This window comes from Pseudomonas sp. P1_F1_2 (assembly GCF_056405815.1).
Genome location: NZ_JBFUBK010000020.1, coordinates 1 through 54,353, shown reverse-complemented (window position 1 = coordinate 54,353; position 54,353 = coordinate 1). Strand labels below are relative to the sequence as shown.

At 58.6% G+C, this 54,353-nt stretch carries 62 protein-coding genes (1 of these 62 running past the window's edge); 29 read left to right on the top strand and 33 right to left on the bottom strand.

What is annotated here, in order from left to right; all coding sequences use genetic code 11:
• The 4 genes in view from AC1D2P_RS08555 to AC1D2P_RS08540 are tightly spaced (each overlapping or abutting the next) and all read left to right on the top strand, a layout consistent with a single transcriptional unit that may run on beyond the window.
• Positions 1-1,428, top strand: the 3' portion of a protein-coding gene (locus AC1D2P_RS08555; protein WP_477757493.1) for a monovalent cation/H+ antiporter subunit D. 258 nt of this gene lie to the left of the window's left edge; the window shows 1,428 of its 1,686 coding nt (coding positions 259-1,686); the start codon falls outside the window, past its left edge; the stop codon is at positions 1,426-1,428.
• Entirely contained in the window at positions 1,425-1,913 is a 489-nt protein-coding gene (locus tag AC1D2P_RS08550; RefSeq protein WP_046027595.1) for a Na+/H+ antiporter subunit E, read from the top strand. The genes AC1D2P_RS08555 and AC1D2P_RS08550 overlap by 4 nt, the downstream gene beginning before the upstream one ends.
• Positions 1,910-2,188: a K+/H+ antiporter subunit F gene (locus AC1D2P_RS08545; RefSeq protein WP_046027596.1), complete on the top strand. Its 279-nt coding sequence runs from the start codon at positions 1,910-1,912 to the stop codon at positions 2,186-2,188. The genes AC1D2P_RS08550 and AC1D2P_RS08545 overlap by 4 nt, the downstream gene beginning before the upstream one ends.
• Positions 2,185-2,547 (top strand): Na+/H+ antiporter subunit G, encoded by a 363-nt coding sequence (locus AC1D2P_RS08540; RefSeq protein WP_046027597.1) that lies wholly within the window; start codon positions 2,185-2,187, stop codon positions 2,545-2,547. Before AC1D2P_RS08545 ends, AC1D2P_RS08540 begins: the two co-directional genes overlap by 4 nt.
• A gap of 57 nt (positions 2,548-2,604) precedes the next feature.
• Here AC1D2P_RS08540 and AC1D2P_RS08535 read toward each other — a convergent pair whose 3' ends face one another.
• The 5 genes from AC1D2P_RS08535 to AC1D2P_RS08515 all read right to left on the bottom strand — a co-directional run bounded on the left by AC1D2P_RS08535 (position 2,605) and on the right by AC1D2P_RS08515 (position 5,192).
• Positions 2,605-3,042 (bottom strand): DUF3995 domain-containing protein, encoded by a 438-nt coding sequence (locus tag AC1D2P_RS08535; protein ID WP_046027599.1) that lies wholly within the window; start codon positions 3,040-3,042, stop codon positions 2,605-2,607.
• An 85-nt stretch (positions 3,043-3,127) separates the two neighbouring features.
• Positions 3,128-4,144 (bottom strand): ABC transporter substrate-binding protein, encoded by a 1,017-nt coding sequence (locus AC1D2P_RS08530; RefSeq protein ID WP_223524656.1) that lies wholly within the window; start codon positions 4,142-4,144, stop codon positions 3,128-3,130.
• Positions 4,145-4,261: 117 nt separating this feature from the next.
• Positions 4,262-4,465, bottom strand: a complete 204-nt coding sequence (locus AC1D2P_RS08525; RefSeq protein WP_046027603.1) for a hypothetical protein — start codon at positions 4,463-4,465, stop codon at positions 4,262-4,264.
• Positions 4,465-4,935 (bottom strand): hypothetical protein, encoded by a 471-nt coding sequence (locus AC1D2P_RS08520; protein WP_046027604.1) that lies wholly within the window; start codon positions 4,933-4,935, stop codon positions 4,465-4,467. Before AC1D2P_RS08520 ends, AC1D2P_RS08525 begins: the two co-directional genes overlap by 1 nt.
• Positions 4,926-5,192 carry a hypothetical protein gene (locus AC1D2P_RS08515; protein ID WP_139348054.1) on the bottom strand — a complete coding sequence of 89 codons (267 nt, stop codon included), beginning with the start codon at positions 5,190-5,192 and terminating at the stop codon, positions 4,926-4,928. Before AC1D2P_RS08515 ends, AC1D2P_RS08520 begins: the two co-directional genes overlap by 10 nt.
• A gap of 151 nt (positions 5,193-5,343) precedes the next feature.
• Between AC1D2P_RS08515 and AC1D2P_RS08510 the strand changes: the two genes are divergently transcribed.
• From AC1D2P_RS08510 to AC1D2P_RS08500, 3 genes are all read left to right on the top strand, one after another.
• On the top strand, positions 5,344-5,592 hold the full coding sequence (locus AC1D2P_RS08510; protein WP_077430288.1) for a hypothetical protein: 249 nt from the start codon (positions 5,344-5,346) through the stop codon (positions 5,590-5,592).
• 158 nt (positions 5,593-5,750) lie between these two features.
• On the top strand, positions 5,751-5,981 hold the full coding sequence (locus AC1D2P_RS08505; protein ID WP_046027605.1) for a hypothetical protein: 231 nt from the start codon (positions 5,751-5,753) through the stop codon (positions 5,979-5,981).
• A 130-nt stretch (positions 5,982-6,111) separates the two neighbouring features.
• Complete coding sequence (locus AC1D2P_RS08500; protein ID WP_046027606.1) at positions 6,112-6,351, top strand: DUF2789 domain-containing protein; 240 nt, start codon at positions 6,112-6,114, stop codon at positions 6,349-6,351.
• A 9-nt stretch (positions 6,352-6,360) separates the two neighbouring features.
• On the opposite strand, the gene AC1D2P_RS08495 is transcribed toward AC1D2P_RS08500, so the two are convergent.
• The 3 genes from AC1D2P_RS08495 to AC1D2P_RS08485 form a co-directional block, all read right to left on the bottom strand.
• The gene (locus AC1D2P_RS08495; protein WP_046027607.1) at positions 6,361-6,564 is read right to left on the bottom strand and encodes a hypothetical protein; all 204 of its coding nucleotides are present in this window, start codon (positions 6,562-6,564) and stop codon (positions 6,361-6,363) included.
• Positions 6,565-6,684: 120 nt separating this feature from the next.
• Positions 6,685-7,908, bottom strand: a complete 1,224-nt coding sequence (locus tag AC1D2P_RS08490; protein ID WP_408980996.1) for a methyl-accepting chemotaxis protein — start codon at positions 7,906-7,908, stop codon at positions 6,685-6,687.
• 579 nt (positions 7,909-8,487) lie between these two features.
• Positions 8,488-8,892, bottom strand: coding sequence for a TraR/DksA family transcriptional regulator (locus tag AC1D2P_RS08485; RefSeq protein WP_007907888.1), 405 nt, complete (start codon positions 8,890-8,892; stop codon positions 8,488-8,490).
• A 364-nt stretch (positions 8,893-9,256) separates the two neighbouring features.
• Here AC1D2P_RS08485 and AC1D2P_RS08480 point away from each other — a divergent pair, with 364 nt between their 5' ends.
• From AC1D2P_RS08480 to cax, 3 genes are all read left to right on the top strand, one after another.
• A complete protein-coding gene (locus tag AC1D2P_RS08480; RefSeq protein ID WP_046027609.1) occupies positions 9,257-9,868 on the top strand; it encodes a glutathione S-transferase in 612 nt (203 codons plus the stop codon).
• Between the two features lie 25 nt (positions 9,869-9,893).
• Positions 9,894-10,997, top strand: coding sequence for a DNA alkylation repair protein (locus tag AC1D2P_RS08475; RefSeq protein WP_477811387.1), 1,104 nt, complete (start codon positions 9,894-9,896; stop codon positions 10,995-10,997).
• 385 nt (positions 10,998-11,382) lie between these two features.
• The gene (gene cax / locus AC1D2P_RS08470; protein ID WP_477757491.1) at positions 11,383-12,456 is read left to right on the top strand and encodes a calcium/proton exchanger; all 1,074 of its coding nucleotides are present in this window, start codon (positions 11,383-11,385) and stop codon (positions 12,454-12,456) included.
• Between the two features lie 29 nt (positions 12,457-12,485).
• Here the strand turns inward: cax and AC1D2P_RS08465 are convergent, their stop codons facing one another.
• The 11 genes from AC1D2P_RS08465 to AC1D2P_RS08415 all read right to left on the bottom strand — a co-directional run bounded on the left by AC1D2P_RS08465 (position 12,486) and on the right by AC1D2P_RS08415 (position 19,398).
• Positions 12,486-12,893 carry a hypothetical protein gene (locus tag AC1D2P_RS08465; RefSeq protein WP_477757490.1) on the bottom strand — a complete coding sequence of 136 codons (408 nt, stop codon included), beginning with the start codon at positions 12,891-12,893 and terminating at the stop codon, positions 12,486-12,488.
• Positions 12,894-13,288: 395 nt separating this feature from the next.
• Positions 13,289-13,495, bottom strand: a complete 207-nt coding sequence (locus AC1D2P_RS08460) for a co-regulatory protein PtrA N-terminal domain-containing protein (RefSeq protein ID WP_109784641.1) — start codon at positions 13,493-13,495, stop codon at positions 13,289-13,291.
• A 395-nt stretch (positions 13,496-13,890) separates the two neighbouring features.
• Positions 13,891-14,145 (bottom strand): DUF2790 domain-containing protein, encoded by a 255-nt coding sequence (locus AC1D2P_RS08455; protein WP_109784640.1) that lies wholly within the window; start codon positions 14,143-14,145, stop codon positions 13,891-13,893.
• A 142-nt stretch (positions 14,146-14,287) separates the two neighbouring features.
• Positions 14,288-14,866 (bottom strand): S-(hydroxymethyl)glutathione synthase, encoded by a 579-nt coding sequence (gene gfa, locus AC1D2P_RS08450; RefSeq protein WP_046027614.1) that lies wholly within the window; start codon positions 14,864-14,866, stop codon positions 14,288-14,290.
• Positions 14,867-15,243: 377 nt separating this feature from the next.
• On the bottom strand, positions 15,244-15,423 hold the full coding sequence (locus tag AC1D2P_RS08445; RefSeq protein ID WP_077430293.1) for a DUF1289 domain-containing protein: 180 nt from the start codon (positions 15,421-15,423) through the stop codon (positions 15,244-15,246).
• A gap of 2 nt (positions 15,424-15,425) precedes the next feature.
• Positions 15,426-15,797 carry a hypothetical protein gene (locus AC1D2P_RS08440; protein WP_109784639.1) on the bottom strand — a complete coding sequence of 124 codons (372 nt, stop codon included), beginning with the start codon at positions 15,795-15,797 and terminating at the stop codon, positions 15,426-15,428.
• 39 nt (positions 15,798-15,836) lie between these two features.
• Positions 15,837-16,754 (bottom strand): CDF family Co(II)/Ni(II) efflux transporter DmeF, encoded by a 918-nt coding sequence (gene dmeF, locus AC1D2P_RS08435; protein ID WP_109784638.1) that lies wholly within the window; start codon positions 16,752-16,754, stop codon positions 15,837-15,839.
• 20 nt (positions 16,755-16,774) lie between these two features.
• Positions 16,775-17,050, bottom strand: coding sequence for a metal/formaldehyde-sensitive transcriptional repressor (locus AC1D2P_RS08430; protein ID WP_477757489.1), 276 nt, complete (start codon positions 17,048-17,050; stop codon positions 16,775-16,777).
• Positions 17,051-17,280: 230 nt separating this feature from the next.
• Positions 17,281-17,643, bottom strand: a complete 363-nt coding sequence (locus AC1D2P_RS08425) for a DUF6124 family protein (RefSeq protein ID WP_077430296.1) — start codon at positions 17,641-17,643, stop codon at positions 17,281-17,283.
• Between the two features lie 578 nt (positions 17,644-18,221).
• A complete protein-coding gene (locus AC1D2P_RS08420; RefSeq protein WP_046027629.1) occupies positions 18,222-18,437 on the bottom strand; it encodes a DUF4287 domain-containing protein in 216 nt (71 codons plus the stop codon).
• Positions 18,438-18,513: 76 nt separating this feature from the next.
• A complete protein-coding gene (locus tag AC1D2P_RS08415; RefSeq protein ID WP_477757488.1) occupies positions 18,514-19,398 on the bottom strand; it encodes a LysR family transcriptional regulator in 885 nt (294 codons plus the stop codon).
• Between the two features lie 121 nt (positions 19,399-19,519).
• On the opposite strand from AC1D2P_RS08415, the gene AC1D2P_RS08410 reads away from it, so the two are divergent.
• Together AC1D2P_RS08410 and AC1D2P_RS08405 are read left to right on the top strand one after the other, a co-directional pair.
• The gene (locus tag AC1D2P_RS08410) at positions 19,520-21,169 is read left to right on the top strand and encodes a GMC family oxidoreductase (protein ID WP_477811386.1); all 1,650 of its coding nucleotides are present in this window, start codon (positions 19,520-19,522) and stop codon (positions 21,167-21,169) included.
• Positions 21,170-21,248: 79 nt separating this feature from the next.
• Positions 21,249-22,871, top strand: coding sequence for an MFS transporter (locus tag AC1D2P_RS08405; protein WP_477811385.1), 1,623 nt, complete (start codon positions 21,249-21,251; stop codon positions 22,869-22,871).
• Between the two features lie 55 nt (positions 22,872-22,926).
• On the opposite strand, the gene AC1D2P_RS08400 is transcribed toward AC1D2P_RS08405, so the two are convergent.
• The gene (locus tag AC1D2P_RS08400) at positions 22,927-23,295 is read right to left on the bottom strand and encodes a DUF427 domain-containing protein (RefSeq protein WP_046027635.1); all 369 of its coding nucleotides are present in this window, start codon (positions 23,293-23,295) and stop codon (positions 22,927-22,929) included.
• 281 nt (positions 23,296-23,576) lie between these two features.
• On the opposite strand from AC1D2P_RS08400, the gene AC1D2P_RS08395 reads away from it, so the two are divergent.
• The 4 genes from AC1D2P_RS08395 to AC1D2P_RS08380 all read left to right on the top strand — a co-directional run bounded on the left by AC1D2P_RS08395 (position 23,577) and on the right by AC1D2P_RS08380 (position 27,467).
• Positions 23,577-25,520, top strand: a complete 1,944-nt coding sequence (locus AC1D2P_RS08395; RefSeq protein WP_223524639.1) for a DNA topoisomerase III — start codon at positions 23,577-23,579, stop codon at positions 25,518-25,520.
• Between the two features lie 153 nt (positions 25,521-25,673).
• Complete coding sequence (locus AC1D2P_RS08390) at positions 25,674-26,177, top strand: GNAT family N-acetyltransferase (RefSeq protein WP_109784633.1); 504 nt, start codon at positions 25,674-25,676, stop codon at positions 26,175-26,177.
• A gap of 518 nt (positions 26,178-26,695) precedes the next feature.
• A complete protein-coding gene (locus tag AC1D2P_RS08385) occupies positions 26,696-27,025 on the top strand; it encodes a hypothetical protein (protein ID WP_077432160.1) in 330 nt (109 codons plus the stop codon).
• A 142-nt stretch (positions 27,026-27,167) separates the two neighbouring features.
• The gene (locus AC1D2P_RS08380; RefSeq protein WP_109784632.1) at positions 27,168-27,467 is read left to right on the top strand and encodes a hypothetical protein; all 300 of its coding nucleotides are present in this window, start codon (positions 27,168-27,170) and stop codon (positions 27,465-27,467) included.
• Here AC1D2P_RS08380 and cynR read toward each other — a convergent pair.
• A complete protein-coding gene (gene cynR, locus AC1D2P_RS08375) occupies positions 27,453-28,358 on the bottom strand; it encodes a transcriptional regulator CynR (RefSeq protein WP_223524636.1) in 906 nt (301 codons plus the stop codon). The genes AC1D2P_RS08380 and cynR overlap by 15 nt on opposite strands.
• 120 nt (positions 28,359-28,478) lie before the next feature.
• On the opposite strand from cynR, the gene cynS reads away from it, so the two are divergent.
• Together cynS and AC1D2P_RS08365 are read left to right on the top strand one after the other, a co-directional pair.
• Positions 28,479-28,946 (top strand): cyanase, encoded by a 468-nt coding sequence (gene cynS, locus AC1D2P_RS08370; protein WP_077430305.1) that lies wholly within the window; start codon positions 28,479-28,481, stop codon positions 28,944-28,946.
• Positions 28,947-29,082: 136 nt separating this feature from the next.
• A complete protein-coding gene (locus tag AC1D2P_RS08365; protein ID WP_109784629.1) occupies positions 29,083-29,742 on the top strand; it encodes a carbonic anhydrase in 660 nt (219 codons plus the stop codon).
• Positions 29,743-29,802: 60 nt separating this feature from the next.
• Here the strand turns inward: AC1D2P_RS08365 and AC1D2P_RS08360 are convergent, their stop codons facing one another.
• Positions 29,803-30,138 carry a BON domain-containing protein gene (locus tag AC1D2P_RS08360; RefSeq protein WP_046027647.1) on the bottom strand — a complete coding sequence of 112 codons (336 nt, stop codon included), beginning with the start codon at positions 30,136-30,138 and terminating at the stop codon, positions 29,803-29,805.
• A 58-nt stretch (positions 30,139-30,196) separates the two neighbouring features.
• Positions 30,197-31,699: an aldehyde dehydrogenase family protein gene (locus AC1D2P_RS08355; RefSeq protein WP_223524633.1), complete on the bottom strand. Its 1,503-nt coding sequence runs from the start codon at positions 31,697-31,699 to the stop codon at positions 30,197-30,199.
• Positions 31,700-31,981: 282 nt separating this feature from the next.
• On the opposite strand from AC1D2P_RS08355, the gene AC1D2P_RS08350 reads away from it, so the two are divergent.
• The 3 genes from AC1D2P_RS08350 to AC1D2P_RS08340 are packed head-to-tail and all read left to right on the top strand — an operon-like array spanning position 31,982 to position 33,512.
• Positions 31,982-32,185, top strand: coding sequence for an HvfA family oxazolone/thioamide-modified RiPP metallophore (locus AC1D2P_RS08350; RefSeq protein WP_077430307.1), 204 nt, complete (start codon positions 31,982-31,984; stop codon positions 32,183-32,185).
• Positions 32,186-32,242: 57 nt separating this feature from the next.
• Positions 32,243-32,758 (top strand): HvfX family Cu-binding RiPP maturation protein, encoded by a 516-nt coding sequence (locus AC1D2P_RS08345; protein ID WP_046027652.1) that lies wholly within the window; start codon positions 32,243-32,245, stop codon positions 32,756-32,758.
• 55 nt (positions 32,759-32,813) lie between these two features.
• Positions 32,814-33,512, top strand: a complete 699-nt coding sequence (locus tag AC1D2P_RS08340) for a dienelactone hydrolase family protein (protein ID WP_223524630.1) — start codon at positions 32,814-32,816, stop codon at positions 33,510-33,512.
• Between the two features lie 53 nt (positions 33,513-33,565).
• Here AC1D2P_RS08340 and AC1D2P_RS08335 read toward each other — a convergent pair whose 3' ends face one another.
• The 7 genes from AC1D2P_RS08335 to AC1D2P_RS08305 all read right to left on the bottom strand — a co-directional run bounded on the left by AC1D2P_RS08335 (position 33,566) and on the right by AC1D2P_RS08305 (position 42,107).
• Positions 33,566-33,928, bottom strand: coding sequence for a copper-binding protein (locus tag AC1D2P_RS08335; protein WP_046027655.1), 363 nt, complete (start codon positions 33,926-33,928; stop codon positions 33,566-33,568).
• Positions 33,925-37,083: an efflux RND transporter permease subunit gene (locus AC1D2P_RS08330; RefSeq protein WP_477811384.1), complete on the bottom strand. Its 3,159-nt coding sequence runs from the start codon at positions 37,081-37,083 to the stop codon at positions 33,925-33,927. Before AC1D2P_RS08330 ends, AC1D2P_RS08335 begins: the two co-directional genes overlap by 4 nt.
• Positions 37,080-38,300, bottom strand: coding sequence for an efflux RND transporter periplasmic adaptor subunit (locus tag AC1D2P_RS08325; protein ID WP_223524624.1), 1,221 nt, complete (start codon positions 38,298-38,300; stop codon positions 37,080-37,082). The genes AC1D2P_RS08330 and AC1D2P_RS08325 overlap by 4 nt, the downstream gene beginning before the upstream one ends.
• Positions 38,297-39,553: a TolC family protein gene (locus tag AC1D2P_RS08320; protein WP_109784625.1), complete on the bottom strand. Its 1,257-nt coding sequence runs from the start codon at positions 39,551-39,553 to the stop codon at positions 38,297-38,299. Before AC1D2P_RS08320 ends, AC1D2P_RS08325 begins: the two co-directional genes overlap by 4 nt.
• Positions 39,554-39,648: 95 nt before the next feature.
• Positions 39,649-39,990: a hypothetical protein gene (locus AC1D2P_RS08315; protein WP_077430312.1), complete on the bottom strand. Its 342-nt coding sequence runs from the start codon at positions 39,988-39,990 to the stop codon at positions 39,649-39,651.
• A 111-nt stretch (positions 39,991-40,101) separates the two neighbouring features.
• Positions 40,102-41,070 carry a nitrilase-related carbon-nitrogen hydrolase gene (locus AC1D2P_RS08310; RefSeq protein ID WP_477811383.1) on the bottom strand — a complete coding sequence of 323 codons (969 nt, stop codon included), beginning with the start codon at positions 41,068-41,070 and terminating at the stop codon, positions 40,102-40,104.
• Positions 41,071-41,174: 104 nt separating this feature from the next.
• Complete coding sequence (locus AC1D2P_RS08305) at positions 41,175-42,107, bottom strand: GlxA family transcriptional regulator (protein WP_046027665.1); 933 nt, start codon at positions 42,105-42,107, stop codon at positions 41,175-41,177.
• Positions 42,108-42,396: 289 nt separating this feature from the next.
• On the opposite strand from AC1D2P_RS08305, the gene AC1D2P_RS08300 reads away from it, so the two are divergent.
• Together AC1D2P_RS08300 and AC1D2P_RS08295 are read left to right on the top strand one after the other, a co-directional pair.
• Positions 42,397-45,888 (top strand): hypothetical protein, encoded by a 3,492-nt coding sequence (locus AC1D2P_RS08300; RefSeq protein WP_258668015.1) that lies wholly within the window; start codon positions 42,397-42,399, stop codon positions 45,886-45,888.
• A gap of 100 nt (positions 45,889-45,988) precedes the next feature.
• Entirely contained in the window at positions 45,989-46,483 is a 495-nt protein-coding gene (locus AC1D2P_RS08295; RefSeq protein ID WP_109784621.1) for a PaaI family thioesterase, read from the top strand.
• 27 nt (positions 46,484-46,510) lie between these two features.
• Here AC1D2P_RS08295 and AC1D2P_RS08290 read toward each other — a convergent pair whose 3' ends face one another.
• Positions 46,511-47,131: a cell wall hydrolase gene (locus AC1D2P_RS08290; protein WP_258668014.1), complete on the bottom strand. Its 621-nt coding sequence runs from the start codon at positions 47,129-47,131 to the stop codon at positions 46,511-46,513.
• 139 nt (positions 47,132-47,270) lie between these two features.
• Between AC1D2P_RS08290 and AC1D2P_RS08285 the strand changes: the two genes are divergently transcribed.
• Entirely contained in the window at positions 47,271-48,122 is an 852-nt protein-coding gene (locus AC1D2P_RS08285; protein WP_109784619.1) for a CAP domain-containing protein, read from the top strand.
• Positions 48,123-48,153: 31 nt separating this feature from the next.
• On the opposite strand, the gene AC1D2P_RS08280 is transcribed toward AC1D2P_RS08285, so the two are convergent.
• A complete protein-coding gene (locus AC1D2P_RS08280) occupies positions 48,154-48,390 on the bottom strand; it encodes a hypothetical protein (protein WP_046027671.1) in 237 nt (78 codons plus the stop codon).
• Between the two features lie 192 nt (positions 48,391-48,582).
• Between AC1D2P_RS08280 and AC1D2P_RS08275 the strand changes: the two genes are divergently transcribed.
• The 3 genes from AC1D2P_RS08275 (at position 48,583) to yghX (ending at position 51,826) form a co-directional block, all read left to right on the top strand.
• Positions 48,583-50,346 carry an L-lactate permease gene (locus AC1D2P_RS08275; protein ID WP_109784618.1) on the top strand — a complete coding sequence of 588 codons (1,764 nt, stop codon included), beginning with the start codon at positions 48,583-48,585 and terminating at the stop codon, positions 50,344-50,346.
• 97 nt (positions 50,347-50,443) lie between these two features.
• Positions 50,444-50,887, top strand: a complete 444-nt coding sequence (locus AC1D2P_RS08270) for a hypothetical protein (protein ID WP_477811382.1) — start codon at positions 50,444-50,446, stop codon at positions 50,885-50,887.
• A gap of 51 nt (positions 50,888-50,938) precedes the next feature.
• Positions 50,939-51,826 carry a YghX family hydrolase gene (gene yghX / locus AC1D2P_RS08265; RefSeq protein ID WP_460163780.1) on the top strand — a complete coding sequence of 296 codons (888 nt, stop codon included), beginning with the start codon at positions 50,939-50,941 and terminating at the stop codon, positions 51,824-51,826.
• Between the two features lie 221 nt (positions 51,827-52,047).
• On the opposite strand, the gene AC1D2P_RS08260 is transcribed toward yghX, so the two are convergent.
• Positions 52,048-52,836 carry a DeoR/GlpR family DNA-binding transcription regulator gene (locus AC1D2P_RS08260; protein ID WP_109784616.1) on the bottom strand — a complete coding sequence of 263 codons (789 nt, stop codon included), beginning with the start codon at positions 52,834-52,836 and terminating at the stop codon, positions 52,048-52,050.
• Between the two features lie 270 nt (positions 52,837-53,106).
• Between AC1D2P_RS08260 and AC1D2P_RS08255 the strand changes: the two genes are divergently transcribed.
• Both AC1D2P_RS08255 and AC1D2P_RS08250 read left to right on the top strand, forming a co-directional pair.
• Positions 53,107-53,916, top strand: coding sequence for a DUF2092 domain-containing protein (locus AC1D2P_RS08255; RefSeq protein WP_109784615.1), 810 nt, complete (start codon positions 53,107-53,109; stop codon positions 53,914-53,916).
• Complete coding sequence (locus tag AC1D2P_RS08250) at positions 53,913-54,104, top strand: hypothetical protein (RefSeq protein WP_077430316.1); 192 nt, start codon at positions 53,913-53,915, stop codon at positions 54,102-54,104. Before AC1D2P_RS08255 ends, AC1D2P_RS08250 begins: the two co-directional genes overlap by 4 nt.
• The last annotated feature ends 249 nt before the right edge of the window (positions 54,105-54,353 follow it).

Below are 54,353 nucleotides of genomic sequence, written 5' to 3'. Positions count from 1 at the left end.
GCGTTGATGCTGGTGCTGACCGGGATCATCGGCGTCAGCGCCTTGCTGTTCGCCATGGCCCGCTGGGACGGCGCCGGTTCCAGCTTCCACGCGCTGTTCCAGATTCAATTGATGGGGCTGTACGGCGCGTTCCTGACCGCCGACCTGTTCAACCTGTTCGTGTTTTTCGAAGTGCTGCTGGCCGCTTCCTACGGTTTGATGCTCCACGGTTCGGGTCGACCGCGAGTGTCGGCGGGGTTGCATTACATCTCGATCAACCTGTTGGCGTCGTCGCTGTTCCTGATTGGCGCGGCGCTGATTTACGGCGTCACCGGCACCCTGAACATGGCCGACCTGGCGTTGAAAATCCCGCTGGTGCCACAAGCCGATCGCGGCTTGCTGCATGCCGGCGCGGGGATTCTCGCGGTGGCGTTCCTGGCCAAGGCCGGGATGTGGCCGCTGAACTTCTGGCTGGTACCGGCCTACTCCTCGGTCAGCGCGCCAGTAGCGGCCATGTTCGCGATCATGACCAAGGTCGGYGTCTACACCCTGCTGCGTCTGTGGACCTTGCTGTTCTCCGGCCAGGCCGGGGCATCGGCCTACTTTGGCGGTGACTGGCTGATCTACGGCGGCATGGCAACAATCGTCTGCGCAGCGCTGGCGATTCTGGCGGCCCAACGCCTGGAGCGCATGGCCAGTTTGAGCATTCTGGTGTCGGCAGGGATTCTGCTGTCAGCCGTCGGCTTCGCCCAGCCGAACCTGATCGCGGCGGCGCTGTTTTACCTGGTCAGCTCGACCCTGGCGCTGAGCGCGCTGTTCCTGCTGGCCGAGTTGATCGAACGTTCCCGTTCGGTCAATGAAGCGCCGCTGTTCGATGACGCCGACCTGATCGCACGACCGACGCTGTCCGAGCAACCGCCCAAAGGCTTCAACCTCGATGACGATCAGAAAGCCGTGGTCGGCCAGGTGATTCCCTGGACCATGGCCTTCCTCGGATTGAGCTTCATTGCCTGCGCGTTGCTGATCATCGGCATGCCGCCGCTCTCCGGCTTCATCGGCAAGCTCAGCCTGCTCAACGCCCTCCTCAACCCGCTGGGCTTGGGCAATGACGCTGGCGAACCGGTGTCGAACGCTGCATGGGGGTTGCTCGCACTGTTGATTCTGTCAGGGCTCGCCTCACTGATCGCCTTCTCGCGCCTGGGCATCCAGCGCTTCTGGACCCCGCAAGAACGTCCATCGCCGCTTCTGCACCGTTTGGAAAGCGTGCCGATCATCATTCTCCTGGGGCTGAGTATTGCGCTGACCTTCAAGGCTGAACCGCTGCTGCGTTACACCCAGGCGGCCGCCGATGCCTTGAACAACCCGCAGCAATACGTGATGGCCGTGCTCGGCACACGCGCAGTGCCAAGCCCGGAAGCCAAAGCGGCAATGTTGGAGGTGCAACCGTGAAACGCCTGTTTCCTGCCCCTTGGCTATCGCTGGCGTTAGGGGTGTTGTGGCTGGTGCTGAACCAGTCGATGAGCCCCGGCAATCTGTTGCTCGGCGCGATGCTGGGCTTCTGCGCACCGTTGATGATGCGCCGATTGCGACCGCTGCCGATTCGTATCCGTCGCCCCGGCGTCATCTTGCGCTTGCTCCTAGTGGTCGGTCGAGACGTGCTGGCGTCCAACCTCGCCGTGGCCTGGGGCGTGCTGAACGCCGGTCGCCGCGCGCCACGCTCACGCTTCATCAAAGTGCCGCTGGACCTGCGCGACGCCAACGGCCTCGCCGCACTCTCGGCGATCTGCACCGTGGTCCCGGGCACCGTTTGGTCGGAACTGGCGCTGGATCGCAGCATCCTGTTGCTGCATGTGTTCGATCTGGATGACGAAGCCGTGTTCATCCAGCACTTCAAGGCAACCTACGAGCGCCCCTTGATGGAGATCTTCGAATGAGCCCACTGCTGTCGAACGCCGTCCTGCTGAGCCTGTTCATGTTTTCCGTGGCGATGATTCTGACGCTGATCCGTCTGTTCAAGGGCCCCTCAGCCCAGGACCGGGTTCTGGCCCTGGACTATCTGTACATCATCGCGATGCTGATGATGCTGACGCTGGGCATTCGTTATGCCAGTGATACCTACTTCGAGGCGGCGTTGTTGATCGCCCTGTTCGGTTTCGTCGGCTCGTTTGCCCTGGCGAAATTCCTGCTGCGTGGCGAGGTGATCGAATGAATGGCGAACTGTCGCTGTGGGTCGAGATTCCAGTGGCGATCCTGCTGCTGCTCAGCAGTCTGTTTGCGCTGGTCGGCGCCATTGGCCTGGTGCGGATGAAGGATTACTTCCAGCGCATGCACCCGCCAGCGTTGGCCTCGACATTGGGGGCATGGTGTGTGGCACTGGCGTCGATCATTTACTTTTCGGCGCTCAAATCGACACCAGTGGTGCATGCCTGGCTGATTCCAATCCTGTTGGCGATAACCGTACCGGTGACCACCTTGCTGCTGGCGCGCGCGGCGTTGTTCCGCAAGCGCATGGCCGGCGACGATGTGCCGGCCGAGGTGAGTAGTCGGCGCACGGATGGCAGAAGCTAAGGTTACACGCTGAATCACCCGGATTGGCCTGCCCGGCCATGCGCCAATCCGGGCATTTCAAACCCAGGCAACCGTCAGCAACCCGGCCCCCAACACCACGCACAGTGGTGAATAGACCCAGGTATCGAGCCGGGCAAACGTCGAATTCTTGACCTCTTTGAAGAACCCCACCAGTTCCGAATCGCCAATCGCCCGGGCGAACATCAGTATCGCAATGGCACTGAGCACCCATTGCAGCCACTTGTCATGCACCGCCGGCAAACAAAGCCCGACCCGCAGACACACCAGCATGGCGATCAGTAACAGCGCCCCCGCCACCAGCAACGTCACGATTCCCGACGGCTTGAACGCAGGCCTTGATTGCGCGCCGCCCTCCCCGGGCACTCGCGGCACCGCCGCCTCGCTGCCCAGCTTGCCGCCCGAGGCCCAATACACGTGGACCAGGCTGATTATCAGAAAAATTGAAGCCATCCATTGTGCGACCAGCAGATTCATCTTCGGGCATCCATCCAGAGGGAGCGAACGTGCTCCGGGCGGTGATAGCGATACTCGGTGAAATACAAACGTGTGCGGCACAGACTTACTTCAGTTCGGCGGAGACCTTGTCAGCCACCTGCTTTGGCACCCAAGCCTGCCAGATATCCGGATGCGTCTTCATGAACGCTTCCGCTGCCTGGCGTGGCGGGGTGTGTTTTTCGCTCATATCGGCCAGTGCCTTGTTCAGTGAATCGATGGGGAAATCGACCTTGCTGAAGAACTCGACGATCTGCGGGTACTGTTTCTGGAACGGCGTGGACACGCCAATGGACAGCTTCGAGGGCAGCGAACGCGTCGGCTGCGGGTTTGGATTGTCGGCGTCGGTCAGGGTTTTCCAGGCTTCGGCGTCGAAGGGGGGTTCTTCCAGTTGAATCAACTTGAAGCGTCCGAGCAATGGCGTCGGTGACCAGTAATAGAACAGCACCGGCTTGCCCCGATGGATCGATGAAGTGATTTCTGCGTCCAGCGCGGCCCCGGAACCGCTGCGAAAGTTCACGTAGCTGTCGTTCAGGCCATAGGCGGTGAGCTTCTGCTTGTTGACCACTTCCGACGTCCAGCCGATCGGGCTGTTGAGGAAGCGCCCCTTGCCCGGGCTTTCCGGGTCGCTGAACACGTCTTTATATTTAGGCAGGTCGCTGACACTGCGCAAATCCGGCGCTAACGCCTTGATGCCTTTGGCCGGGTCACCCTTGACCACATACTCCGGGACCCACCAGCCTTCGGTTGCGCCCTTGACCGTATCGCCCAGGCTCGCGACCTTGCCTTCAGCCTCCGCCTTGACCCAGACCGGGCTGCGACCGGCCCATTCTTCACCTATGACCTGAATGTCATTGTTGGCCAGTGCAGTCTCCAGGGTAATGGTGGTTCCCGGCAGGGTATCGGTCGGCAACCCGTAGCCCTTCTCGACGATGATCCGCAGGATATCGGTGATCAGGCTGCCACTTTCCCAATTCAGGTCGGCGAAGTGGATCGGTGCCTGGGCCGCGAATATCGGGACGGGAGATGTTAACAATCCGACGCTGGCCAGGGACGCCGCCAGCAACCGTCGAAATCCTCTCATGCTTTTGCACCTCGTGCTGTTCACAGCAATAGCAGGATGGCCTGATAAACGACCACAAGTCTCAAAATATTCAGTCAATTGACTGTAGTAGAGGATCCTGATTTCGAGGGGTGCGAATTACGTTTCGGAAGATTCCTGCAAACGGGCCAGCTCTCTTCTGACCATGCTGGCGTACGCCGCCGGACGCAGCGTATAGATCTGTGACGCCACCCAACTCAGCCAGGCTCCCTGCAGAACTGCCTTCTGCTCGAACAGCCGCAGGGCTTCAGTGTGGGCACTGGCCTGGTTCTGTTCATGGAAATCGGCGCGGGTCACCGACATCACTCACTGGCCTTGAACGTCACCAGTTCGCCCTTGCGCCACTTGGCGGCTTTGGCAGTCACGGCTTTCAGGGTCTTGGTCAGGCCTTCCTGCAATTGTTGATGAGCGGCGAACACCATCACCACGCTATGACCTTCCTTGAACACAATCGCCTGACCGTCGGGCGTGGTGACAAATGCGTAATCACCCAATCCATACACCGTCAGTTTGATTTCGCGGAACTTGATGTCCAGCTTGCCGCCTTCGCGACTGGGTAGAACAGAAGCGCTGAAATGATCACCGACCTTCAGTTTGAGCCCTGGTTTATCGTCCACCACCAGCGCTTCTTCGGTGTCGATCTCGGCAATATAAATGCCTTCGGCATTCTGTTCGGTGATGTAGACGAAACGAGATTGAAACTGTTTAACCAACTTTGCGCGCAAATCACCTAGCACGAACAAAGCATGCATATCGAGATTACTTACTGCCAAGGAAACATCCCCACATCTGAAATTGATGCCGCACGCAAAAAAGCGCACGGCAGAAAATAGCGGCCATGCCGATGGTCTTTCAAAAAACCGGGTTGAAATCCTGATCCTGGCTGAGGGCTCATGCATCGCGAGGTCAGCGAGCCTACTGGAATATCGCTCGCGCCGTCTTCCGTCAAAGTCGTCAGATGTTGAAGGAAATTGCCCTTCTTACCGCCAGAGGAAACCGGATTACCAACTGTAAGGAAAAAACGCTTCAAGAAAAGCACTTTTCCGACATATCAGCCGCAAAAAATTGCTTTAGATGAACACCATTCGCCAACCCGTGGTGGCGATTCTAGAGCAGCGACGCTCACAGAGACTACCCATAACGACGTACATACGTCGGTAAAATAAAGAAAAGGACTTCATATGTGCACGATGACTCACTTTGCAACCGCCCAGCCACCTTACGCTCACAACGCCTCGCCGCTGCATCAGGGGTTGCTCGAAGCACCTCGGTTTCACCCAGAAGAGCCTGCCCGACCAAGGTTTCAGGTGGTTCCGGCAGGTATTGCATTCTTCCACATAAAGGAAACCGCCACAGGACGCGTCAGAGGTTTCCGCGGCGATCATAACCAGGCGTGTGCACTTGCTCGCTCACTTGAATCACGCGAATGAAGCGTCCACCGAATTCATTTCAATAGACGTTTCGTCAAACGCTCGACTTAACTCAGCCGCCGGCGGGCAACAACTGCCATACTGCCCGCCCCATGAAACCCGTTCCCACGTCGGACGGCGTTCAAAACAACAAAACATTTCCAAGGGAAGGCTGCTACGTGACGGAATTTGATATCGGCGAGTTTATGATCCGGGGTGAAGCCAGAGAGATCGATGGCGAATTCCAGGCAGTGATTGTCATGCGCGCCAAACCGAAATTGACCACGGTGACGTATCACCAGGTCGAGAAAGATCGCTGGTTCAAAACAGCGGAAGTCGCCGCTATCGCCGCTCAGGAATCGGCCAAGGAACTGAAGGCTGCCGTCGATGCGGGGGCATTGAAAGCCTGATCATCGAATTTGCCGTCTATGCTCTTTCCTGCTTTGGCACAGCCATCGAACTCCTGAAGCGCGGCCTCCTCAGATGCAATGAAGCTGCCCTTCAGATCTCGCACTCGACGCGGCCCGCAAGGAGATGAACATGGATTCACCCACACACGACTTGAAAGGCTTGTTCGACCAACTCGGCCTGGACTCCAGCCAGAAGGCCATCGATGATTTCATCGCCAGCCATTCACCGTTGGCCGACGACAAGAAAATGATCGACGCCGAGTTCTGGACCCCGCAACAAGCCGGCTTTCTGAAAGAGCAACTGCGCGAAGACGCCGATTGGGCGCGGGTGGTCGATGACTTGAACTTGCGCTTGCACCAGCTTCACTAGCTCGCGCAATCAATGCAGGCTGTCAGGTGATTCAGCGCTCAATTGCGCCAACCAGGCAGCCCTGCACTCTTCGGCCTCATCGCGGCTGGAAAACGCCGTCCCCCGGCGCTCACCGTTGAGCAGTACAACCCAACAGACACTCTGCCCCATCGCGCGCAAACAGGCGGGCACACCGCTACCAATCATGACGGCGACATCCACTTTGCTTTGCATGCTGGCCTCTCGAATTTAATTAGCAACCTAACTACATAGGCATGTTAATGAGTTCATTCGCGAGGAAACAGCAACGAGCTTGTATAGCTTCGTTGCCAAAATCGTAACAATCGCCCCCTTTCAGCGAGGAACTTGGGGCTTGTAACCCAAGCGCAAACCGCCCCAATGCCGGCCCTTGACCATGATCGGCACCGAAAGATCGTGCATCAATTCACCTGTGTCGCGGGTATACGTCTGCAACAGCACTGGCTTTTGATGGCTGCCACAACGGATACCGGTGCGGTCGGCGAATTTGCGTTTGGTGCGGTTTTGCAGCGTATCGACCTGCACGTCGCCGGTCAGCGACTGGCTGAAGACGTTGTTATGCGTCGGCACATATCCCTGTTGAGTGCAGGCGATGGCAAACACCAAGCCTTCATGAAGCGGCAATAACGGTTCCTGTATCGCCGGCAAGACTTGATCGGTATAGCGGTCGAAGCGGGTCTGGAACTTGGGCGGGCTGGTGTTCGGGATCGCCTGGTAATTGCGATCAAACAGGTCATCGAGGCTGACTCGCCCCTGGCTGATGTCCGCTTCAAAGCGCGCCGCAATCTGCATCGCGCCCTCGCGGGCCAAGTCATAGACCCGCTGGTGATAGTCATCCAGCCCGACTTCGGCCAAGCGCTCGCTGATGGACTCAGCCTGACCTTCCATCTGCACGGCGGCCTGGGCCAGGCGCTGGGTCTGTTGGTCGCTGATCGCCAGATCGCTGCGCATCTGCTCGATCGCATGAAACAGGCTGTCGAGTTGTTCGCGATTGGTGTCCGCGCCCCGGGCGATTTCCCCGACCTGGCTTTCGACGCCAGCGGCCAATCGCGCAATGTTTTCCAGGTGCTGCCCCGTGTGCTCGACTTGCTCGACACCCGTGTCGAGGTCGCTGGACAGTTGGCGGATCTGCTCCACGACCTGAGCCGTGCGTTGCTGGATATCGGCAACCATCTCGCCGACTTCGCCGGTCGCCGTCGCGGTTCGCGCCGCCAGGCCACGCACTTCATCGGCCACCACTGCGAACCCGCGACCATGTTCCCCGGCCCGCGCCGCTTCGATTGCGGCGTTCAACGCCAACAGATTGGTCTGGTTGGCAATGGACTGGATCACCAGCGTCACCCGCTGGATATCGTCACTGCGCAGGCTCAGGGCCTCGATCAGCTCGCGACTGTTGCTGGCGCGCTGGCTGAGTTGATGCATTCGGGCGATGGACTCAACCAGCTCTTTACGCCCCGCTGCGCCGCTTTGATGCGCTTCGCTGGCGGCGTCGAGGGCGTCGCGGCTGAGTTTGGAGGTGACTTGTTCGGTAGCGATCATCACTTCGGCGTTGCTGACAATTTGCGCCGCCGCGTTGAGCTGCGATTGCAGTTTGTCCGCCAGTTGCTTGACCGAATAGGCCACACCGGCCGCCGACAACGCGTTATGACTGGTGGTGTAGGAAAGATCGCGAGTCAATTCGCTGATGGCGCTGGCACTGTCCGCGGGGTTGTCTTGCGGGTTAGCGCGCGAGCGCAGGCGAGGCAACCAGATAATCAACACGGCCAAGGGCAGGCCAAGGTAAAGCGACCCGTAACCCAATGTCATGCCACACAACAAAAGCATCAGGGCGATGCTTTGCAGGGTCGGCGTCAGCCAAGGGTTTTTCGGCAAAAGCACTGGCGCAGGCGCTGCCGCCGCCAGAGATCCGTCTCTCGTCATCTTCGTCACCCCACGATCTTCTAATTGTTGTCTTCGCATTTAACGCCACTACAACGCCATTATCTATGGTCCATTAGTAGTGGGTATTGCAGCAGATCAATAGAGGGGCACGAGTTTTCTACGGACGAAAAAAAGCATCGCGGGCCAGCCTTGCTCCTTCAGGAGTGAGGCTCGCCCGCGATGCGTGGCGCTACGAAATCAGGCCTGACGCTGGTGCTTGTCGATCTGTTCGTGACGCTCTTGAGCTTCGATGCAGTACTTGGTGGTCGGGCTGATCAGCAAGCGCTTCAGGCCAATGGCCTCGCCGCTGTCGTCGCACCAGCCGAAGCTGTCTTCTTTGATGCGTTCCAGAGCCTGTTCCAACTGAGGCAGCATGCGCTGGTCGCGATCGATCGCGTTTACCAGCCAGGTGCGCTCTTCTTCAACAGAAGCTGCATCTGCCGGATCGGCCGGAGTGTCCAGGCTCTCGATGGCGATGCGGTTCTGTTCGATGCGCTCATGGGTTTCGACTTTCATGTTCTGCAACAGCTCGGAGAAAAAAGCATGTTGCTCAGCATTCATGTAGTCATCCGCCGGCATGGCCAGCAACTTGTCCTTTGTCATTGATATCTCTATAAAAAAACGTGCATTAAGGCGAATTAGGGAGCGTTCCGGCTGACCGGGTGAGGCCATCGGAAAGGCGCCGTTTAATTCCAAGCGCCACCCGGCACTCAATTTACGAGGGGCGGCAGTCTAAGGCCGACGTGAGGCCCCAGCAACTGAAAAGTCAGCGAATTTGTCCGACAAGGTGTGCAAAGTGCTCTATAGCAACCGTTGCGGCGGTTATCGGAGTGCGTTTATAGCAAGAAATTCCGTCGAGCGGCTGTATATAGAAGACAAACGGCTGCGCCAGCCCCACCCGTTTGCAGCTAGCGCAAGCTCAGCTAAGGTTGTCCGTCCCGAAATGGCCTTTAAAAGGAATGCATTAATGAAGCTGATCGGCATGCTGGATTCGCCTTATGTACGGCGTGTGGCCATTTGCGCCCAACACCTGGGTATCGACCTGGAGCACCAATCGGTATCGGTGTTCCGGCACTTCGAGCAGTTCCAGCAGATCAACCCGGTGGTCAAGGCGCCGACGCTGGTGTTGGACGATGGTGATGTGTTGATGGATTCGACCCTGATCATCGACTACCTGGAAGCCTTGGCCGGCCCTGGCAAAAGCCTGATGCCCAGCGACCTCAAGCAACGGCTGCGCGCACTGCGCGTGACCGGCCTGGCGTTGGCGGCCTGTGAAAAATCAGTGCAGCTCTATTACGAACGCAACCTGCGCCCCGTCGATATTCAATTTCAACCATGGGTGGAACGCGTCGAAGGCCAATTGGCGGCGGCCTATGCGGCACTTGAGCGCGAATTGGAAAAACAGCCGCTGGCTGGCGGCGCCTCGATTGCACAGGACGGCATCACAGTAGCGGTCGCCTGGAGCTTCACCAACCTGGTGGTGCCGGATCAGGTCGATGCCGCGCGCTTCCCGCAGATCGCGAAATTCACGGCACAGGCGGAAACGCTTGAGGCATTTATCAATACCCCGATAACCTGAGCCGCCCAGCCCACCGGACTCTCCCATGACCGCCGTCGAACAGACCGCCCCGGCGCTGAAGGAAATCTTCAACGCCGAGCGCCTCAAACACATCGCGACCGAAATGACGGCGGTTTACCCCCGGTTCAACGCCATAGCCTTCCTGAAGATGGCCAACGAAGGCCTCGCCGACCTGTCGATCATGCAACGCATGGCCCGGGTCAGCGAATGCCTGTACGCGGTGCTGCCGCTGGGATATGACGAGTCCCTTGAAGTATTGCGCACCCTCGCCCCGCGCCTCAACAGCAGCTTCGTCAGCATCTCGTTGCCGCAGTATGTGGCGATGTATGGCGCTCATGATTTCGAGCAGTCGATGGATGCGCTTAAGTATTTCACCGCGTTTGGCTCTTCGGAATTTGCGATCCGGCACTTTCTGCGCAGCGACCTTCAGCGTTCATTAACGCTGATGCAGCAATGGTCGCTCGATGACAACGAACACGTGCGGCGCCTGGCCAGCGAAGGTTGCCGCCCGCGTTTGCCGTGGTCATTCCGACTCGAACAGATCCAGGCCGATCCGACACTGGCCGCGTCGATCCTCGATAACCTCAAGACCGATGAAAGTCTTTATGTGCGCAAGTCCGTAGCCAACCACCTCAATGACATCACCAAGGATCATCCCGACTGGGTGCTGGACCTGATTGAAGGGTGGCCGCTGGATAACAAGCACACAGCGTGGATTGCCAAACATGCGTTGCGCAGTCTGATCAAACAAGGCAATCAGCGAGCGTTGGCCGTCATTGGCGCCAGCGGCAAGGCTGAGGTCGAGATTGTCGGGGTTAAAGTTGAACCGGCAGTGATTCGTCTGGGGGAGAAAATCTCCCTCTCGTTCACTGTGAAATCCACGGTGTCAGAGAGTCAGCGACTGGTAATCGATTACGCGATTGATTACGTCAAAGCCCACGGCGGTACATCGGCGAAGGTGTTCAAGCTCAAGGCGTTGACGTTGCCGGGCAAGGCCACAGAGTTCGTCAGTCGCTCTCAGCAGATCAAAGAGCTCACCACTCGCAAACACTATGTGGGCAAACACACGGTGCACATTCTGGTGAACGGCGAACGCCTGGCCAGCACCTCATTCGAAATCCTCGCTTAGCTTGTAGCAGCTCGTCCGCTGTAGCAGCTGTCGAGCTCGCGAGGCTGCGTTCGGCAGCGCAGTTGTCGTGAAATCAGGCCGCGCGGTGTTTCAGAAAGACCGCGTATGCAGGTTTTGCGACTGCTACGCAGCCGAACGCAGCCTCGACAGCTGCTACAGCTGCTACAGCTGCTACAGCGGACATAGCGCTGCTACAAACTATCAATACATCCGTCCCGTTAGTTGATGCCTGAGTTATCCAGAACCATTTCCAATACCTCGCTGACCCGACTTGGCGGCCCGACGTCAACTTCACAAAGTTTTTAGACGAGATGACGTTTGCCGACCATCCTTACGAGACTTCCGTCCCCATGGATCACTTCGCATCAGCGCGAGGAAGACTTCGATGCTCAACTGGATGCTGGTTTTCGTTCCCATCGCCATTGTCGTGGAATATGTCGCAGCAGACTTCCACCTGCTGGTCTTCCTGATGGCGGCCCTGGCCATAGTGCCGCTCGCAGGTTGGTTGGGACGGGCTACCGAGCATCTGGCGGAACGCTCCGGCGAGGGCGTTGGCGGGCTGCTGAATGCGACGTTCGGCAACGCGACCGAGCTGATCATTGCCCTGAGCGCCTTGCGCGCGGGTCTCTTTGATGTGGTGAAGGCGTCTATCGTCGGGTCCATCGTCGGCAACATCCTGCTGGTGTTGGGCGTGGCCATGCTGGCTGGCGGATGTCGTCACCATGAACAGCAATACAACATCTCCGGGGCGCGCTCCCAGGCTACCCTGCTGACCCTGGCTACCATCGCGCTGATTCTCCCGGCTGCCTACAACGCCGTCATCACGCCCCGAAATCCACAGGGTCTGCAGTCGCTGAGTCTGTACATCTCGCTGATTTTGCTGGTGGTATACGGCTTGTTCCTGGTGTATTCGCTGGTCACCCACAAAAGCCTGTTTTCCGGTACATCCAACACCGAGCAAAGCCCGGATCAACCGCGTCCCTGGTCAATGCGCAAAGCGTTGCTGGTGCTTGGCGGGTCGACGGTACTGATCGCGTGGATCAGCGAGATTCTGGTCGGCGCCATCGAACCCAGTGCTCATCAGCTCGGCCTGAGCAACCTCTTTGTCGGTGTATTTGTCGTGGCCATCCTCGGCAATGCCGCCGAGCATGTCTCAGCCGTCTCGGCCGCCATGAAAAACCGCATGGACCTTGCGCTGTCGATCGCGATCGGCTCCAGCGTCCAGGTGGCCCTGCTGGTCGCTCCCATTCTGGTATTGGCCAGCCATTTCATTGGTCCGACGCCCATGGGGTTGGCCTTTTCCGCAGGGTTGGTGCTGAGCGTCCTGTTGGCGGTGCTGATTACCGGGCAGGTCGCCGGCGATGGCCGTTCGGACTGGCTCAAAGGTGTGCAATTGCTGGCGGTGTACCTGATCCTTGGCCTGGCGTTTTTCTTCACACCTGATGCGTCCGCTCCATAAAACGACCCTATACCTCTAGCCTGTAATTCTTAAAACAGCCTGGTGATTTCATTCAAGACCCGATCCTGGGCTTGAGGACTTGGCCTGTGGCGATAAGCCACTGCGAAAAAAGCAACGCCTTCGTAGTCACAGCGAATCGAAAAAGTCATACCTTCACGCAACCCAAAGACTGATCGGTCCCCTGCATCAACAAAATATCTCGCTTTTGTAAGAGCCGCTCTGGCGTGCTTCAGGCAGTCAGACTGGCTAAACGAGTGTTGCAGCCAACTAGTAGTGACACGCACAGACGAAGTCTCGCTGTCATCGATAGGTGGCTGAGTAATGACTTTAGTAGGTGCAGCAATGTTATCGTCGCTGGCGCAAGCGGCCAGTCCCATTGAAATAACACCCAGTAAAAAACCCAAACGAAGTTTCGAATGCTTAAGTGCGTTTCGCATCGTGGGGCGTTCCTGTGACGATCTGCAATGAACGAAGTGGCAGTTACTAACGTAATAGCGGGTTTCTGCTATTTTGCTACTTATGTTCAGTGAATACGACCAATGGTCCTATGTAGGTCGCTCATTTTGTTCTCGAAATCCATGCTGACTAACTGAGCGTTTTCAGATTCAACGTATAAGCGATAGCTTCAAGCCGACATTCGTTTTTGACACAGTCTGGGCCGATTGCTGCCTGTCGCGAAGGCAGCAAACGACTGTGGATTCGACTGGACGATGCAACACACCGGATGTTGTGTGAACGGAGTCTYAGTTAAACCGACACTAGCAGCACCTTGCGTGCTGCATCTGAGACTTGAGACTGTACATCTCTGTCAGTCGGGGACGCGCTGCACAGATTAGCTTTTGGCCTGATTGATCGTCCTGACTTTACTTTCAGCTACAGCGCCTTCAGCCTTCTGTTTCTGTGCAACCTGGAAGGCTTCCATCGAGATTTTCCGGGCCGCCTCCATGCGTGTGAAGGTGCGATCACCGCCACCTGTGGCCATAGCCAGAGAAGAAGCGGTCAGCGTGGCGACTACCAAGAGAGCTTTCATGGATTTCATTTGGGTATCCTCAAGTGAGACTTTGTAAACAGCTAACAGTGGGCACTACTGGCCAAAACCGAACCGCCTTATTCAACTTGATTTCATCACGTAAATATTCCACGGCGGACAAAGAGAACACATGACCTGTTGGTGACAACAGCGAATCAACATGGCTCTCAGCACAACTTGATTGGAGCTTGCCGTTACTGACTACAATTAAGGCCCAGTAATTTCCACTCATTAATCTTGCAGTATTGTGCCACCAAATTAATGGAAAGCTTCGCGAATGAACTTTTACTCATTCGATTATTTTCATTTCGAGATAACAAAAACCTGATTCGCACTGAGTGCATATGAGGTTTAACTTCCGCTTCTGGGTACAGGCGAGGCTCAGACCACTTTCGGCGAGCGGATCAGGCAATGCTGGTGGAGTTGGCCGGGCTTGCGCCCCATTCAAGGAAACGGATTTTGTGAACCTCGCCCTCGCTATCTGCGTAGACCAGGGTCACCGGTACCAGGCCAGTCTTGTCGGAAGTATCGGTACTTTGCAGTACCCTCTGCACATCGATTTCCATCCCGTAGTGGTATTCGACAGCTGAGATATGCGCAACGGGGTCTTGCAGGTCATTCTGGGCAAATACACTTGGCGCGATAGCCAATGCCTGCATTTACCAAGGCCGCCAGATGCTGGAAAAGCTTCGAAAACAACGGCTGGCGAGCCGGGGGGAAAATGTCAGGAATTGACCGTTATCTGCCTGATGCAGTGAATCGGAGCCGCGGTCCGCAAAAGAAACCGCGGCGACCGAACAATCAGGCGGCGGGGAGCAAGCCTTTCTGTTTGGCGACATGAGTCGCCATTGCGTCCATCAAATCCGGGGACAGGCAGTCATAGGGTTCCAGGCCGATCGAGCGCAAGCGCTCGCGGATAGCCTTCATTTGCGCTGGCGGTGTGCCGGTTTCGATGATGGAGGACACGAACGCCGCGAATCCTGGCGCAGCCCATCCGCGCTGTGGCGAAAGCTCGGTGTGGACGAAATCCAGGCCATAAAACGCATGGTTCTTGTTCTCGATGCGCCCAAAGAGATGGGCGTGACATTGCTTGCAGGCGTGGCGCTGGATGGTGGCGGACTCGTCGACAATCGCCAGTTTTTCGCCGTGGGCAATGACGCTGACCTTATCTCGAGGCACCACGGCGATGACGGCGAATGTCGCGTTTTGTGGTTTCCAGCATTTGCTGCAGCCGCACGCGTGGTTATGCAGGGTTTGTGCGTCGATCTTGACCTCGACCTTGTCGGTCGCACACAGGCATTGCAGGGTGCCACCTGTGAAATTCGCGGCGGCAGGTTGGATACCGTTGTCCAGTGCTGGGTGAAGTTGCAAGGTGCTCATGCTGGCGTCTCCGATTCAGGGTGTCAGACAAAAGTGCCTGGGGCCGTGCCCCAGACCGGTAGTTCATCGGAACTCGATGACAGCGCGGATCGATTGGCCTTTTTGTATCAGATCGAACCGCGACGGATTTCGAAAAGGACACAGTGCATAAACGACTGACCTCCTTCGGTGCGACCGGTCGATTACCCAGATCAAGAATAGTCTGCGATGACGCCTCGAGCACGGCCAGGCCCAGCTAACGGTAGAGGCAACAGGTGCTTACAGGAAAACCGCGTTTGCCGATGGCGAGGACTACGTCCTCGAACGCAGCCTGGCGGACTCGGCAGAGGCTACAAATGCAGGCACTGATTAACCTCCCACTGTGCGGGCGGGTCCGATCAGAATGTTTTCTTCAGCCCTTTCAAGCGCACTTTCGCCCTTTGCACAGCGGCCATTTTTTCAGGCCGCTTCATGCGCTTCCACTTTTTGATGTCTTCCTTGCTTCGCCCGCAACTCACGCACAGATCCCCACTCAGTTGACATACCGAGATGCAGGGATTTTCGATTTCTTTAGCCATTGTCAGTCCCCCTTGGCCGCACGTGATTGAGCCAGGCGCTTTTGCCAATCGCCACCGTGAGTGCGTTGGCACTCTTCCTCGGAGTCGAAACGGACACTGTGGTCTGAAAGGTTCAGGTCGATATTGGCCTCATTCAACGCGATAGCCGTCAGCTCAAAGATGCGCGTCTTGGTGTCAGCCAGGGCGAGTTTTTTATCGGCCAAGGTTTCAAATACCCAGATGACCTTCAGGGTCTCAGCCAACGCGTTCAGGTCAGCGGTGTGAGTGAGCCAGGCAAACCCTTTGATTTCACCTTTTGCTGTTTCGCACGCGTCGGTGAGCGTGGTTATCAACCGGCGTTCGATCCGCGCCAGTTCACGTTTCCCTGGGGGCATTGCGGGTTCCTTTGGAGACAATTAAGGGGAGGCGCTGAATCAGACCGGTCGAAATTCGACCGTCAGATGGCTGACTTCGTGAACCGGCTTGAGACGTTCACGAATGCTGTCGGCGTTCGCAGTGGCCTCACCAAGGACGCTGACGATGGCCGCATGGGCTTGCGGTCCGACCCGCCAGACGTGCAAGTCGGTGATGGTGGCATCCCCCGGTTTCTCAACCAGTTCGCGAATTTCCTCGGCAACGTGCGCATCGGTCTGATCCAGCAGTACACCTGCGGTGACCCCCATCAATGTCCATGCCCAACGCGCAATAACGATGGCGCCGACGATGCCCATGACCGGGTCCAGCCACACCCAACCGAGATACCGGCCAGCGAGCAGTGCAGCGATGGCCAGAACCGAAGTCAGCGCGTCCGCGATGACGTGGACGTAGGCCGATTTCAGGTTGTTGTCGTTCCCGTGATGAGCATGGGCATGATCATCATGATCGTGGCCATGACTGTGTCCGTGGCCCAGCAGCAGGGCACTGACAATGTTGACGATCAAACCGGCAATCGCGATGAGCGTAGCGGTGCCGAACTGAACGTCCGTAGGCTGCAAGAGGCGCATGACAGACTCAACGCCAATTCCCAGGGAAACCATACCGAGAATCAGCGCCGAGGCGAACCCGCCCAAGTCTCCAACCTTTCCAGTACCGAAACTGTAGCGCTGGCTGGAAGCGTGGCGTTTTGCGTAACCGTAGGCGGCCGCCGCAATGCCCAATGCGCCGGCATGGGTTGCCATATGGAAGCCATCGGCCAGTAACGCCATCGAGCCCGTGATATAGCCGGCGGTGATCTCACCAACCATCATCACAACGGTCAGTGCCACAACCCAAAGCGTACGCTTGGCATTTTCGTCGTGCGCTGAGCCAAGGAACATATGGTCGTGTGTGTAGTTGATACGGGAGCTACTCATGAGTGGGTACCTGGATGCGTTCACTTCGAGTAACGGCGAATGGCTTCAAGAAGCTCTTCGACGCCCTTGTTTCGCCCCTCTTCACTGAGTGCAGGGTTCGCGACGTGCTCCCGGGCGTGGTCCTCAATGATTTCCTCCATCAGCCCGTTGATGGCTCCGCGGGTGGCGGCCACCAGGTGCAGCGTTTTGGCGCAATCGAGATCCGATTCCAATGCCCGTTCAACGGCCTGGATTTGTCCGGCGATACGTTTTACGCGCTTGAGCAGTTCGTCTTTGTTGGCTGCGATGTGACCCATTTGATACCCCCCCCACCTATGCATTGCGCATGATAGGCATACCCCCTATACCTATGCAAATCGTCTGATGCACAGACCACCTGAGGGTTGGAGCGAGAGGGTCTTGAATGCCCGATAACAGCCGCTACTGATCCGGCTTTTCCAAAACGTTGATACTTCACGCATACCGATGCGGACGTGCTACCTCCCTGCGTGGCAACGGGCTAACCGTTCGCCACGCGGGATTTTTCTTACGCCGTCGGCTCCACGTTATCCAACGCCTGATTCACCGCCAGTTCCCCCAACATCACCACTTGCGTAATCCCCAGCAGGGTCTTGCGGTTTGAGTTGTCCAATAACGCCGCAAGATTGCTGAGCATGGTGGTTGCCGAGCCCAATGATTCGCTGGCGTTGGCCAGCAGGGATTCGGTGTCGCACTTAGGGTTGGCGAGGAACATCGGTTCGGGTTCGTGGGTGCTGGCCATGATTTGGGCGGCCGGGTTGAGGTAGTGGTCGAGAGCGCGCTCGGCGGCTTCGTGGAGTTTTTTGGAATCGAGGGATTCGTAGGGAGATGCCGGATCGGTTTCCGGTGGATTGGGTGTTGGTTTGATCATGGTGAAACTCCTGATTGTTCATTAGGAGCTACCGACATCACTTGCAGATGATGGGTGGCAGCTATGCGCGGGTCTGCAAGACCGGGAAACCAGGAACCCGGCAGACCCGAAGGTCTCCCGCACAAAGCCGCCATTGAGCGGACATAAACAAGCGTCCTTGGCTGGGCTATGCGACTGGTATTCCGGCGGGCTTGCAGACCCGATCACTGATGAGCAGTGACGGGAATCAAGTTACCGACGGCCCCCTGGACGCACAAGCCGGCGGATTCTGTCTTACCTGTGGGCAGCGGCGCAAGGCGTTGTAGCCTTTGGGTGGTAACAGGAGGCTTCGTTTAAACAGTCAGGATTTTTGTTGTTTAAGCGTAAGTGAAACAGAGGATTCTCTCGCTGCGTCAGCCGATCGAAAACCATGGGGGAGCGACCTTGCTCCGGGCGGCGTACCGACGATATCGGTGTGTCAGCGGCATCGATGTTGAATGGGCCTCCGTCATCGCGAGCAAGCTCGGCTCCCACAGGGTTTGGTGTTTTGTCTGAAGGGTGTTGGGAGGGCATGAACATGCCCTGCCCGCCCGGCTCAGTCACTTCTTGCCGGCCGCTAAATAATGCGCAACCAAAGCATTGGCATGCCCATGCCCCATACCGTGCTCAGCCTTCAGCCAGGCCACCATTTCCATGTGCTTCTTGCCACTCACTGCCCCAAGCAAATCCAGCCAGTGGCTGATGGGCTGTCCATACTTTTTCTCAATGGACGGGAAGTACGACGCGGGCCCTTTTACTGTTGTCTCATCGGTCATGCTGCAAGCTCCCTTTATCACGACGGAGTGTCGGATAACGCTCCTTGTCGTCGTCCATTGGCTGGACGCAAAAACATTAGCCCAACAACAACCCCTGCTCAACTTCACACAACTCCACCACGTAATCCCACAGCACGCGCAGCCGCACCGATTTGTGCAGCTCGCGCCGCGTACTGATCCAGTAGCTGCGCTGGATGCTCTCCTCCGGCAGCAACGGCACGAGTTCCGGATCTGCGCTGGCCATGTAGCACGGCAACACCGCAATCCCCAACCCAGAACGCGCCGCCTGTTGTTGGGCGATGACGCTGGTGCTGTGGAACACCACTTGGGGGTTGCGGCAGAAGCTGTTGAGGAACATCAGTTCCTGGCTGAACAACAGGTCGTCGACATAGCCGATCCAGGCGTGACGAGCGAGGTCTTCGCGGCTGTGCAAGGGCGGTGCGCGGTCAAGATAGGCTTGGCTGGCGTACAGCGCCAGGCGATAGTCGGTGAGTTTGCGGGTGACCAGCATGTCGGCGGACGGGCGTTCGAGGTGGATGCTGATCTCGGCTTCGCGGTTGAGGATGCTGACGAAGCGCGGCACCGCCACCAGCTCCACTTCCAGCCCCGGGTAGCGTTCGAATAAACCGTTCATGCGGCTGGCCAGGAACATGATGCCCAGCCCTTCCGTCACCCCGACGCGAATCTTGCCCAGCGGTGCCGTGGACTGGGTGATTTCTTCCTGGGCCAGCAGCGCGACGTTTTCCATCGCTTCGGCGTGTTTGAGCAGCGCTTCGCCGGCCGGCGTCAATTCGTAACCCTGCGCATGCTGGACGAACAGCGCCGTGCCGAGGCTCTTTTCGATGGCCTCGATGTGCCGCGCGACCGTGGCGTGGGTGGTGTTCAAACGGCGCGCGGCGGTGAGCAAACGCCCGCTGCGCTGCAATTCAAGAAAAAACCGCAAGTCATTCCAGTCAAACATGATCCGTCCTTGAAGTGATGCTGTTTAAAAACGCACAGCGGCTGCGCAAAAACTAACATTCTTTTGACGAAAGCTAACAACTAGGATGACCGACAACAAGAACAACAAGACGAGGTCAGGGATGTCGACTTCCCCAGATGAATACGACTACATCGTGGTCGGTGCCGGGCCGGCCGGTTGTTTGTTGGCCAATCGACTGTCGGCCAACCCGCAACACAGGGTCTTGCTGCTCGAAGCCGGCGGCCGCGATAACTACGCGTGGATTCACATCCCCGTGGGTTACCTGTTCTGCATCRGCAACCCGCGCACCGACTGGTGCTTCAAAACCGAGGCGCAACCCGGCCTGCAGGGGCGGACGCTGAGTTACCCACGCGGCAAGGTCCTCGGCGGGTGTTCCTCGATCAACGGCATGATCTACATGCGTGGCCAGGCGGGCGACTATGATCGCTGGGCCGCTGACGGCAATCCGGGCTGGAGCTGGAACGACGTATTGCCGCTATTCAAGAAGAGCGAAAACCATTTTGCCGGCGATTCGGAATTTCACGGTGCCGCTGGCGACTGGCGGGTCGAACGTCAGCGGTTGTCGTGGCCGATTCTGGATGCCTTCCGCAGCGCTGCCGAGCAAAGCGGTATCGCCAGCATCGACGATTTCAACCAGGGCGATAACGAAGGCTGCGGTTACTTTCAGGTCAATCAGAAGGCCGGAATCCGCTGGAACGCGGCCAAGGCGTTTCTCAAACCGATCCGCCACCGTGCCAACCTGACGGTGCTGACCGACGTTGAGGTCGACCGTGTGCTGCTGGAAAACGGCCGCGCCTGCGCCGTCCTCACACGCTGGCAAGGCCAGGCGAAAACCTTCAAGGCACGTAGGGAAATCGTCTTGTGTGCCGGCTCCGTCGGCTCACCGGGCATCCTCCAGCGCTCGGGGATCGGCCCTCGCCCGCTGCTGCAAAAACTGGGGATCGACGTTGCCCATGAGCTGCCGGGCGTGGGCGGTAACCTGCAGGATCACCTGCAACTGCGACTGATCTATAAGTTGGAAAACGCGCGCACGCTGAATCAGATCGCCGGCAGCGTGTGGGGCAAGATGGGCATGGGCCTGCGCTATTTGTATGACCGCAGCGGCCCGCTCTCCATGGCGCCGAGTCAACTGGGGGCCTTCGCCCGCTCGGGGCCGGAACAGACTTCGGCGAATCTCGAATACCACGTGCAACCCTTGTCGCTGGAACGCTTCGGCGAACCGTTGCACCCCTTCCCCGCCTTTACCGCCTCTGTCTGTGATTTGCGGCCGCAAAGCCGTGGCCGAGTGGACATTCGTTCAGCCGACCCACAGCAAGCGCCGCTGATCCAGCCCAACTATCTGAGCCACCCGGAAGATTTGCGCGTCGCGGCCGACGCCATTCGCCTGACCCGCCGCATCGTCGCCGCACCGGCCCTGCAGGCCTTCAATCCGGTCGAGTACTTGCCCGGCGATCGTTTGCAGACCGAGGAAGAATTGCACCAGGCCGCCGCGCAAATCGGCACCACCATTTTTCACCCGGTCGGCACGTGCCGGATGGGCAACGACGCAGACGCAGTGGTCGACGCCGAACTGCGTGTCCACGGCGTTCCCGGTCTGCGCATTGCCGATGCGTCGATCATGCCGCGCATCACCTCCGGCAATACCTGTTCGCCAACGCTGATGATTGCCGAAAAAGCCGTGCAGTTGATGCTCGACTCACCCACAAGGAGTTTTGCCCCGAACGAAACCGCACTGACCGCAGTCTCTTGATCAAGGAATAGCGGCGCCAGCCCACAAGACCGGCGCCGACAGTGGAACAACAAAAACAATCACTGTGAGGGATACCGATATGTCAGAACATGTTCAGCCAATGGAAGCCATACCCGTCGCGGCCATCAGCCACGGCACCCGCAAAGTCATCTTCGCGTCGTCGCTCGGGACGGTCTTCGAGTGGTACGACTTTTTCCTCTATGGCGCCCTTGCGGCGGTGATCAGTAAACAGTTTTTCGCCGGGGTGAATGACACCACGGCGTTCATTTTTGCGCTGATGGCTTTTGCTGCAGGCTTCATCGTGCGGCCCTTCGGTGCGCTGGTATTTGGGCGACTGGGAGACATGATCGGGCGTAAATACACGTTCCTCGCGACCATTGTGCTCATGGGCCTGGCGACCTTCTGCGTCGGCTTGCTGCCGACCTACGCGAGCATCGGCATCGCCGCGCCGATCATCCTCGTGGTGCTGCGCATGCTTCAGGGCCTGGCCCTGGGTGGTGAATATGGCGGCGCTGCCACCTATGTCGCGGAGCACGCGCCGATGGGCAAACGCGGTTTCCACACCAGTTGGATTCAGTCCACGGCGACCCTCGGTTTGCTGCTGTCGCTGCTGGTAGTGCTCGGTTGCCGCTACTTCACGGGCGATCAGTTCGAAGTGTGGGGCTGGCGGATTCCGTTCCTGTTTTCGATCATTTTGCTGGGCATCTCGACCTGGATCCGCTTGAGCCTGCATGAGTCGCCTGCTTTCGTGAAAATGAAAGAAGAAGGCAAACTCTGCGAGTCGCCGCTGCGCGATTCCTTCGGCAAGTGGGAAAACCTCAAGGTCGTGTTGATCGCCCTGTTCAGCATCAATGCCGGGCAAGCGGTGACCTTCTATGCCGCGCAGTTTTACGTGCTGTTTTTCCTCACACAATTCCTGAAGATGGACCCGGCCGTGGCCAACGGCTTGCTGATCGTCAGCGTGATCATCGGCGCGCCGTTCTTCATCTTTTTTGGTTGGCTGTCGGACAAGGTCGGGCGCAAACCGGTATTGATGATCGGCCTGTTGCTGGCCACCGCGCTGTATTTCCCGATCTTCAAATCCCTGGCGCATTACGCCAACCCGGCCATTGACCAGGCCAGCCGCCAGGCGCCGATCACCGTCATGGCCGACCCGGCCACTTGCACCTTCCAGTTCGACCCCGTGGGCAAGGCGAAATTTGATAGCCCGTGCGACAAGGTCAAAACCTTCCTGGTCAAACAAGGCCTGCCCTACGCCAGCGCAGCCGCACCCGCCGGCAGTGGCGTGCAGGTGAGCATCGGCGAGGTACAAATCGACGGTTACGACGAAGCCGCCCTGCGTGGCGCGGTGACACTGGCTGGCTATCCGTCCCAAGCCGATATGCAGCAAATCAACAAACCGATGATCGTCGCGTTGATCGTGGTGCTGATCATCATCTCTGCCATGTGCTACGGCCCGCTGGCGGCATTGATGGTCGAACTGTTCCCCACGCGCATCCGCTACACCTCGATGTCCCTGCCCTATCACATCGGTAACGGCTGGTTTGGCGGGTTCCTGCCGACAGTGTCGTTTGCGTTGGTGGTCTACACCGGCGACATCTTCTACGGGCTTTGGTACCCGGTGGTGATTACCGSGGTGAGCCTGGTGGTGGGGATGATTTGCTTGCGTGAAACCAAGAACGTGGACCTAGACAAAAACTGACAGGTCGTTGTGGCGAGGGTGCTGGTGCCCTCGCCACGCGTGGCTTTGTTACCCTTCAGACCTCGGAGTCGAGCAATTCAAACTTCACCTGATCCGGATAGAACGCCACGTACTCGCGAATCTGCGCCACCGAGATCTTGGGATTTTCGTAACTCCACACGGCGTTAGCGCCTTCATGCCCCGGCACCTGCAAACTGAAATAGCTGGCATCGCCCTTGTAGGGGCAATAGCTGGTGTGATCGGTGCGCGCGTAATACTTTTCGTCGATGTCCTCTCGCGGCACGTAGTACACCGGCGGGTAATTGGCTTCCAGCAGCACCAGTGCGCGTGCAGACGCGGCCACCTGGATGCCATGAAACTTCACCAACAGGCAGCCTGGCTGCTCTGCGATGGTGATGACAGGGCTGGGACCGGAGCTTTTCATGGAATACGTTCCTCATGACGGTGATGAACCTGTGGGAGCGTGCGGTGCGGCGATCCGACTTGCCCGATGGATCGCACAGCAGCCCCAAAACCTGAGACCACGACTTTCAGGTATAACCCAAAATTCATCATTGCTCCTGCCTCGCAGCCAAACGGGGCATTTTGACTGCCGCAAACAAACGCAACAGCTTTAGCTGTACATCCATACAGATAATGATTGCTCCATCGCTCATCACCCGCCATTCTGTGCGCCTCTTGCACATTTGATGAACGATGGTGGTTATGCGGCTGTACCTCTGTGAAAAACCTTCCCAGGCCAAAGACATTGCAGCAGTGCTCGGCGCCAAGCGCCGGGGCGACGGCTGCTGGCTGGGAACAGACGTCACGGTGACCTGGTGCATCGGTCATCTGCTGGAAACCGCACCGCCGGACGCCTACGACGCGCGCTACAAACGCTGGGTATTGGCGGACCTGCCGATCATTCCCGATAAATGGAAGATGACCGTCAAGCCGCGCACCGCCAGCCAGTACAAAGCCGTGAAACGCTTGCTCGGCGAGGCCGATGAACTGGTGATCGCCACCGACGCCGACCGTGAAGGCGAAATGATCGCCCGCGAGCTGGTCGAGCACTGCCGTTATCGCGGGCCGATCCGCCGGCTGTGGCTGTCAGCGCTGGACGATGCATCAATCCGCAAGGCACTGGCCGCCTTGAAGCCAGGGGCGGAGACCTTCAGCCTTTATCATTCGGCGTTGGGCCGCTCCCGGGCCGACTGGTTGATCGGGATGAACATGAGCCGGTTGTTTACGCTTCTGGGCCGCCAATCCGGTTATCAGGGCGTATTGCCGGTGGGTCGGGTACAAACACCGACCCTGAGGCTGGTCGTGGATCGTGATCGCAGCATTGCCGACTTCGTCCCCGTGGCCTATTGGGCCATCGACGTGCAACTGCTGCACGATGGCACGGCGTTCACTGCACAGTGGCGCGCGGCATCCGACGCTTGCGACGATCAGGATCGCTGCCTGAATCAGTCTCTGGCACAGAGCGCAGCCCAGGCCATTGGCAACGCCGCTAGCGCACGGGTAAAAAAGCTGCGCACCGAACGCATGCGTGAAGTCGCGCCTTTGCCCTTTGATCTGGGCACCTTGCAGGAAGTCTGTTCAAAGAAGCTCGGGCTCGGCGCCCAGGAAACCCTCGATATTGCCCAGGCGCTCTACGAAACCCACAAGGTCATCACCTACCCGCGCAGTGATTGCGGTTTCCTGCCGATGAGTCAGCACAGCGAGGCCCCGGGCATCCTCGCCGCCCTGCGACAAGCCGATCCAACCCTGAACGCGCTGAACGATTACCTTGAACCCCAGCGGCGCTCACGGGCCTGGAACGATGCCAAGGTCACGGCGCACCACGGCATCATTCCAACGGCCGCGGCGAAGAATCTTGATCGGTTGGTGGGCAAGCAACGGGCGGTCTACACGCTGATCCGTGCCCGCTATCTGGCGCAGTTCCTGCCCAATCATGAATACGATCGCACCCAGGCTGACTTCGACTGCGCCGGTGAAGCCTTGCGCGCCGTCGGCAAACAGATCGTCGAGCCCGGCTGGAAGCGTGCGCTGCCGGAGGCCCTCGCCCCCGCCAAGGGCCGAGAGGTGCCGGCGCCGCAAACCCTACCGGCATTGGCCGAAGGGCTTGATTGCGCCGTGGCCGACGTGAAGCTCAAGGACCTCTGGACGCAACCACCCAAACCGTTCACCGAAGGCGACCTGATCAAGGCCATGAAGAACGTCGCCAAACTGGTGGAGGATCCGCTGCTCAAGCAGAAACTCAAGGACACCACCGGTATCGGCACCGAGGCGACACGCGCGTCGATCATCCAGGGCTTGCTCGACCGGGGTTATCTGATCAAGAACGGCAAGGCCCTGGCCGCCACCCCGGCGGCCTTCAGCCTGATCGATGCCGTGCCGCGCGCCATTGCCGACCCCGGCACCACGGCGATCTGGGAGCAGGCGCTGGACATGGTGCAGAGCGGCGAAATGAGCCTGGAAGAATTCGTCACCAAACAGGCGGCATGGATGAGCAAGCAAGTCGCGCGTTGCGCCGGTCTGAGCCTGACCATCAGCGGGCCGGCAAGCCCGGCCGGGCGTGGTGCCGCACCGTGGAAGAACAAGCGCAAACCGGCGAAACGCAAACCGTCCACGGGCACCAAACGCACGGCGAAACCGGCAAGTTAAGGTTGATGGCACTTCAAATGGATCGTGATGGTCTAGTGTTCTTCAAACCCGTCGACAGCCCCACTTTCACGCGCTGAAGAAAGGCGCAAAGTACAACTTCTCACCACATTGCATGATTCACGGACAGCCCTGCTCAACCTGGAGCGCTCCGACATGTCTTCGATAGAACTGCACGCCGCAAAGCGCGACGAACTGGACACCATCGAAAATCTGATGCAGTTCTATGTGTACGACTTCAGCGAATGGCTGCCACTGAAACTGGGTGAACATGGTTTTTTCAACATCCAGCCCAAACCGGGTTATTGGCGCACCCCCGCGACCCGGCCGTTTTTGATCAGAGTCGACGGTGAGCTTGCCGGTTTCGTGAGCGTGGACGGCGACACCCACCTCGAGGGTGCCGAATACAACATCGGCTACTTCTTTGTCAGTCGGCGTTTCCGTGGCCAAGGTGTCGCGAAGTTTGTCGTTTCCACCCTCTTGAGCCAGTTCCCCGGTCAATGGCAGATTTTCCATCTGGATGCGAACCCGCCCGCACGGCGGTTCTGGGCCAAAGTGATCCCTGATCTCGCAGGCGGCCAATTCACCCTGCATCAGCGGTCTGTAGACGGTTATCCCTGCACCTTCTACCGTTTCCAGTGTCCGTCGCCGTCACCCTGACGGGCTTCTCCTACAGACTTTTCTCATTCCAATCCGTTTTGTCAGACAATATGTAGTGACTGAAAATAATCACTACATAACTGTTGACGCCTCCGATTTGCCCTTGCATGATGCAGACATCTCCCCGATCGGGAGTACCGCAACATGTTTGAGCAAGCTCGTCTGACCGCCGAGCTGTTTTTCCCGGATACACGCTGCCCACAAGGCAGATTGAAGAAGCTGACCTGGCCCGAACGTCCAGTACAAGGACGAGAAGCGCTAGCGATCAATCCTCATGAAGCTTGTGGCCGACCCTGAAAAGTCGGCAATGGCCAGAAGGTATTCGCTGCTTCTCTTCGTTGTGACGCTTTTGCGTAGCAGTTATTCAACACGACTACATGCAACAGATGCGCGACCTCGTTGAATTCAACGGCCGACCGCTGACGTCCTGGTTTCGGTGCCAGGGATCAACTAACCGATGGGCTACTTGTATTAGCGAATCAACTTTGAAAGATCACCAAATGGTCAAGGGGCATATTATGAATCTGAACAACCAACCCACTATCGATGAACTGGCTCGTATGTTCGCTGCGCAAAAAGACAGCCACGACAGCCACATCCTGTGGATCAGCAAATCGGGCCAGGTTCATATCGACTGCCTGTCGCCTCATGCTCACGAAGCGGAGTTCGATCAGAACAACCAGAACCTGCTGGCCCGACTGAAGATGTACCGTCGCGGCCATGGCTATGTCGGCAAGAAAGCCGCAGCCGACAAGGACTTCATCGGTAATGTTCTGCAAACGCTGAAACAGGCCTGGGCATCGCTGCAAAACCAGAACGAAGTTCGGGTGATTGATCGGTTCTACTGATACTCCCCACGGTTCTATCCAGCGTCTCTAAATTAAAAGGCCCCGCTCGTCATATCGAGCGGGGCCTTTTTTTGTTTGTCGTGTGCGCCGTAAATGAAGCTATGGTTATCGGTATGCGCTGCTGGATTTATGGAGGCTTGCAATGAAAAACCCCCTGACATTCCTGCTGTTTCCGGTTGCAATTGCCGCACTTGCAAACACCACCCCCGGCATCCCGCCATTCGATGCGGACTGCCCCGCAAACGTTACGGTTCATGCGGATCAGGATGGTCCGGTACTGATTAACAACAAAGAAGCCGAAACCAAAGCCGTCGATGATCGCCACTTCGAAACCACGGGTTCGGGTGTCACGATTTCAATCAGCCTTGCCGAAGACGATTCCGTCGTCGTGTCTGCCACCAGCAAAAGCGGCAAAGTCATGTGCCAGTCAGTGGAAGATTGAGGTCGTTGACGCCAGCGCAGGCGTCCCCAACACCAGATTCATGAACGCCACCGACGCCGCACTGTGGTAGTTGTTTTTACGACGAAGCAACGCCGCCCCACGGGTAGGCGCTGCCCCCAGCAATGGAATCTTGCGCAGCGCGCGCTCCTGGCTGGCGATGGCCTCCGGGAGGATGGTGGCAATGGCCGTGTGCCGAATGACCTCCAGCAACGTGCTGACAGAATTGACCTCAATCACCACCTTGGGGGTGATCTGTTCCTGAGCAAAATACTCATTGATGCGGGTGCGGGTGACGAAGTCCGGGGTCAACAGCGCAAACGCCAGTTGAGCGAGCTCTTCAGCAGGCAATGCGACCTGGCTGTCATACAACGGGTGCCCCTGCCCCACCATCACGCCCAGCGTCTCGGTAAAGGCCGGAATCGACTCGATGTCGGCATTTCTGACGTCATTGAACGCGATGGCGATATCCAGCGAGTCATCCGCCAACCCCGCCTCGATGTCGTCCATCGACAACTCGAAAATCTCCAGATGGATATTCGGATACCGCGCCACGTAATCGCGCACCAACGGCCCCACCAGATACGCCATGAACGTGGGCGTCATGGCCAGGCGCAAGGTGCCGCGAGACAAGTCCTTCACGTCATGCAGCGCACGTTTTCCGGCGTCCAGCTCAACCAATACGCGGCGGGCGCACTCGATATAGGCCTCTCCTGCATCGGTCGGCTTGACGGTGCGCGAGGTGCGGTCGAACAGGCTGACCCCCAGGGTTTCTTCAAGCTGGCGGATTTGCTGCGACAGGGTCGGCTGGGAAACATGCAGCGCCTCGGCGGCCCGGGTGAAACCGCCGTGGTCGGCGACGGCCAGCAAGTAACGCAAATGTCGTAGCAGCATGGCTCTTCATCTATAGGCAGGACTTATGCAAAGCATTGTATATCGATCTTGGACGCTATGAGTCAATCGGCAGAAGATGGCTTCACACCCAAGCGACACCACGCCGACAGGAGAATCACCATGCAACAGTCCCACGCTTACAACGACCCGAGTCTGGCCCTGACCACCTCGATTCTCGATGCCAAGGCCCGCAAAAATCTGTCCTGGCAGGACCTGACCGACGGCACCGGCCTGGGTCTGGCCTATGTCACCGCCGCCCTTCTCGGCCAGCATCCATTGCCGGAAACCGCCGCCAAAGTGATTGGCGAAAAACTCGACCTGGACGCCGACACCGTGGCCCGCCTGCAGATCATTCCGCTGCGTGGCAGCCTCTCGGGTGTCCCGACCGACCCGACCATCTACCGCTTTTACGAAATGATCCAGATCTACGGCACCACCCTCAAAGCCCTGGTTCATGAGCAATTTGGCGACGGCATCATCAGCGCGATCAACTTCAAGCTCGACATGAAGAAAGTCGAAGACCCGGAAGGTGGCTCCCGAGCGGTGATCACCCTCGACGGCAAGTTCCTGCCACTGCGCCCGTTCTAACCAACACCCTAACCCCGTAGCAGCTGCCGAGCCCGCGAGGCTGCGTCCGAAGACGCAGTCTTCGCCAATCCAGGCGACTGCTTCGCAGCCGAACGCAGGCTCGACAGCTGCTACACACAATAGTGAGGACATCACCATGAAAGCGCTCATCGACGGCTTTTTGAAGTTTCAGAACGAAGCCTTTCCACAACGCACCGATTTGTTCAAACACCTGGCCACCACCCAGCATCCCGGCACGTTGTTCATCACCTGTTCCGACAGCCGTGTCGTCCCCGAACTGCTGACCCAGCAGGAACCCGGTGAATTGTTCGTCATCCGCAACGCCGGCAACATCGTGCCGTCATACAGCCCGCACCCCGGCGGTGTGTCGGCCACGGTTGAATATGCGGTTGCGGTGCTCGGTGTCAGCGACATTGTGATCTGTGGGCATTCGGATTGCGGCGCCATGACCGCCATCGCCTCGTGTAAATGCATGGATCACCTGCCGGCGGTCAGCGGCTGGTTGCAGCACGCCGAGTCGGCAAAAGTCATCAACCAATCCCGCCCTCACGCCACTGACGCGGCGAAGGTAAGTTCAATGGTCCGGGAAAACGTCATCGCGCAACTGGCCAATATCCAGACGCACCCGAGCGTGCGCCTGGCGCAAGAAAAAGGCCTGTTGAATTTGCATGGCTGGGTCTACGACATCGAGACCGGTTCGATTGACGCTCTGGAAGCCAGCAGCCGCACTTTCGTGTCGCTGGCAGAACATCCCGCTACCTGCGCTGTTTACGGCAAAACTGTACAAGCCGCCTGATGCGCCTCCCCTGCGCAGCGCTCCTGGCTTACAGGAGCGCTGCTGATGGGATCATCAGGCTCATTTGTCATCCGGTGGCCGACGCTCACTGCGTTCTTCGGCGTCAGGTGGTTCGGGAAAACTGCCGGGTGTGAATACGTGAGTCAGCAACTCCCTGGCATCGACATCGACAACCCCCTGAACCGAACGAGTCAGTGCAACGACCTTTTCACATTGCCGATGGGTAGTGACCCGGCCACTCAACGCCACCGTGCCCGCATGGGTTTTGACGTGAATTTGCAGTCCCAGGGTTGGATCGTCCATGGCCAGGACCGATTTCACCCGGGTCGTCAGCCATGCATCGTGGGCGACCGACTCCAGGTGATGAGAATATTGCTCGAAGGAACGAAGTTTCATGGTGTATCCCTCTTTCAGAACGAAGGAGCAAACACCTTAATTATAGTGTGCCCCTCGCCTAGCGTTTGACCGACAAAGAGGTCTGCGTCATGCGACTACGAACCGTGAACACCCCGTCTCCCGAGAGAATCGCGCTGCGCGCAAACAGCCGGCCGCTTTCCCAGTTCGAAAGCCCCAACTCCGGCTTGTTCAAGGCGTACTGCCCGTCGACCCAACGCGTGATGCCGTTACCGACAAACGGAGCATTGACCGCGTTGTAGAAACGCTCATGCGCCGCGTCATTCTCACTGATCAACGACACCGTGAATTGCGGGCTGTAACGATTGAACAAGGCAATTGCACGGTCCAGGTCATCGACGATCATCAAGCTGGCTTCCGGGGTTTCTTCCCATTCCCACTCGCGACCCAATTGATCCTCCGGCAGTGGCTCGGCCATCGCCTCGGTCCGGTAACCTTCGGCGCGCAATACTTCGACGCTCGCACTCAACCAGTGCGTCGGCAAGTACGACTCGCTGCCTTCGACGATGTGCAATTTGCAGCCTTGGGCCCGCGCGCTGCCGGCTTGTTGCAATGCATCGAGAAACAACGGCACCAGATCGGCGGCGCGGTCGCGCTGGATCAGGCAGACGTTCATCGTGTTGCAGACCTTGCGGTCCAGAGAATTGCGCACCACGGCGGCGAAACGCGTCGCGTCGGCGTCCTTGTCAGCGATCAGCCAGGCGCCACCAGTGCCATGCAGGCTGACGGCGGTGCCCGCCTGTTGAGCGATGCTGCCCAATTGACTGACCGCACGCCCTGAACCTCGGGCCACGGCCAGGGACAGACGCCGGTCAGCGAACATCGCCCAACCGGCCGCATGATTGACGCTTTCGACCAGCGATACCGCGCCGACCGGCAACCCGGCGTCGCTCAATGCCGGATTCAATGCATGGGTGACGATCGCCTGGGCGGTGCCCAACGCATCGCTGCCAATGCGCAGCACGGCGGTGTTACCGGTGCGCAAGACACCGGCGGCGTCGGCAAACACATTCGGTCGGCCTTCGAAGACAAACGCGACGATGCCCAGCGGCGACACCACTTGTTCGACTTTCCAGCCGTCATGCTCAACGCAACTGATCACTTTGCCGCGTGAGGCTGGCGCATCGCGCCAGGCCCGCAGGCCGGCGATCATGTCGCGGCGCATGCGCTCATCGGCCAGCAAACGCGTGGTGGAGCGCCCACGAGCCTTGGCCCGTTCGATGTCGGCGAGGTTGGCGGCCGCGATCAAGTCCCAGCATTGCGGGGTTTCCAGACGCTGGGCAAAGAGGTCGAAGAAGGTGCTGATCGCTTGATCCGACACCGTCGACATCGCGGTGAATGCGGCTTCTGCTCGCTCGATCGCCACGCTGGCCGCTTGCTGGTCGGCCACCGGAATCAGCAACAATTCGCCGCTGACCTGCTCCACCAGCAGGTGGTCCCCGGGCTGAAACCGCGCGGCCAGTTCGGGGCTGACAACCGTGACACGATTACCGGAAAAAGGAATCGGCGTGCCAGCGACTAGACGTTCGAGCGCAAGAGACATGAAGCGGTTTCACCATGCAGGGGGGCGGCCGGAAAATGTATAGGAAATTGCCCGGAGCGTCACGCGCCGGACCGGCCGGCACCACACAACCTCAAATCCACCACAAATCCCCTGTTTGTTGTGGCTATGTATCAGTGTGTGTACAGCCAGCCTCCTGACACACCTCGCCCATAAAACCCCGCTGCAACGACACATCGCAGATACACCCGCTTGATGAACTACGCCAGTCGATTGGCCACGCCGATCAAAGCGCTCAACTCACTCAAGCTACGGAGTATCACCATGTTCAAACTCTCGACTTCTTCCCTGACCCTCGGCCTGCTCATCGCGGGTGGCCTGGCCCTGTCGAACGTCGCTTCGGCGTCCGAATCCGAAGCGTTCAGCATGAAACAACTGACGCACGGCTACAGCCAGGCTCATGCCGACACGTCGGAAAAACCCGCCGAAGGCAAATGTGGCGAAGGCAAGTGCGGCGCCAGCGAGTAACCCATCGCGCGGGGCACGCCGTTGCCCCGCATTCCTGACCAGACGGAAATCATGCCAATGAACACTTCAATTTCTTCGGCCGTGAAAGGCCTGCACCTGAACCTCGACCGTGCCGGCAGCTGGCTCGCGCCCCTGACCTTGCGGTTGTTCATCGCCTGGGAATTTTTTGAGTCCGGCCTTGAAAAATGGAACGGCGAAAACTGGTTTGCCGATATCCAGGACCGTTTTCCGTTCCCGTTCGACCAGTTGCCGGCCACGCTGAATTGGGAACTGTCGATGTGGGTCGAGCTGATTGGCGCACTCGCCATTCTGGCGGGCCTTGGCACGCGGATATCGGCGATCAGTCTGATGGTGGTCACGGTTGTCGCCACCGCTGCCGTTCACTGGCCGGCCGATTGGTCTACATTGAGTGAGCTTGCCCAGGGTTACGCCATCAGCAACAAAGGTCACGGCAACTTCAAACTGCCGCTGATCTACCTCGCCGCCCTGATGCCATTGTTGCTCTCGGGTGCCGGCAAGCTGAGCCTCGATACGCTGCTGGCGCGATTTTTCTGGCGCCGTCACAATCGTTGAGATGCTACCGTGGCAAGCTTCACCCTACACCTCACTTGCGTAGACAGGAGCCACCATGAGCGTAACCACCCAATGGATCGAGATCGACAGCGACGACGGTAAATTCGGCGCTTACCTGGCCATTCCGCATACTCAAAATGGCCCTGGAATCGTATTGATCCAGGAGATCTTCGGTGTCAACGAGCACATCCGCTCGGTCGCCGAACAATACGCCGCTGATGGTTATCTGGTGATCGTGCCGGACCTGTTCTGGCGCAGCGGCCATCGCATCGAATTGACCTACGACGAAGCCGGCTGGAAGCGCGCCGTCGAGTTGATGAACGCCACCGACATCACCCAGGCGCAGGCCGACATCAAACTGGCCATCGACGCCCTCGATGCGCAACCAGGTCTGGACGGCGGCATCGCCTCCATCGGTTATTGCTTCGGTGGTTTGTTGTCCTACCTCACCGCCACCAATGGCTATGTGGATGTGGCGGTTGCCTATTACGGCGGCGGTATCCAGAACCACCTGGACCGCGCCGATGACATCGAAGTACCGCTGTTGATGCACTTCGGTGAAGCAGACAGCCATATTTCGCTGGAAGCCGTGGAGGCAATCGCCGAGCGTTTCGACACCAACGATAACGTGGAAATTGTCGTGTACCCGGAAGCTGAACACGGCTTCAACTGCTCGCACCGCGACAGCTATAACCAGCGCGCAGCGGCTGAGGCGCATGGCAATACGTTGATTTTCCTGGGTCAGGAGCTCTGACGCAAACGAACCGGTGGTGCGGATGACCTTCGCACCACCGGGCTCGCCACGCGCTACTTCGCTACATCGATCGATACGATCGTCGCCGTCGCCCCTTCAAGCTGAAACTCGAAGTTCACCTGGTCCCCCACCTTCACCGCAGCCAATTGCGCCTCTGTAGCCTTGAACCCCATGGTCATCGGCGGCCACTTCACCGCGGGTACGGCACCGTGGGCGATGGTTACCGTGTGCTTGGCACTGTCGATTGACTTCACCGTACCCGCCGCCTTGGCAACCGGTGCTTGCGCTGTTTGCGCCTTCATCGGCTGACCGTCCATGGCCATGTCATCCATCTTCATGCCGGGCATATCCGCTGCGTGGGCAGAAAGAGAAAGAGCAATCACCGTGCTTGTTACTGCGATCAGAGTCAGTTTCATTGGGCGTTTCCTTGAGCTTTAGGGTTTTTTGACAGGAGCGGACGACGGCGCATCAAGCGATACGCCGCCGGAATCACAAACAGTGACAGCAAGGGCGCGGTGATCATGCCGCCGACCATGGGCGCGGCGATGCGACTCATGACCTCGCTGCCGGTGCCACTGCCCAGCAGAATCGGCAACAGGCCGGCAATGATCACGGCCACGGTCATGGCCTTGGGTCGAACCCGCTGCACTGCACCTTCACGAATCGCTGCCACCAACCCGTGTTCTGTCCGGTCGCCAGCGTCTTCGCGCTCAGCCCAGGCATTTTTCAGGTACAGCAGCATGATCACGCCAAACTCGGCAGACACCCCGGCCAGCGCAATGAAGCCAACGCCGGTGGCCACCGAAAGATTGAACCCCAGCCCATAGAGGAACCACGCTCCGCCCACGAGTGCAAAAGGCAGCGTGGCCATAATCAGCAAGGCCTCGTCGAAACGGGCAAAGGTCAGATAAAGCAGGACAAAAATGATCAGCAGCGTGGCCGGCACCACCAGTTTTAGCCGCGCATTGGCCCGCTCCAGAAACTCGAACTGCCCGGAGTAGCTCAGGCTCATGCCGGGCTGCAACGTCACCTGTTCAGCAACGGCCCGGCGCAAATCGGCGACCACTGACGCAATGTCCCGCCCACGCACATCGATGTACACCCAACCGGAGGGCCGGGCGTTTTCGCTCTTGAGCATCGGAGGCCCATCCGTGACCTTGATTTTCGCCACCGTGCCGAGGGTGATCTGACTGCCCAGAGGTGTGTAGATCGGCAATTGCTCCAGTGAGCCAAGGGAATCACGCCACTCTCGCGGATAACGCACATTGATCGGGAACCGCGCGCGCCCCTCGATGGTTTCTCCTACGTTTTCACCCCCGATGGCACCCGCCACGATCGATTGCACGTCGGCGATGTTCAGCCCATAACGAGCGGCCGCCTTACGGTCGATGTCCACATCGATGTAACGCCCGCCGGTCAATCGTTCGGCCAGCGCAGAGCTGACACCCGACACCCCTTTGGCGACCCGCTCCACGCCTTGCGTGACAGCATCGATTTGCGCCAGGTCATTGCCCGCAACTTTGACCCCGATGGGGCTTTTGATGCCGRTGGCGAGCATGTCGATGCGGTTGCGAATCGGCGGAATCCAGATATTGGTCAGCCCCGGCACACGGACCACGCGATCCAATTCTTCCACGAGTTTTTCCGGGGTCATACCGGGGCGCCACTGATCCTGGGGCTTGAACTGAATGGTGGTTTCGAACATCTCCAGCGGGGCCGGATCGGTGGCGGTCTCGGCGCGCCCGGCCTTGCCGAACACGTGCTCGACTTCCGGGACGGTCTTGATCAGGCGATCGGTTTGTTGCAGCAGTTGCGCAGCTTTCTGTACTGACAACCCCGGCAATGCGGAGGGCATGTACAGCAAGTCGCCTTCGTCCAGCGGCGGCAGGAACTCGCCTCCCAGGCGCGACATCGGCCACACCGCGCTGACCAACACCAGCAACGCCGCCAGCAGTGTGATCTTTGGCCGGCGCAACACCGCGTCCAGCGCCGGTTGGTAGAGCCTGATCAACCAACGGTTGAGCGGGTTTTGTTGTTCATTGGGGATCCGTCCCCGTATCCAGTAACCCATCAACACCGGCACCAATGTTACCGACAGCCCTRCCGCAGCCGCCATGGCATAGGTTTTGGTGAACGCCAACGGACCGAACAGACGCCCCTCCTGCGCCTCCAGTGTGAACACCGGAATGAACGACAGCGTGATGATCAGCAGGCAAAAGAACAGCGCCGGCCCCACTTCCACCGCCGCATCGATCATCACCTGCCAGTGCCGCTCACCCGTCAGGGTTTCGCCCGGATGAGCCGTGTGCCAGGCTTCGATTTTCTTGTGGGCGTTTTCGATCATCACCACGGCAGCATCGACCATGGCGCCAATGGCGATGGCGATCCCGCCCAGGGACATGATGTTGGCGTTGATCCCTTGATGGCGCATCACGATGAAGGCGATCAACACCCCCACCGGCAACGAGATGATCGCCACCAGCGCCGAGCGCAAGTGCCAGAGGAAAATCCCGCACACCAGGGCCACGACGATGAATTCTTCGATCAACTTGTGGCTGAGGTTTTCCACGGCGCGATCGATCAATTTACTGCGGTCGTACGTGGTGACGATCTCCACACCCGCGGGCAAGCTGCTTTTTAGCGCATCCAGCCTGGCCTTGACCGCAGCGATGGTTTCGCTGGCGTTCTTGCCGCTGCGCAAAATCACCACGCCGCCCACGGTCTCGCCTTCGCCGTCGAGTTCCGCCAGGCCACGGCGCATTTCCGGTCCCTGTTGAACGGTTGCCACATCGCCAAGGGTGACGGGCACGCTCCCCACACCGAGCTTGAGAGGAATGGCCCGAAAGTCATCGAGGGTTTTCAGATAGCCCGAAGCCCGCACGATAAATTCGGTCTCGGCCAACTCCAGCACGGCGCCACCGGTTTCCTGATTGGCCTTGCCAATGGCGTCGGTGATTTGCGCCTGAGTAATCCCCAGACTGGCCATTTTCAAAGGCTCGAGTTGCACCTGATACTGTTTGACCATGCCACCGACCGTGGCGACTTCGGCGACATTGGGCAAGGTCTTGAGTTCGAACTTGAGGAACCAGTCCTGCAACGCCCGCAGTTGCGCCAGATCGTGACCACCGCTGCGATCCACCAACGCGTATTGAAAGATCCAGCCAACCCCGGTGGCGTCCGGTCCCAGCGCGGGTTTGGCGCTGGCGGGCAGACGACTCTGCACCTGACTCAGGTATTCCAGCACCCGTGAACGTGCCCAGTACAGGTCGGTTCCATCCTCAAACAACACGTACACAAAGCTGTCACCGAAAAAGGAATAGCCGCGAACGGTCTTCGCCCCCGGCACCGACAACATGGTCGTTGCCAGTGGGTAGGTCACTTGGTTCTCGACAATTTGCGGCGCCTGGCCGGCATACGGTGTGCGAATGATCACTTGGACATCGGACAGGTCCGGCAACGCATCGATGGGTGTGCTCTGTACCGACCACGCGCCCCACGCCGTGACGAACAGCGTCGCCAGCAGCACCAGGAAACGGTTGGCCACGGACCAGCGGATCAGTGCGGCAATCATGGCTGGCCTCCGCTTTTTTCCAGCGGCTGCACGACAATGCCTTTGAGGCTGGCTTCGGAGTCGAGCAGAAACTGCCCCGACGTGACCACCTGCTGGCCCTCCTCCAACCCCTTGAGCACGGCCGTTTGGCCGTCGCTTTCCGGCCCGGCTTGCACTTCCACCGGACGGTAGCGCCCGCCCTCTTCGGCCAGCATCACCAGCACCCGCCGGCCCGTACGAATCACGGCTTCACTCGGCACCTGCAACGTGGTGTCGGTGGCGCCTTGCAAACGCACCTGCACCGTCAACCCGGGACGCAAGCGTCCCTCGCTGTTAGGCAGTTCAATGCGCACACTGACCGTGCGGCTGTCCGCAGTGACTTGCGGCAGGATCGCATTGACCGTCCCGTGCAGCACCGCCTGCGGGAACCCCGCCAGCCGGGCTTCCACGGTTTGACCGGTCTGGATTGACCCTGCGGCCGATTCCGGCACCGCCACCGTCAGCCAGACGCTGTTCAGGCCATTGACCCGGGCCAGTGTTTCTCCGGCGGCCAGGGTCATGCCGACGCGCACGTTCAGTTCCTGTAGCGCCCCGGCAATCGGCGTGGTGATCGTTTGGCTCGACTGTACCTTTGCATTGCGTTCAACCTGGTCAATCAACGCGGCCGGCATCCCCGTCAGGCGCAGACGTTGCCGGGCGGCAGCCAACAGACCGGGATCACCCAGGCGTTTGAGCGCCAGAAACTCCTCTTGGGCGCCAGCCCATTCCGGCACCAGAATGTCCGCCAATGGCGCCCCCGCCTTGAGCACATCGCCCGGCGCACGGGCGTAAACCCGTTCGACGAAACCCGGCGTACGCGCTTGAATCACCGCCACATCCCGCTCGTTGTAAGCCAGCACACCGGCAGCCTCAAGGCTCGATGACTGAGTGCCGCGACTGACTGTCGCCAGCCGCAGACCGAGATTCTGCGTCACACTCGGGTCGATCTGGAGGGAGGCCGTATTGGCCGTGTCGTCGGCGTAGCGCGGCACCAGCTCCATTTCCATGAAAGGCGACTTGCCGGGCTTGTCGAATTTCTGCTGCGGGTACATCGGGTCGTACCAGTACAAAGCCTTGCGCTCGTCCCCGGCCATGGTGCCTTGATTCGTCGTTGCAGATTGATGAGCGAACCAATAACCGCCAAGACCGCCCAGCGCGATAGCGCCTGCAAACCCTGCCACGCTTTTTATGCGGCTCATTGGCCAGTCTCCCCGTAGGCGAAATACAGCCGGGCGCTGGTCAGCGCTTTCTGTTCGTTGATGTCGATCTGCTTCAAGCGGGCCTCGATCAGTTCACGCCGGGAAGCGACAACCGCTGACACATCGCTTTTGCCCGCCCGGTAACTGGCGAGGGTCAACTCGGCTTTTTCCGTGGCCAGCGGCAACACACTTTCCTGTGTGCGACGCACCGCGCGGTCCAGGCGTTCGTACTCGGCCAATTGCGCCTCCAGTTGCTGGGTGTGTTCGCGAGTCAACGCCTCACGCTCGGCTTCAAGTTGATTGAGCTCGGCCCGTTTGGCAGCGATCTTCGGGTTCTGCCGCGTCTCGGGAAACAGCGGCAGGTCGAAGGTGAATTGCACACTGACCATGTCGCCGAACTCACGCCCGCGCTTCTGGTAATCGAGCTCCCAGCTCCAGTCGGATTGCTTCTCGGCTTCGGCTTCGCGGACTTTGGCTTGCGCTTGCCGGGTCATGGGCGCGAACGCTGCCAACTCCGGGTGATGCTCGAGTTTGTGCACATAACCCGAGGTATCGATGGGCCATTGCGGCCAGTTGCCGGTGGGTTGCTCATTGGCCGCAGGACCGATCCAGCGCTTGAGCGCCGCACGCGCCTGGGCTCGCTGTAACGTCAATTGGTCCTGCTGCTCTTCCAGTTGCACCGCTTCCTGCCTGGGCGTCACGGCATCGGCCGGTTGCGCACGACCGCTGGCAATCTGCGCGCGAACGATGTCGGCCAACAGACGGTTCTCGCGATAAAACTCCTGGAACAGCGCGTGTTTCAGCTCGACGGCATAACTGTCGATCCAGGCCAGCGCCGTGGCCTGACGCACAGTCTGGCGCTCGACCCGCCCTTGCGCAGCGGCCAGGTCTACAGCCGCTTCGGCGACTTCGGTGCGCGCCCGGCGCTTGTCGCCACTGGGCATTTCCTGCATCACACCGACCATTTGCATGGTCATGAAGTCGTGGTCCAGCGTGCCCCGATCAGGGCCGCCGACCGGAAAGTTTTGCACCCCCAGCAACAGCTTCGGGTCGGGCAATTCACCGGCAGGAATCGCGGCGCTTCGGGCCGCCTGGAGTTTTTCTGCTTGAGCGGTGAGCGACGGCGCGTTGTTATCGGCCAGCCGCAAGGCTTCATCGAGGGTCAGTGGGGCAGCGACGCACGGCAACGCCAATACACTTGCCGCCAGGGCCGCCGCGAGCGGCCACCCCGTACGAAAGCACATGAGTTTCATGTCTTGAATTCCTGTCATGATCCGCGGCGCGCTTTAACAGGCGCGCAGCAACGCCATCCCGCACAGGCGGAATGGGGCTCAACGTGGAACAGGAATCAGGCGCGAGGGGGTCGCCATACCCCGGACGGGGTCTGGACAGGCAGCGCATCCGCGAAGAATGTGGCTATCACAGGGCTGAACAGATTAACGGGAGGTTTGATGATCGAGACTTGCAGAAGGGCACCGGTCTTGCACTCCTGACCCGGCTTGCAAGGTTTGCCATGGTCTGGCGCGGTGCTCATGTCCTGGCAGCAGTCCATGCCCATGTCACCCATCATCGACATGTCCATGGTTTTCATCGGACAAGGTTCTGCAGGTGCGGAAACGCCCGCCATTCCACTCAGGGGAAGCGCGAGGCTGATCAGGAAAATCAGGCAAAACCGCAGATAGCGTTTCATGGGGCTGGAGTCTAGCGCAGGCCACTGCGGGTTCAAATACCGGACAACAAAAAATGGCGTAACCGGAGCTGCACGCGATGAGAGCCCCGGCACACCAATACGTTTACCTGGTCACACCTCTTCCACTGGTGCAGCCACCGCCAACGTCGGCTGGGCATTGCGTTCATGAACATGGCGGTGTGGTGTGCGGTCGATGTTCAGGCTGAGGATTTCCGGACGGCTGTAGTGACCGCGACCATCCATTTGACGTTTACGGATCTCGATCTCGAACAAATCGATGTCAGCGATGACTTCGCCCTCGCCTTCGGTCAGCGCGCCGATGACTTCGCCTTGCGGGTCGATGATCGCGGTGTAGCAACCGCCGGAAATCGGACCGATCTCGCAGCCGGTGTCGGCCATGATCTGGGCTTGTTGTTCCGGGTACAACCAGGCCGTCGAGTTGACCACGAAGCAGGCCGATTCCAGGGCGTGCATGCGGATGCTGACTTCCATCTGGCGGGTAAACCGTTCACCGGCAAATGAACCGGGGTACATCGCGGCGTGAATCTGTTCGCCGTCTTCGATCAGGGCGTAACGCGCCAGCGGGTTGTAATGTTCCCAGCAGGCCAGTTGCCCGATGCGGCCAACGGCGCTGTCCACCGCTTTGAGGCCAGAGCCATCGCCCATGCCCCAGATCATGCGTTCGTGATAGGTCGGCGAAATCTTGCGCCGGGCCTGGATCAGGGTGCCGTCGGCATCAAACAGCAACTGCGTGTTGTACAGGGTGCTGCCATCGCGCTCGTTGACGCCGATGGACACCACCATGTTGGCCTCCTTGGCGGCCTTGCCGATTTCATCGGTGGTCGCAGAAKGCACCACCACCGCCTGATCGAGCAATTTGTAGTGCTCGGCACCCATTTTGAAAGGCGCCTGCACAAAAGAAAAATACGGGTAGTACGGGACGATGGTTTCCGGGAAAACGGCGAACTGCACGCCCTTCTCGCCGAGTTCGCGAATCTTGTTAACCACCTTTTCTACAGTGCCTTCACGGCTGTAGAGCACAGGTGCGATTTGGACGGCAGCAGCTTTGACAATGGTCATGGCGGTGATCTCACTGAGGGTTTGGGCTTCAACGAGATAAAGATTACGGCAATCATATTTTGTCTTAAATGCCGAATACACCACCTTTTAGGACATGCCGATTATCACGTCCGGTTCGCGCGCTGAATCACCTGCGGCGGCTGCCCGAACGCGCGAATAAACGCCCGACGCATGCGCTCACGGTCGCCAAAACCGGTTTCGGTGGCGACCACATCAATGGCGTGCCGCCCGGTTTCCATCATCAGCCGCGCGGCCTCTACCCGCAGGTTTTCGACAGCTTTGGCCGGTGATTGCCCGGTTTCGGCCTGGAACACCCGACTGAATTGCCGAGGGCTCAGATTGGCCGCCTCGGCTAATTGCTCCACCGACAACGCCGACTTCAAGTGTTGCTTGGCGTAGGTCAATGCCGCCTGGATGCGGTCGGTCTTCGGTTCGAGTTCCAGCATCACCGAAAACTGCGACTGCCCCCCTGCGCGGCGGTGATACACCACCAGTTGCCGGGCCACCGTGCGCGCCACGTCAGCACCGAGGTCTTTTTCCACCAACGCCAAGGCCAGGTCGACACACGCACTCATGCCCGCGGCGGTCCAGAGGTTGCCGTCGTTGATGAAAATACGGTCCTCCTCGACGATCACCTTCGGATACGCTCGTTGCAAGGCCGGCGCATGGCACCAATGCGTGGTCGCCCGCCGCCCGTCCAGCAAACCGGCCTCGGCGAGCGCGATGGCGCCGGTGCAGATCGAACCGATACGGCGAGTGGTCTGGCTGGCGCTGCGCAAAAACGCCACCACGCCGGGCGACGTCGGACGAATCACGTTGTCGCCCATCACCAGCAGCGTGTCGAAAGTGCGCTGATCGAAAGCGCTGGTTTCCACGCCGAAACCGGCGGAGGTCTGCACCGTGCCGCCGTGCTCGGACAGCAGTGAAAGGCTGTACACCGGCTCGGTGGTAGTGTTGTTGGCCAGCTCGAAAGTGGCGCACATGGCGAGGCCGAGTACCTGGAAGCCGGGGTAAACGATGAGTCCGATGTTGTGCACGGCTGACGACCTTAAAAGTGGCATGAGGGGTTTCAGGCCATAAAAGGTGGACTCTACGCCACTTGGCATTCTGGACAACAGGCTTTGCGATCAATGGATCGAACAATGCCGTTATGCAACTTCCTCAACCCGTTCTATTTCGCGTTAAATTTCATACTTGTGTATTGGCCACGTTACAACTTACAGGGCAATAACACGCGCAACTAAAAGAACTAAGCACTCAACAAAACCAACTTGTAAAACAGGTCTATAAATAACCTAGTAGCGTCGGCCATTCGAGGGATGGGCCATGGACAGCAACAAGGATTCCGGTACTAACCTGGCGTTCTGGCTGCCGGGCAGCGCAGTCATCTTCAGTCTGGTCGTCTCTACGTTTGCACTGACCCGCGAACCGTTCCTTGAACCGCGCCCCATCGGTGCACAATTTCAAGCGCAGTTGCCGATCGAAGCGCGGTTATGGCAGGACCCGTTTGATGCGCTGGAGCGTTATCGCAAGAAACTTAACGACATCGATAGTCCGGATGCCGCGAATTTATGCGCGCCCAGGGTTTCCCCGCCGCCCGGAGCGCCCACCCCGCCCGACATCATGGTTTCGCTGGTGGAAGGTGGCCCCTACGCTGACGAAGTCGAGCGCCGACGCCGCACTCGATATGCCCTGCTTGCCGGGTTTAAAAACTCTCATCGGGTGCCGGATCAAGAGCAGTACATCCATTGTTTGAGACTGGCAGCCGATCTGTCGGTTGATCCTTCGCCGGACCAACACTTCATCGATGTGCCCTACGAAATATTCGTTTCCAATCCATTCGACCCACCAAAATCTCTTGAAGGCGCTCCCCAGCCCGCCGAGCAGACCATCGTGTTCTGGCTGAAACAAGACGCACTGGGTTCACAGCCATTGCAGCAACTGGAAAAGCTGCGCCAGAGCCTGGCGTGTAGCACTCTCGAAAGCAGTTACCCATTGGCCTGCACAGGCGTGCCTGACAATCGTACTGTGCTGAAAGTCATCGGCCCCGCCACTTCAACCGTGCTGCGGGCTATGTATCAGGATGACGCCAACGCCCGGGCAACACCCAATGTCGAGATCTACTCGCCCCTGGCCACTGCGGACAATTTGACACTGACTAACCACCTCAATGTTCCCGACCCGCCGCCACCGCGCGAATACGACATGAAGCTGCTGCGAACCGTCAACGACGACGGCACCATGGCGCAATTGATGCTGGCGGAACTGAAGCTGCGCAATGTTGATCCGGCCACCAGCCTGCAATGCAGCAACAACAAAATCAATTCAAAGCGAGCCGGAGAAACTTGCGTAGAGAACAACTGGCCGCTGGCGCCAGACCGAATCGCGCTGATATCCGAATGGGACAGTTTTTATAGTCGCGCGCTGATCGAAAGTTTCAAGGCCGGGGTTGCCATCAAAGCAGGTTTGAGTGAACACGATGACAAGGCATTGGTCGACAAATGGGTTTTGCGTTTCAGCTATCTACGGGGCCTCGACGGACGCCTCCCCGAGGAAGCCGCGAGCAATGACAAAACCGCCAGCAGCGATGCCAGCAAAAATAACAAAGACGCCGGCAAAATCGACCTCAGCCCACTGGAGAAAGCCGACGGCAACTCCCAGCTCGACTACCTGCGCCGCCTCGCCGAACACATCGCACGCGAGGACGCGGCCTATCGACGAAACGGCAAACCGGGCATTGGCGCCATCGGCATATTAGGTGTCGACACTTACGACAAACTCTTGGTGTTACAGGCGCTCAAGAGTCGAATGCCTTACAAACTGTATTTTTCCACCGACCTCGACGCGCGCATGCTGCAACGAGGTCAGGCGGAAACTACCCGCAACCTGATACTGGCGGCACCTTATGGGCTGACCCTGACGCGCGTCCTGCAGCAAGACGTGCCACCGTTTCGCGACAGCCTGCAAAGCTCGGTATTTGTCGCCGTTCAGGCGGCATTGGCGCCGCAATCGTTCCGTACCAAGCGAGAGAAATTCGACTACACGAAATCGAACCTGCTTTTGCCCGGTATCTATGAGGTGGGCATCAGCGGTTTTATTCCGCTCGCGAGCCCGGTAACCCTCGAGCGCGCGAAGAACTGCAAGGCATCGGCCAATTCGGATCAAGACATACATCCTCACGACCTGATGTCTTTGAGTTGCCTTCAAGACCCGTCGCCACCGCCCTACCCTGAAGCCTCACAATCGGTGCGCAGAGCATTCGAAAGAACTCAATCGTTTTTCTGGGCCGGCCCGCTGACGGTTGTCCTTCTTCTACTGGCCGGGTTCGTCGTCTGGCGCTGGATTTCGGGGCCGGAAATGGCCACACAAACGAAGCTGGCCTGGGCACGCGGCGTACCCATGATGCTGTATATGATCGCGGCAGCCTGCGCATTTATCGCCACCCGCACCTGGCATGCAGGGCTTCTCTGGTGCACGTTCTTACTGATCCTGCTGGGCATCATCACCTCAAACCGGGTCCGTCGCCTCGAGCGTCTGGCACAGGACAATATCGCGACGGCCAGCGCCAGCAGCGGCGTGTACGATTCACCATCGTGGTACATCGTCACCCCCCTCGTGGTGTTTGTGCTCACGTTGATACTGGTGTACCAAAAGCGCGGCCCCTTGACGAACTTTGGGCTCGGCGAGCCGATGTTCCTGTTTGAAGGCATCAGTGCCTGGCCGACGGTGGGACTGCGCGTCACCGCCGTGCTGATCTCGCTTTCGGCACTGGCATGGGGCTGGCGCAACCTGCGCGTCAACAGGGTCGAGATAGAACGCACCTATCAATTGCACGCATTCATGCGCAGGTATCGATTGGGGTTGTGCCGCCAGGTACTGCACTTTTTCCATAAAGGCAGGCGCTGGAACTTTCGTCGCTGGTGCAATGAATTTGGGTATTTCCTGCTGCTGATTTTTTTCCCGCTGGTCAGTACCAATGACAACTGGTCAAAGACTTGTACAACTATCCAGGCCAACTGCGACGACGAACGAAAAATGATTTCCATCGCACGCTTCTGGGGTGAGCACTGCATCTGCGGAGCGTTCGGCGCCCGCCTCTTGCGCGCTCTGCTCGCGACCTGGGTGTTCATCGTGGTCACCAGCGTCTTGTTTGTGATCTGGCCAATGGAACAGGTTCCGGTGCGCGGGCAATCGATGATGTGGATGTTCGTCTGGCTGATCCCGACCCTGGCGTTCCAGGTGCTGGTGTTCTGGGTCGTGGATGCCAACCTGCTGCTGACACGATTCATACGGCACCTGAGCAATCACCACGCGATCTGGCCCGAAAAGCTGCAGCAGGAACACGGGAAAATCTTTGGCGTTCTCAGACACCCCTGCATCGATGAATGGGTGGATTTGCAACTGATCGCCAAGCGCACCTCAGCGGTCAGCCGCCTGATCTATGCCCCGACGGTGGTCATGTTGATTCTGTTGGCATCGCGCAGCAGCCTGTTCGACAACTGGCCGACGCCCCCCAGCGTGGTCATTTCATTCCTGCTGACCACGCTGATCCTGCTCGCGTCCGCACTGTCGCTGCGTCGGGCGGCCGAAAAGGCTCGTACGCTGGCACTGCAGCGTATCGATGCCTATCTGCTGGAGACCCCCAAAAAGCCGGGCTATTACGAAAAATTCCAGATGATCCGCGACCGCATCGCGACGCTCAATACCGGTTCGTTCTCCCGCTACTCCGAAGACCCGTTGATTCGTGCGTTGTTGCTGTCGCTGACCGGTATTGGCGGCTCCGCCATTGTCGATGCGTTGAACTACGCGAAGTTCTGACGTCCCATCAGGGCGTTCAACCGAGCGCATGACGCCAATGGACTTCCCCCTGCTCCAGCGGTTTAATCGCAACGGACTTCAAGCACAACAAGGGACAACCATGTTCGATATTTCCATGCAGGACAGCGCCGCACCCGATGGCGTTTGCTACGGCTGCGGCAGCCGTAACCCTCACGGGCTGCACGTCAAAAGCCGCTGGGATGCCGATGGCGTACACGTGGTCGCCGAGCACCTGCCCGAGGCCAAATATTGTGGCTGGCCGGATCTGGTGTACGGCGGGCTCATTGCGATGTTGGTTGATTGCCACTCGAACTGGACCGCCATGGCTTACCACTATCGGGCCGAAAACCGCGAGCCTGGCTCACTGCCGCGTATCGACTGCGTCACCGGCAGCCTTGGCATCAAGTTCATCAAACCGACACCGATGGGCGTTGCGCTCACCTTGCGCGCCAGGGTCGAGGGTGACGTCGGGCGCAAGAGCCGGGTGATTTGCGAGGTGTACGCCGACGACGTGCTCACGGCAGTGGGCGACTCGGTGTTTGTCCGGGTCGATACCGGCCAACTGGCCGCTGTGGCGCATGGTCGCGAAGTGTAGAGCGCTTGAACCTCAGGGTCGGCCAATCTACTTCGCCGACCCGTCATGCGGCTTGTAGAACACGAACAAGCCGATGCTCGCCGTTTTGATGTACTTCTTGGCCCAGACCGGCTTCACCGTCTTGTCGTGGAAATACATCGCGCCGCCGGTGCGATCCGGTAGCTGCTTATTCAGCGCCTTGCGCGCGATTTCCTTGGCCAGCCCATATTGGTTTTCTTCCTGGACGGAGTCCGACTTCCCGTCGCACCACCAGGAGAACTGGCAACTTTTGGTTTCGGAGCCTTGCTTGACCACCCCGCACACGGTATCGGGAAAACCCTCATGGCCGAGGCGGTTCATCACCACGTTGGCAATCGCTTCCATGTCGATCTTGTCCTTGCCTTTGGCTTCCCAGTAAATGGAGCGGGCCATGCAGGTAATCGCATCGTCCAACGGGGCCTTGCCGGCCGGGTCGACCGCCTGGACTTCGGACGGGGTGATGGTCTCGGACTTGGGCACCGGCGCATCACTGCCCTTCTCCGCCGCCTTTTGTTCAAGTACCTGCGCCTTGCCTTCCGCCACCTGCTTTTTTTGTTGTTGCTCATCCGCGACGACGTAACCGGCGAAAAGCGCAGCAGTGAGAAGCACGGCTATCCATTTGCTGGACATGGTGAAAACACTCTGGGAGGTGTCGGAACAGTGTAGTAGCCAAATCATGTCAGCTACTGAGCAACAAACTGCAAAAAGCCATTGCCTTGTACCGGGGGAGTTCGCGCATCATGGGCGCAGTCCGTCCAAGGGGGTTTCCATGCACGTCTTATCATCCGCATTGCGCTTGTCGGGGTTGTCGTTGGGTCTGATGCTTGCCGCAACGGCGATGGCGTCCGAAGAAACGCAACTGGCCGATTCGATCAACGCCTTTCGCAGCCTGTCGCAGCGTTGCGGCGGTCAGGTCTCGCCGGAGTTGCCTCCGCTGACCAGCGATCCGCGTCTGGTATTGCCGGCCAGCGGACAGGTCGACTTGCAGCAGGCCATGGTGCGTGCGTCGTATCCGATGTTCAACGTGCAAGCGATATCCCTGAAAGGCCCGCGTGATGCGCAAGCGGCGATGATGGCGGTACAGGAAAGCTTCTGCCAGGTGGTGTTGGACCCGAAATTCATCGACATCGGCGTCAGCCGCCAAGGCACCGACTGGCGCATCGTGCTCGCCCGCCCCCTGTTGACCGCGCGCCTGGGTGATGCCGCCGCCGAAGGCCAGAAGCTGTTGGTCGAGCTCAACGCCGCGCGCAGTACACCCCGTCAGTGCGGCGGCCAGCCATTTACCGCGACCACGCCGCTGGCCTGGAACGCCACCCTCGCGTCCGCCGCCGAAACCAACTCGCGGGCCATGGCCAACAACAACTATTTTGATCACAAGGACCGCGACGGTCGCACGCCGGGAGACCGGGCGGAACTGGCGGGCTATGTCTATCAGCAGATCGGCGAGAACATCGCCGCCGGGCAAGACTCCGTGCGCAAGGTCGTCGACGGTTGGCTGGCCAGCCCCGGTCATTGCGCCAACCTGATGAATCCGCAGTTCCGTGAATTGGGCGCGGCTTACGCGGTGGACCCGAAAAGCGATTCGGGGATTTACTGGACGGCCATGTTCGGTACGCAGTAGCCGAGTCGGTCAGAGCGGTGCTGCACCGCTCTTACAGCGTTTGCTGACTGTTGCCGACGGTTTTGGCCTTTTCGATGGCCCAGTCCATCGCGTCCTCCATGTCCAACAGGTGCGGCGACGGATGGTGGTCCTCTTCAATGACCGAACCGTCCGGCCGGTACACACCGATCAACATTTTCAGGGAGCCGTCTTTCAGTATCTCGGCCTTGACCCTGATCGAGCATCCGTTGGAAAGCGTCTCCTTGTGTTCCTCGTGGCGTTCAGTCATCGCTGTCTCCCTCTCATTGTGAATGGATCGGGCCAGTCATTCTTTTTGAGCGTAGTAGAAGTTCATCGTCGGACGGCACCCGGTGGTCACGGCGATGAACCTGCCGAGACAGCGGCGTAATGCCACCTATACTCCTTCCCACCAACCCCGCCCGGGGCCTGCACGATCAACAATAAAAAGCAGAGGTGGAACATGGTTTGGCAACAAGTCTACGACCCCTTCAATAACCCGGTGCTTTCCACGCTCATGGCGGCAGTGCCGGTGGTGGTGATGCTGGCATCTCTGGCGTTTTTCCACATCAAAGCGCACATGGCCGCATTGTTCGCCTTGGCGTCCGCCTTGCTGATCGCAATTTTCGCTTTCGGCATGCCCGCGAACATGGCCGGTTCGGCGGCGCTGTTCGGTGCCGCCAACGGTTTGCTGCCGATTGGCTGGATCGTGCTCAACATCATCTTTCTGCACCGGCTGACCACCGAAAACGGCTCGTTCAAAGTGCTGCAGGACTCCATTGCACGCATCACCGACGATCGACGCCTGCAGTTGCTGCTGATTGCCTTCTGTTTCGGTGCCTTCTTCGAAGGCGCGGCCGGTTTCGGTACGCCGGTGGCGGTGACCGGTGCGATCCTGATCGGGCTGGGCTTCTCGCCCCTCGCCGCGTCCGGCCTCGCGTTGATCGCCAACACGGCACCGGTGGCCTTCGGCGCGCTGGGCACGCCCATCATCACCCTGGCCAAAGTGACCGGGCTGGATGAAATGGAGCTGTCGATGATGGTCGGTCGGCAGCTGCCCTTCTTTTCGGTGCTTGTACCGTTCTGGTTGATCTGGGCCTTCGCCGGTTGGCGCAAGATGCTGGAAATCTGGCCGGCGATTCTCGTGGCGGGGGTCAGCTTCGCGATACCGCAATTTCTCGTGTCCAACTACCACGGCCCGATGCTCGTGGACGTGATCGCCGCGCTGATTTCCATGGCCTGCCTGACGGCTTTTCTCAAGGTGTGGAAACCGGCCTCGGTGCACACTTCGGCCGCACTGACCGGGCGTGTCGACAACTCGAAAATCGATGCCGAGCATGAACAGAAAACCGCACCCAGCGCGACGTTTGCCAATGATGCCAAGCCTGCAGTGATGCGCGCGTGGATGCCGTGGATCATCCTCACGGTGTTCGTCTTTATCTGGGGCACCCAAGGTTTCAAAAACACCTTTGATACCCGCCCGGCCATCGATCCGCAAACCAGCGCAGCCAAGCTCGACCCGCAAGGCAAACCGATGCGCGAGGCCAACCCGATTTTCGCCCCGATCGTGACGTTCACCACGCTGCACCTGCAAGTCGAGAAAGTGCCACCCGTGGTGCCGGCACCGAAAACCGAGGAAGCGATCTATAAATTCACCTGGTTCACCGCCACCGGCAGCGGCATCTTGCTGGCGGCAATCCTCGGTGGCTTGCTGATGGGTTACTCCATCCCGCAGCTGATTCACCAGTATCTGCGAACATTGTGGGTGGTGCGTTTTTCGCTGATCACCATTGCGGCGATGCTCGCCCTGGGCTTCCTCACGCGTTACTCCGGACTGGACGCCACCATGGGCCTGGCCTTCGCCGCGACCGGCATTTTCTACCCGATGTTCGGCACCCTCCTGGGCTGGCTCGGCGTGGCGTTGACCGGCTCGGACACCGCGTCCAACGTGCTGTTCGGCGGCTTGCAACGGGTGACCTCCGAACAATTGGGGATCAGCCCGGTGCTGATGGCAGCGGCGAACAGCTCCGGCGGGGTCATGGGCAAAATGGTCGATGCGCAATCAATCGTGGTCGCGTCCACCGCAACGCGCTGGTACGGGCATGAAGGGGAAATTCTGCGTTATGTGTTCTTCCACTCCATCGTGCTGGCGATTCTGGTGGGTGGGTTGGTGACGTTGCAGGCGTATGTGGCGCCGTTCAGTCATATGGTGGTGGGTGGGCATTAGTCGGTAGGCCCTTTTGTTTGCCACGACCCGCAAAGAACGTCCGGGTTGTGGCGACAAAACCCACTGTCGGTCGAAGTTTAAGCTGGGGTGCTAAATCATGACTGACGTTGCATTCAAAGATGYGTTCGACATTTATCAGAAGCAAAGCGACAGCATCCATAAACTGTGGGCCTACTTTCAGGTCATCTCAATTGCTGTCTTGGGTTACACCATTGGAAGCGACAAGGGTAAATGGCCAGCTACCACCTACCTGCTGATTGCAGTCAGCTACTTTATTTTTGCAATGGCCAGTCAATGGGTAATTGTCCTGTCACAAAAAGAGCTTCGCAGATTCGGCGAAGCCGTCAGGCTGGCCTCGGAGGAAACGGGCCCAGTCGGCAAAAAACTTGTGGTTCAAGCCGTAAAGCCACGGACTGTTCGAACTTTCCACGCCTTGTCCATGCTAATTGTCTTGGCTGCAATTTGGGCGACCTGGTACCACACATGTCCAGAACCCACGCCCTGCAAAGCTCAGGCAACGACTGAAAATAAGTGCCCCTGAGACAATCACTGCTTTACTGATTCAAATCCTGACCAAACGGGAAGCGCCCCTATGGACCGTCTAACCGCCAAAGACTTCGCCCCCGAACTGCTCGAACTCTACGACTACTACGCCCATGGCAAGATCAATCGGCGAGAGTTTCTCGATCGTGCGGCACTGTTCACCCTGGGCGGTTTGACCGCCAGCGCACTGCTCGCCTCCCTGAGCCCCAACTATGCGCTCGCCGAGCAAGTGGAGTTTACCGACCCGGACATCCTCGCCGAGTACATCACCTACCCCTCGCCCAAGGGCCACGGCAATGTGCGCGGCTATCTCGTGCGCCCGACCAAAGTCACCGGCAAGGTGCCGGCGGTGTTGGTCGTGCATGAAAACCGCGGGCTCAATCCTTACATCGAAGACGTCGCCCGACGCGTTGCCAAAGCCGGGTTCATTGCGCTCGCCCCCGACGGCCTGAGTTCGGTCGGTGGTTATCCCGGCAACGATGACAAAGGTCGGGAGCTACAAGCGAAGGTCGATCCGGAAAAGCTCATGAATGATTTTTTCGCCGGCATCGAATGGCTGACAAAAAACGACGCGACCACCGGAAAAGTCGGCATCACCGGCTTCTGCTACGGCGGCGGGGTCTCCAACGCCGCGGCCGTGGCGTATCCGGAACTGGCGGCAGCCGTACCCTTTTATGGTCGCCAGCCCAAGGCGGAAGACGTACCCCGGATCCAGGCACCGTTGCTGCTGCATTACGGCGAACTGGACGCAGGCATCAATGAAGGATGGCCGGCGTATGAGCAAGCGCTGAAAGCAGCGGGCAAAACCTACGAGGCCTACATCTATCCGGGCTGCAATCATGGTTTCCATAACGACTCGACGCCCCGATACGATGAAGCCGCCGCGAAACTGGCGTGGGACCGCACCGTGGCGTGGTTTCGCAAGTATCTGGTTTAGGCGGTTGGCCAACGACTGCCGAGGCGCAACAAGCGGAACGCCTGGTCAGGTATCAATTCCTTCGATCTTTTAAATCACGAAGCCGAATTTTTTATTTTTCTTCGACGAATTCATGATGGCGTCCTTTCGGATCAGTCGGACGATACCCTCATGAATTTAAATTTTGCCTTTGCCTGCCTCATCGTCGTGTCGTTTGCGATTGCGTTGGGGCATGGCTGAACTCAGGCATCGACCTGAACCACTTCAATGCCCAACCGCTGATAATCCTCGACGCTGCCCGACGCTACGTGTTGCTCGGTAATCAGTGTATGGATGCGATTGCACGGTGCAACCACAAACGGCTCCACCGCCCCGAGTTTGTCCGCCGTAATCACCGCCACCACGTGTGAAGCGCTGGCAAGCATCGCTCGCTTCACGGGCGCCTCATCGAAATGCAGCGAGCTGATGCCGACGTCCGGGTGAATCGCGCAGACACCGGTGAACAACAGATCAGCCTTGATGCCTTCGATCAGCCGCAGGGTTTCATGCCCGCTGGCCGACATCGTCGCGGGGTTGAGCTGTCCACCGGCCAGGATCACCTTGATGCCTTTGTACTCGGCCAGGGTGATGGCGATCATCGGCGACGCGGTAATGGCCGTGATGGAGATGTCCGAGGGCAGCGACCGCGCAATTTGCAGCGTTGTACTGCCCGAATCGAACAGCACAATCTGCCCCTCCTGAACCCGGCGCGCCGCGAGTTGCGCCAACTGCGCTTTCACCTCATCGGTTTCGCTGACCCGAGTGAAAAAATCCTTGCCCGTGTCTTTCGGTCGCGGCAGCGCCCCGCCGTGTACCCGCTGCACCAGGCCGGCGGTGGCAAGCTCGGAGAGATCGCGACGAATGGTGTCTTCGGACACCGCAAAATGCTGACTCAACTCTGAAGCCATGACTTTGCCGTCGCGCTCCAGGATCAGGAGGATTTTTTGCCGGCGCACCGAAGGGAGCTCGGCGATGGAATGCTGATCTTGCATGTTTATGCCTGATTTTGCGGGTTTGTGCGAGGTTAGCCAAACAGGCGAGTAAACACAATCGGGAGGGACCGGGGCGGCAAATGGGCAGGTGTCCCCTCGCTTATTGGCAACAGTCACGAAACAGACAACATGGACTGGATCAAACGACCAGATTTGATCATTGAGTAAATGCGATTAGCGGTCGGGCAATACGCGGCGCAATGACGTTGATGGAACTAACGTTGTAATTCCACGCTGGTCAACCCGGCATTCCCGAAGCGGTGAACTTCCATGGAAAAGATCGCCCGTAAGTTAATCCAACCCTCGGCCGTTCGTGTCGCTGGGGCCGGGCTGGCGCTGATTCTCGGCTTGAGCCAACCGATCATTTCGCTGGCAGATGAGGCGTACGCCAAAAATTTGCTAAAGAACATGTCCGACTATATGTCAGCGCAAAAAAACATATCGTTCAACTACGACACCAACTTTGAAGTCGTCACCAAAGAAAAACAGAAACTTGCCCTCGCCGCTTCCGGCACGACGGTAATCAGCCGGCCAGACAAAATACGCAACATCCGCACTGGCGGATTTGCAGATATCGAAATGCTGTATGACGGTAAGACGCTGACTGTGCTGGGCAAAAATGTGAATGCCTATACGCAAGTGCCCATCACCGGCACGCTGGATCATTTGATTGATGAGTTAAGGGTTAAGTACGACAGGCCAATAGCCGGTGCCGACCTGTTTGGGTCCAACCCCCAGGAAGCGTTGATGGTGGGAGTGACCGACATAAAAGACTTGGGCAGCGGCGTCATCGGTGGCGTCGAATGCGATCACCTGGCCTTCAGAACCAAGGAAGTTGATTGGCAAATCTGGATCGCTCAAGGCGAGCGTCCTTACCCTTGCCGCTATGTCATCACCTCAAAACAAGTCGAGGGTGGTCCGCAGTACAGCATTCAGTTGAGTGACTGGAAAACGGGCACAGAGGTTGCCGCTGACGACTTCACGTTTGATAACTCGACGGATGCCAAGAAAGTCGACTTGAAAGACGTGCCCAACGGCGATGACTTACCGAAAAACTTTGTGCGAGGACATGCCAAATGAACGGCTTGATAAAAACCGGTGGCTTGGTGCTGGTGGGCTTTGTTCTGGTCGCAGCGCTCGAACTCGGCGAAACCCTATCGATCCCGGGCGTACACAGTGTCATTTCCTCGGCCGAAGCCGTCGTAGGACGCCCTCTTACTCCGGTCAGCGTTTCGGGTGTGGCGCGGCGTAGCAATCGGCGTGATTGAAGGGCCAGTGCTTATAACGATTGATTATAAATTGAAAACTTGCCGGACTTTTCGGCCCGGCAAGTAACAAAACAAATATAAAATACCGGTGAAAAATATTTAAATATTCTCATTTTTTTATCAAACCTTGTCACAACCAATTAACACTGACTCATAACTTTTACAACTTTCGTCATACGTGAATTTCCTCGCATATTGACGCACTTGCAAAACACGCCTTTTATATATGTCCGAGCCCAACCCCCAACC

Excerpts from the sequence above, each read along its gene's own strand:
- AC1D2P_RS08545 (WP_046027596.1), top strand. The coding sequence starts at position 1,910 with ATGAGCCCACTGCTGTCGAACGCCGTCCTGCTGAGCCTGTTCATGTTT.
- AC1D2P_RS08540 (WP_046027597.1), top strand. The coding sequence starts at position 2,185 with ATGAATGGCGAACTGTCGCTGTGGGTCGAGATTCCAGTGGCGATCCTG.
- AC1D2P_RS08535 (WP_046027599.1), bottom strand. The coding sequence starts at position 3,042 with ATGAATCTGCTGGTCGCACAATGGATGGCTTCAATTTTTCTGATAATC.
- AC1D2P_RS08530 (WP_223524656.1), bottom strand. The coding sequence starts at position 4,144 with ATGAGAGGATTTCGACGGTTGCTGGCGGCGTCCCTGGCCAGCGTCGGA.
- AC1D2P_RS08525 (WP_046027603.1), bottom strand. The coding sequence starts at position 4,465 with ATGTCGGTGACCCGCGCCGATTTCCATGAACAGAACCAGGCCAGTGCC.
- AC1D2P_RS08510 (WP_077430288.1), top strand. The coding sequence starts at position 5,344 with ATGTGCACGATGACTCACTTTGCAACCGCCCAGCCACCTTACGCTCAC.
- AC1D2P_RS08500 (WP_046027606.1), top strand. The coding sequence starts at position 6,112 with ATGGATTCACCCACACACGACTTGAAAGGCTTGTTCGACCAACTCGGC.
- AC1D2P_RS08495 (WP_046027607.1), bottom strand. The coding sequence starts at position 6,564 with ATGCAAAGCAAAGTGGATGTCGCCGTCATGATTGGTAGCGGTGTGCCC.
- AC1D2P_RS08490 (WP_408980996.1), bottom strand. The coding sequence starts at position 7,908 with ATGATCGCTACCGAACAAGTCACCTCCAAACTCAGCCGCGACGCCCTC.
- AC1D2P_RS08485 (WP_007907888.1), bottom strand. The coding sequence starts at position 8,892 with ATGACAAAGGACAAGTTGCTGGCCATGCCGGCGGATGACTACATGAAT.
- AC1D2P_RS08480 (WP_046027609.1), top strand. The coding sequence starts at position 9,257 with ATGAAGCTGATCGGCATGCTGGATTCGCCTTATGTACGGCGTGTGGCC.
- AC1D2P_RS08475 (WP_477811387.1), top strand. The coding sequence starts at position 9,894 with ATGACCGCCGTCGAACAGACCGCCCCGGCGCTGAAGGAAATCTTCAAC.
- cax (WP_477757491.1), top strand. The coding sequence starts at position 11,383 with ATGCTCAACTGGATGCTGGTTTTCGTTCCCATCGCCATTGTCGTGGAA.
- AC1D2P_RS08465 (WP_477757490.1), bottom strand. The coding sequence starts at position 12,893 with ATGCGAAACGCACTTAAGCATTCGAAACTTCGTTTGGGTTTTTTACTG.
- AC1D2P_RS08460 (WP_109784641.1), bottom strand. The coding sequence starts at position 13,495 with ATGAAATCCATGAAAGCTCTCTTGGTAGTCGCCACGCTGACCGCTTCT.
- AC1D2P_RS08455 (WP_109784640.1), bottom strand. The coding sequence starts at position 14,145 with ATGCAGGCATTGGCTATCGCGCCAAGTGTATTTGCCCAGAATGACCTG.
- gfa (WP_046027614.1), bottom strand. The coding sequence starts at position 14,866 with ATGAGCACCTTGCAACTTCACCCAGCACTGGACAACGGTATCCAACCT.
- AC1D2P_RS08445 (WP_077430293.1), bottom strand. The coding sequence starts at position 15,423 with ATGGCTAAAGAAATCGAAAATCCCTGCATCTCGGTATGTCAACTGAGT.
- AC1D2P_RS08440 (WP_109784639.1), bottom strand. The coding sequence starts at position 15,797 with ATGCCCCCAGGGAAACGTGAACTGGCGCGGATCGAACGCCGGTTGATA.
- dmeF (WP_109784638.1), bottom strand. The coding sequence starts at position 16,754 with ATGAGTAGCTCCCGTATCAACTACACACACGACCATATGTTCCTTGGC.
- AC1D2P_RS08430 (WP_477757489.1), bottom strand. The coding sequence starts at position 17,050 with ATGGGTCACATCGCAGCCAACAAAGACGAACTGCTCAAGCGCGTAAAA.
- AC1D2P_RS08425 (WP_077430296.1), bottom strand. The coding sequence starts at position 17,643 with ATGATCAAACCAACACCCAATCCACCGGAAACCGATCCGGCATCTCCC.
- AC1D2P_RS08420 (WP_046027629.1), bottom strand. The coding sequence starts at position 18,437 with ATGACCGATGAGACAACAGTAAAAGGGCCCGCGTCGTACTTCCCGTCC.
- AC1D2P_RS08415 (WP_477757488.1), bottom strand. The coding sequence starts at position 19,398 with ATGTTTGACTGGAATGACTTGCGGTTTTTTCTTGAATTGCAGCGCAGC.
- AC1D2P_RS08400 (WP_046027635.1), bottom strand. The coding sequence starts at position 23,295 with ATGAAAAGCTCCGGTCCCAGCCCTGTCATCACCATCGCAGAGCAGCCA.
- AC1D2P_RS08395 (WP_223524639.1), top strand. The coding sequence starts at position 23,577 with ATGCGGCTGTACCTCTGTGAAAAACCTTCCCAGGCCAAAGACATTGCA.
- AC1D2P_RS08390 (WP_109784633.1), top strand. The coding sequence starts at position 25,674 with ATGTCTTCGATAGAACTGCACGCCGCAAAGCGCGACGAACTGGACACC.
- AC1D2P_RS08385 (WP_077432160.1), top strand. The coding sequence starts at position 26,696 with ATGAATCTGAACAACCAACCCACTATCGATGAACTGGCTCGTATGTTC.
- AC1D2P_RS08380 (WP_109784632.1), top strand. The coding sequence starts at position 27,168 with ATGAAAAACCCCCTGACATTCCTGCTGTTTCCGGTTGCAATTGCCGCA.
- cynR (WP_223524636.1), bottom strand. The coding sequence starts at position 28,358 with ATGCTGCTACGACATTTGCGTTACTTGCTGGCCGTCGCCGACCACGGC.
- cynS (WP_077430305.1), top strand. The coding sequence starts at position 28,479 with ATGCAACAGTCCCACGCTTACAACGACCCGAGTCTGGCCCTGACCACC.
- AC1D2P_RS08365 (WP_109784629.1), top strand. The coding sequence starts at position 29,083 with ATGAAAGCGCTCATCGACGGCTTTTTGAAGTTTCAGAACGAAGCCTTT.
- AC1D2P_RS08360 (WP_046027647.1), bottom strand. The coding sequence starts at position 30,138 with ATGAAACTTCGTTCCTTCGAGCAATATTCTCATCACCTGGAGTCGGTC.
- AC1D2P_RS08355 (WP_223524633.1), bottom strand. The coding sequence starts at position 31,699 with ATGTCTCTTGCGCTCGAACGTCTAGTCGCTGGCACGCCGATTCCTTTT.
- AC1D2P_RS08350 (WP_077430307.1), top strand. The coding sequence starts at position 31,982 with ATGTTCAAACTCTCGACTTCTTCCCTGACCCTCGGCCTGCTCATCGCG.
- AC1D2P_RS08345 (WP_046027652.1), top strand. The coding sequence starts at position 32,243 with ATGAACACTTCAATTTCTTCGGCCGTGAAAGGCCTGCACCTGAACCTC.
- AC1D2P_RS08340 (WP_223524630.1), top strand. The coding sequence starts at position 32,814 with ATGAGCGTAACCACCCAATGGATCGAGATCGACAGCGACGACGGTAAA.
- AC1D2P_RS08335 (WP_046027655.1), bottom strand. The coding sequence starts at position 33,928 with ATGAAACTGACTCTGATCGCAGTAACAAGCACGGTGATTGCTCTTTCT.
- AC1D2P_RS08325 (WP_223524624.1), bottom strand. The coding sequence starts at position 38,300 with ATGAGCCGCATAAAAAGCGTGGCAGGGTTTGCAGGCGCTATCGCGCTG.
- AC1D2P_RS08320 (WP_109784625.1), bottom strand. The coding sequence starts at position 39,553 with ATGAAACTCATGTGCTTTCGTACGGGGTGGCCGCTCGCGGCGGCCCTG.
- AC1D2P_RS08315 (WP_077430312.1), bottom strand. The coding sequence starts at position 39,990 with ATGAAACGCTATCTGCGGTTTTGCCTGATTTTCCTGATCAGCCTCGCG.
- AC1D2P_RS08300 (WP_258668015.1), top strand. The coding sequence starts at position 42,397 with ATGGACAGCAACAAGGATTCCGGTACTAACCTGGCGTTCTGGCTGCCG.
- AC1D2P_RS08295 (WP_109784621.1), top strand. The coding sequence starts at position 45,989 with ATGTTCGATATTTCCATGCAGGACAGCGCCGCACCCGATGGCGTTTGC.
- AC1D2P_RS08290 (WP_258668014.1), bottom strand. The coding sequence starts at position 47,131 with ATGTCCAGCAAATGGATAGCCGTGCTTCTCACTGCTGCGCTTTTCGCC.
- AC1D2P_RS08285 (WP_109784619.1), top strand. The coding sequence starts at position 47,271 with ATGCACGTCTTATCATCCGCATTGCGCTTGTCGGGGTTGTCGTTGGGT.
- AC1D2P_RS08280 (WP_046027671.1), bottom strand. The coding sequence starts at position 48,390 with ATGACTGAACGCCACGAGGAACACAAGGAGACGCTTTCCAACGGATGC.
- AC1D2P_RS08275 (WP_109784618.1), top strand. The coding sequence starts at position 48,583 with ATGGTTTGGCAACAAGTCTACGACCCCTTCAATAACCCGGTGCTTTCC.
- yghX (WP_460163780.1), top strand. The coding sequence starts at position 50,939 with ATGGACCGTCTAACCGCCAAAGACTTCGCCCCCGAACTGCTCGAACTC.
- AC1D2P_RS08260 (WP_109784616.1), bottom strand. The coding sequence starts at position 52,836 with ATGCAAGATCAGCATTCCATCGCCGAGCTCCCTTCGGTGCGCCGGCAA.
- AC1D2P_RS08255 (WP_109784615.1), top strand. The coding sequence starts at position 53,107 with ATGGAAAAGATCGCCCGTAAGTTAATCCAACCCTCGGCCGTTCGTGTC.
- AC1D2P_RS08250 (WP_077430316.1), top strand. The coding sequence starts at position 53,913 with ATGAACGGCTTGATAAAAACCGGTGGCTTGGTGCTGGTGGGCTTTGTT.